General features: G+C 67.3%; 48 protein-coding genes (1 of these 48 cut by a window edge). 20 read left to right on the forward strand and 28 right to left on the reverse strand.

The window, feature by feature from the left end:
- Positions 1-487: 487 nt before the first annotated feature.
- The 4 genes from C8N38_RS17435 to C8N38_RS17450 all read left to right on the forward strand — a co-directional run bounded on the left by C8N38_RS17435 (position 488) and on the right by C8N38_RS17450 (position 4,225).
- On the forward strand, positions 488-1,816 hold the full coding sequence (locus C8N38_RS17435; protein ID WP_108028422.1) for an ATP-binding protein: 1,329 nt from the start codon (positions 488-490) through the stop codon (positions 1,814-1,816).
- Between the two features lie 627 nt (positions 1,817-2,443).
- Positions 2,444-2,785, forward strand: coding sequence for a zinc ribbon domain-containing protein YjdM (locus C8N38_RS17440; protein ID WP_108028468.1), 342 nt, complete (start codon positions 2,444-2,446; stop codon positions 2,783-2,785).
- 573 nt (positions 2,786-3,358) lie between these two features.
- A complete protein-coding gene (locus tag C8N38_RS17445; protein ID WP_075787603.1) occupies positions 3,359-3,565 on the forward strand; it encodes a cold-shock protein in 207 nt (68 codons plus the stop codon).
- A 408-nt stretch (positions 3,566-3,973) separates the two neighbouring features.
- The gene (locus tag C8N38_RS17450; protein WP_181498122.1) at positions 3,974-4,225 is read left to right on the forward strand and encodes a DUF982 domain-containing protein; all 252 of its coding nucleotides are present in this window, start codon (positions 3,974-3,976) and stop codon (positions 4,223-4,225) included.
- A gap of 293 nt (positions 4,226-4,518) precedes the next feature.
- On the opposite strand, the gene C8N38_RS17455 is transcribed toward C8N38_RS17450, so the two are convergent.
- Both C8N38_RS17455 and nhaA read right to left on the reverse strand, forming a co-directional pair.
- Positions 4,519-5,721: a permease gene (locus C8N38_RS17455; protein WP_108028423.1), complete on the reverse strand. Its 1,203-nt coding sequence runs from the start codon at positions 5,719-5,721 to the stop codon at positions 4,519-4,521.
- 308 nt (positions 5,722-6,029) lie between these two features.
- Positions 6,030-7,217: a Na+/H+ antiporter NhaA gene (gene nhaA / locus C8N38_RS17460; RefSeq protein ID WP_108028424.1), complete on the reverse strand. Its 1,188-nt coding sequence runs from the start codon at positions 7,215-7,217 to the stop codon at positions 6,030-6,032.
- A gap of 115 nt (positions 7,218-7,332) precedes the next feature.
- Between nhaA and C8N38_RS17465 the strand changes: the two genes are divergently transcribed.
- The 4 genes from C8N38_RS17465 (at position 7,333) to C8N38_RS17480 (ending at position 10,214) form a co-directional block, all read left to right on the forward strand.
- On the forward strand, positions 7,333-7,950 hold the full coding sequence (locus C8N38_RS17465; RefSeq protein ID WP_108028425.1) for a VOC family protein: 618 nt from the start codon (positions 7,333-7,335) through the stop codon (positions 7,948-7,950).
- A gap of 104 nt (positions 7,951-8,054) precedes the next feature.
- Positions 8,055-8,738 carry a molecular chaperone DjiA gene (locus C8N38_RS17470; protein ID WP_108028426.1) on the forward strand — a complete coding sequence of 228 codons (684 nt, stop codon included), beginning with the start codon at positions 8,055-8,057 and terminating at the stop codon, positions 8,736-8,738.
- Positions 8,735-9,766 (forward strand): endonuclease/exonuclease/phosphatase family protein, encoded by a 1,032-nt coding sequence (locus tag C8N38_RS17475; protein WP_108028427.1) that lies wholly within the window; start codon positions 8,735-8,737, stop codon positions 9,764-9,766. Before C8N38_RS17470 ends, C8N38_RS17475 begins: the two co-directional genes overlap by 4 nt.
- Before the next feature lie 64 nt (positions 9,767-9,830).
- Positions 9,831-10,214, forward strand: a complete 384-nt coding sequence (locus tag C8N38_RS17480) for an AAA+ family ATPase (protein ID WP_108028428.1) — start codon at positions 9,831-9,833, stop codon at positions 10,212-10,214.
- A 97-nt stretch (positions 10,215-10,311) separates the two neighbouring features.
- Here C8N38_RS17480 and C8N38_RS17485 read toward each other — a convergent pair whose 3' ends face one another.
- The 5 genes from C8N38_RS17485 to C8N38_RS17505 form a co-directional block, all read right to left on the reverse strand.
- Positions 10,312-10,740 (reverse strand): GFA family protein, encoded by a 429-nt coding sequence (locus tag C8N38_RS17485; RefSeq protein ID WP_108028429.1) that lies wholly within the window; start codon positions 10,738-10,740, stop codon positions 10,312-10,314.
- 197 nt (positions 10,741-10,937) lie between these two features.
- Positions 10,938-12,485 carry a Ppx/GppA family phosphatase gene (locus C8N38_RS17490; protein ID WP_108028430.1) on the reverse strand — a complete coding sequence of 516 codons (1,548 nt, stop codon included), beginning with the start codon at positions 12,483-12,485 and terminating at the stop codon, positions 10,938-10,940.
- A gap of 55 nt (positions 12,486-12,540) precedes the next feature.
- Positions 12,541-14,709, reverse strand: coding sequence for an RNA degradosome polyphosphate kinase (locus tag C8N38_RS17495; RefSeq protein ID WP_108028431.1), 2,169 nt, complete (start codon positions 14,707-14,709; stop codon positions 12,541-12,543).
- 40 nt (positions 14,710-14,749) lie between these two features.
- Positions 14,750-15,436 (reverse strand): P-loop NTPase family protein, encoded by a 687-nt coding sequence (locus C8N38_RS17500; protein WP_108028432.1) that lies wholly within the window; start codon positions 15,434-15,436, stop codon positions 14,750-14,752.
- A gap of 1 nt (position 15,437) precedes the next feature.
- The gene (locus C8N38_RS17505; RefSeq protein ID WP_108028433.1) at positions 15,438-16,535 is read right to left on the reverse strand and encodes an AI-2E family transporter; all 1,098 of its coding nucleotides are present in this window, start codon (positions 16,533-16,535) and stop codon (positions 15,438-15,440) included.
- A 132-nt stretch (positions 16,536-16,667) separates the two neighbouring features.
- Between C8N38_RS17505 and proS the strand changes: the two genes are divergently transcribed.
- Positions 16,668-18,059, forward strand: coding sequence for a proline--tRNA ligase (proS, locus tag C8N38_RS17510; protein WP_108028434.1), 1,392 nt, complete (start codon positions 16,668-16,670; stop codon positions 18,057-18,059).
- A gap of 381 nt (positions 18,060-18,440) precedes the next feature.
- Here proS and C8N38_RS17515 read toward each other — a convergent pair whose 3' ends face one another.
- Together C8N38_RS17515 and C8N38_RS17520 are read right to left on the reverse strand one after the other, a co-directional pair.
- The gene (locus tag C8N38_RS17515; protein ID WP_108028435.1) at positions 18,441-19,112 is read right to left on the reverse strand and encodes a hypothetical protein; all 672 of its coding nucleotides are present in this window, start codon (positions 19,110-19,112) and stop codon (positions 18,441-18,443) included.
- Positions 19,113-19,264: 152 nt separating this feature from the next.
- Positions 19,265-19,783 (reverse strand): uracil-DNA glycosylase family protein, encoded by a 519-nt coding sequence (locus C8N38_RS17520; protein ID WP_108028436.1) that lies wholly within the window; start codon positions 19,781-19,783, stop codon positions 19,265-19,267.
- Positions 19,784-19,951: 168 nt separating this feature from the next.
- On the opposite strand from C8N38_RS17520, the gene C8N38_RS17525 reads away from it, so the two are divergent.
- A complete protein-coding gene (locus tag C8N38_RS17525; protein ID WP_108028470.1) occupies positions 19,952-21,232 on the forward strand; it encodes a lipoprotein-releasing ABC transporter permease subunit in 1,281 nt (426 codons plus the stop codon).
- Positions 21,225-21,902, forward strand: coding sequence for an ABC transporter ATP-binding protein (locus tag C8N38_RS17530; protein WP_108028437.1), 678 nt, complete (start codon positions 21,225-21,227; stop codon positions 21,900-21,902). The genes C8N38_RS17525 and C8N38_RS17530 overlap by 8 nt, the downstream gene beginning before the upstream one ends.
- Positions 21,903-21,911: 9 nt before the next feature.
- On the opposite strand, the gene C8N38_RS17535 is transcribed toward C8N38_RS17530, so the two are convergent.
- The gene (locus C8N38_RS17535) at positions 21,912-22,865 is read right to left on the reverse strand and encodes a phosphotransferase family protein (protein WP_108028438.1); all 954 of its coding nucleotides are present in this window, start codon (positions 22,863-22,865) and stop codon (positions 21,912-21,914) included.
- A 200-nt stretch (positions 22,866-23,065) separates the two neighbouring features.
- Here C8N38_RS17535 and dinB point away from each other — a divergent pair, with 200 nt between their 5' ends.
- The gene (gene dinB, locus C8N38_RS17540; RefSeq protein ID WP_108028439.1) at positions 23,066-24,265 is read left to right on the forward strand and encodes a DNA polymerase IV; all 1,200 of its coding nucleotides are present in this window, start codon (positions 23,066-23,068) and stop codon (positions 24,263-24,265) included.
- A 300-nt stretch (positions 24,266-24,565) separates the two neighbouring features.
- Here the strand turns inward: dinB and C8N38_RS17545 are convergent, their stop codons facing one another.
- Both C8N38_RS17545 and parE read right to left on the reverse strand, forming a co-directional pair.
- Positions 24,566-26,248 carry a class I SAM-dependent methyltransferase gene (locus C8N38_RS17545; RefSeq protein ID WP_108028440.1) on the reverse strand — a complete coding sequence of 561 codons (1,683 nt, stop codon included), beginning with the start codon at positions 26,246-26,248 and terminating at the stop codon, positions 24,566-24,568.
- A gap of 81 nt (positions 26,249-26,329) precedes the next feature.
- Entirely contained in the window at positions 26,330-28,288 is a 1,959-nt protein-coding gene (gene parE, locus C8N38_RS17550) for a DNA topoisomerase IV subunit B (protein WP_108028441.1), read from the reverse strand.
- Positions 28,289-28,547: 259 nt separating this feature from the next.
- Between parE and ppk2 the strand changes: the two genes are divergently transcribed.
- From ppk2 to C8N38_RS17565, 3 genes are read left to right on the forward strand one after another with little or no spacing between them, the layout of a single operon-like run.
- Positions 28,548-29,564, forward strand: coding sequence for a polyphosphate kinase 2 (ppk2, locus tag C8N38_RS17555; protein WP_108028442.1), 1,017 nt, complete (start codon positions 28,548-28,550; stop codon positions 29,562-29,564).
- Between the two features lie 60 nt (positions 29,565-29,624).
- Positions 29,625-30,230, forward strand: coding sequence for an SAM-dependent methyltransferase (locus tag C8N38_RS17560; protein WP_108028443.1), 606 nt, complete (start codon positions 29,625-29,627; stop codon positions 30,228-30,230).
- Positions 30,231-30,289: 59 nt separating this feature from the next.
- Positions 30,290-31,648, forward strand: coding sequence for an MATE family efflux transporter (locus C8N38_RS17565; RefSeq protein WP_108028444.1), 1,359 nt, complete (start codon positions 30,290-30,292; stop codon positions 31,646-31,648).
- Between the two features lie 40 nt (positions 31,649-31,688).
- Here C8N38_RS17565 and C8N38_RS17570 read toward each other — a convergent pair whose 3' ends face one another.
- Positions 31,689-32,891, reverse strand: coding sequence for a pyridoxal phosphate-dependent aminotransferase (locus tag C8N38_RS17570; protein WP_108028445.1), 1,203 nt, complete (start codon positions 32,889-32,891; stop codon positions 31,689-31,691).
- Between the two features lie 89 nt (positions 32,892-32,980).
- On the opposite strand from C8N38_RS17570, the gene C8N38_RS17575 reads away from it, so the two are divergent.
- The 3 genes from C8N38_RS17575 (at position 32,981) to C8N38_RS17585 (ending at position 34,232) form a co-directional block, all read left to right on the forward strand.
- Positions 32,981-33,385, forward strand: coding sequence for a helix-turn-helix domain-containing protein (locus C8N38_RS17575; protein ID WP_108028446.1), 405 nt, complete (start codon positions 32,981-32,983; stop codon positions 33,383-33,385).
- Between the two features lies 1 nt (position 33,386).
- The gene (locus C8N38_RS17580) at positions 33,387-33,647 is read left to right on the forward strand and encodes an FAD assembly factor SdhE (protein ID WP_108028447.1); all 261 of its coding nucleotides are present in this window, start codon (positions 33,387-33,389) and stop codon (positions 33,645-33,647) included.
- 87 nt (positions 33,648-33,734) lie between these two features.
- Positions 33,735-34,232: a MarR family winged helix-turn-helix transcriptional regulator gene (locus C8N38_RS17585; RefSeq protein ID WP_108028448.1), complete on the forward strand. Its 498-nt coding sequence runs from the start codon at positions 33,735-33,737 to the stop codon at positions 34,230-34,232.
- Here the strand turns inward: C8N38_RS17585 and C8N38_RS17590 are convergent.
- The 5 genes from C8N38_RS17590 to C8N38_RS17610 form a co-directional block, all read right to left on the reverse strand.
- Positions 34,226-34,981: a DUF1194 domain-containing protein gene (locus C8N38_RS17590; protein ID WP_108028449.1), complete on the reverse strand. Its 756-nt coding sequence runs from the start codon at positions 34,979-34,981 to the stop codon at positions 34,226-34,228. The genes C8N38_RS17585 and C8N38_RS17590 overlap by 7 nt on opposite strands.
- A gap of 3 nt (positions 34,982-34,984) precedes the next feature.
- Positions 34,985-35,686, reverse strand: coding sequence for a DUF1194 domain-containing protein (locus C8N38_RS17595; protein WP_108028450.1), 702 nt, complete (start codon positions 35,684-35,686; stop codon positions 34,985-34,987).
- Complete coding sequence (locus C8N38_RS17600) at positions 35,680-36,108, reverse strand: VOC family protein (RefSeq protein WP_075786146.1); 429 nt, start codon at positions 36,106-36,108, stop codon at positions 35,680-35,682. Before C8N38_RS17600 ends, C8N38_RS17595 begins: the two co-directional genes overlap by 7 nt.
- Before the next feature lie 208 nt (positions 36,109-36,316).
- Entirely contained in the window at positions 36,317-37,120 is an 804-nt protein-coding gene (locus tag C8N38_RS17605) for a VOC family protein (RefSeq protein ID WP_108028451.1), read from the reverse strand.
- A 63-nt stretch (positions 37,121-37,183) separates the two neighbouring features.
- Positions 37,184-37,606 (reverse strand): DoxX family protein, encoded by a 423-nt coding sequence (locus C8N38_RS17610; protein ID WP_108028471.1) that lies wholly within the window; start codon positions 37,604-37,606, stop codon positions 37,184-37,186.
- A gap of 126 nt (positions 37,607-37,732) precedes the next feature.
- On the opposite strand from C8N38_RS17610, the gene C8N38_RS17615 reads away from it, so the two are divergent.
- Positions 37,733-38,638, forward strand: a complete 906-nt coding sequence (locus C8N38_RS17615; RefSeq protein ID WP_158272377.1) for a LysR family transcriptional regulator — start codon at positions 37,733-37,735, stop codon at positions 38,636-38,638.
- A gap of 20 nt (positions 38,639-38,658) precedes the next feature.
- Here C8N38_RS17615 and C8N38_RS17620 read toward each other — a convergent pair whose 3' ends face one another.
- Entirely contained in the window at positions 38,659-39,270 is a 612-nt protein-coding gene (locus tag C8N38_RS17620) for an NAD(P)-dependent oxidoreductase (protein ID WP_108028453.1), read from the reverse strand.
- A gap of 398 nt (positions 39,271-39,668) precedes the next feature.
- Here C8N38_RS17620 and thyX point away from each other — a divergent pair, with 398 nt between their 5' ends.
- Positions 39,669-40,580: an FAD-dependent thymidylate synthase gene (gene thyX / locus C8N38_RS17625; protein ID WP_108028454.1), complete on the forward strand. Its 912-nt coding sequence runs from the start codon at positions 39,669-39,671 to the stop codon at positions 40,578-40,580.
- A 341-nt stretch (positions 40,581-40,921) separates the two neighbouring features.
- Here thyX and C8N38_RS17630 read toward each other — a convergent pair whose 3' ends face one another.
- The 9 genes from C8N38_RS17630 to C8N38_RS17670 all read right to left on the reverse strand — a co-directional run.
- Entirely contained in the window at positions 40,922-43,612 is a 2,691-nt protein-coding gene (locus tag C8N38_RS17630; RefSeq protein WP_146176304.1) for a methyl-accepting chemotaxis protein, read from the reverse strand.
- Positions 43,613-43,675: 63 nt separating this feature from the next.
- Entirely contained in the window at positions 43,676-44,839 is a 1,164-nt protein-coding gene (locus C8N38_RS17635) for an ABC transporter substrate-binding protein (protein ID WP_158272378.1), read from the reverse strand.
- A gap of 154 nt (positions 44,840-44,993) precedes the next feature.
- A complete protein-coding gene (locus tag C8N38_RS17640; RefSeq protein ID WP_108028457.1) occupies positions 44,994-46,553 on the reverse strand; it encodes a formylglycine-generating enzyme family protein in 1,560 nt (519 codons plus the stop codon).
- Complete coding sequence (locus tag C8N38_RS17645) at positions 46,550-47,749, reverse strand: ABC transporter permease (RefSeq protein ID WP_108028458.1); 1,200 nt, start codon at positions 47,747-47,749, stop codon at positions 46,550-46,552. Before C8N38_RS17645 ends, C8N38_RS17640 begins: the two co-directional genes overlap by 4 nt.
- On the reverse strand, positions 47,746-48,489 hold the full coding sequence (locus C8N38_RS17650; RefSeq protein WP_108028459.1) for an ABC transporter ATP-binding protein: 744 nt from the start codon (positions 48,487-48,489) through the stop codon (positions 47,746-47,748). Before C8N38_RS17650 ends, C8N38_RS17645 begins: the two co-directional genes overlap by 4 nt.
- A gap of 4 nt (positions 48,490-48,493) precedes the next feature.
- Positions 48,494-50,419: a vWA domain-containing protein gene (locus C8N38_RS17655; protein WP_108028460.1), complete on the reverse strand. Its 1,926-nt coding sequence runs from the start codon at positions 50,417-50,419 to the stop codon at positions 48,494-48,496.
- Positions 50,416-51,408, reverse strand: coding sequence for a hypothetical protein (locus C8N38_RS17660; RefSeq protein ID WP_108028461.1), 993 nt, complete (start codon positions 51,406-51,408; stop codon positions 50,416-50,418). Before C8N38_RS17660 ends, C8N38_RS17655 begins: the two co-directional genes overlap by 4 nt.
- Before the next feature lie 3 nt (positions 51,409-51,411).
- Entirely contained in the window at positions 51,412-54,114 is a 2,703-nt protein-coding gene (locus C8N38_RS17665; RefSeq protein ID WP_108028462.1) for a virulence factor SrfC family protein, read from the reverse strand.
- A 9-nt stretch (positions 54,115-54,123) separates the two neighbouring features.
- Positions 54,124-56,671: the 3' portion of a virulence factor SrfB gene (locus C8N38_RS17670; protein ID WP_108028463.1), read on the reverse strand. It continues 569 nt past the right edge of the window; the window shows 2,548 of its 3,117 coding nt (coding positions 570-3,117); its start codon lies off the right edge, out of view; the stop codon is at positions 54,124-54,126.

Genomic DNA, 56,671 nt, shown 5'->3' on the forward strand with positions numbered 1-56,671 from the left:
ATGGCAGCCCGAACGCGCCGGGCGTCAGCAGGCCCTCCTGGCAGGGGCGAAAGAGCGATTGCCCAAGATGAAATATGCGTCATTCAGGGCGGAGACCGGACGTCCGCGGTTGCCGCCGGGTATCGCCCCGGGATCGCCGAAGCGGACGTTCAGCAGGTCGCCGCACGGTCCGGAGGGAATCGGTCGCTCGGGGCGGAAAGCCGACCGATGCAGGTGCGGCAGCCCGCTCACGGCATACGGCCGAAGCGGCCCTTCATCGAGACGCAAACGCAGGCCGAGCACGCCGAGCATGCCGCACAGCGCTTTGACGCAACGAGCCCAAAGTGCCGATTGTTGCGACGTGCATGAATGGGTGCAACCTGCGCAAGTTCCCCTGTCTTAGGACCATATTCGACTCTCTCCATTGGTTTCACACTCGGACTCAAGTAACGTTCCGTAAAGGTGCCATGTTTCGGAACGTAGATCCTCGAAGCGCGGAGAAGTTGATGTGAGGAACAAAACACAGACAGTTCAGGCGAGCATCCACGAGCGCGCGGCAGAGATTGGTAGGGTCTTTGATACGCACCCGATTGACGGATCAGACGCAAGTCTCTGGCTGCGAAGAGAAAGCCTTGAGCGCAAATTGCAGCACTATCTTGGCCTGCCGAACCAACACATTTGCGTCGATGGGCCCAGCGGCACCGGCAAAACTTCATTAGTCAAGAAGATATTTAGTGAAAACAATCATGGTTTGATTCATATCCAAATAACCTCCGATATGAAGTGGGAGGACATAACCCGTCAATTTGTTGAAATTCCGGCCAGCACGAAAAGAAGTTCTGCGACAAATGTGAGGGGTGTACTGAGTCTGTTTCGCCCAAGCCTGTCGGGTGAATTAAGATATGGTGAGGAGTTCTCTGAAAAGGACAGCTACGAACTTCTAATGGCTAAAGCTGAAAAATGGAAATCACATGATGTCGCCAAATGGATAAGTGACAACGACCTAATCTTAATTATTGATGACCTTGAGCTCGCAAGTGACGAGATCGTTAAAAGTATTGCCTCGCTAGGTAAGCTTCTCGGTCAAAGTCACAAGGGCAAGATGGTATTGATTGGCGTAAATGATATCTTGGAGCGCGTTACAGCATCCAATCCATCCCTAAGACACAGGATTTCCGAGCTTACCGTGGGGGGATTGTCTGACGTAATTGAGTCATCAGACTTCGTTCTTAGAAAGTTCGAAATATTGGGCGTCAAGACACCGCTTAATAACAGGCGCTGCAATAAAGAAACGAAAATGCAGTGTCGCCAAATGATATTTGATGCCGCAAATGGCTTGCTGAAGGAACTGAACTCTCTTGGCATGACGCTTGCCGAAGAGTTGCGGGGTGGTCGAACGAACCTTTCTGTCAGCGATGTAAAAAAAGTCTGTTTTCGAACCGTCAGGCAAAAACGCTTCCAGAACAAAGATGAAATTCGAGCCGTATCCAGTGTGTTGCTAAAAAATAGAGATTACCACGATGTTTTTCAATTTTTATTATCCAGGTCAGCATCTTCAGTGACCTACTACGCGGAGGTCGAAGAAGAATTGGGGAGTAGATATGGCGAGGATAACATTAGATCAGCGCTTGAGTACTTTGAGCAACGTGATTTGGTTGTTATTACGGGCAATCAGGACGTTAGGCTGTTCTTTAAGAACCCGCCACTCTTGAACTGCATCAAAGCCCACCTTCGCTCTGGCAATAGATATGGCTGGAATCCAAGTGACGAAAAGGAAATGGAACTTGGCTTGGCGCAAATTTCTCTGGGGTTGCTTGGCGGGAAAAGCAACGCGTAGGTCCAGGAAAATGCAAGGTGGTCGAAGCGCCGACAACGGACTTTGGTACGGGCGCAGAGAACTGGTGCTTTGTCCGCGACTGCTGGCATTCGTCCGCTGATCTTGCTGCGCCAGAGCATGATCGACCGCTTCAGGGAAGCCGCGCTGCGGCGTAGGCACAATCCCGACTGGCGGCTCAGGGCCGTCTGCGTCGCTGGTTGGGAGCTGTTCCATGGGCAAAGCGGATGTCCGCTTTGGCGATTCGTCAAGCATCGGCGGCATGGGGCGTCGAACGGCCGCTATCGGCAGATACTGTTGAAAAGCTCATGCTGCGGCCTGAAGTCCATCCGCAGCCGGAATGCTGTTCCTCAGGGCGGCGGAGGAGGCCAGTTTTCGGAGCACTGTCGTGAGGAATCAGAGCTATTTTCCATCGAGCGCGGTGTCGTGGCGGTGTAGTCGAGTTTTTCAACAGTATCGGCAGCAAGGGTAATTCCGGCGCAGCCGGACCCCAGGATGTCCGACCGCTTTGGGGTGGGACTGTGCTCCTTTGTCACATCGGCCGTGACCGGGCAACTTGGGCCCTTGAATTCTCTATAGAGAGGAACCTCCGCTGTACTCCGGACGTTCGTCAGGCTATTGGCGTACCCCATGATCGATACATTGCCGCCATGCCCCGAATGTTCCTCGACTTACGTCTATCAGGTCGATGCTCTGTTGAACTGCCCAGAATGCGGACACGAGTGGGTGCCCGACGATCTGGCCGAAACAGCTTCCGACGTGCGTGACAGCGTCGGGAACGTCCTTGCCGACGGCGACACAGTTACCGTTATCAAGGACTTGAAGGTCAAAGGGTCTTCGCTGGTGGTTAAGGTCGGAACCAAAGTGCGGGGCATTCGGTTGGTCGACGGCGATCACGACATCGACTGTAAAATTCCGGGAATGGGCCAGATGAGCCTGAAATCTCAGTTCGTTAAGAAAGTGTCTGGGTAGTCCGCCGGGCGTGACCCCCAGGCAGAACCTTTCTGGCCGGATATGGAGCATCGGCGTCATAAGACGGCAGTTTGGTCTGCGGGTCGCGGCAAATCCTGCAGAGGACAGTTGCCCGTACCAACGGCAGCCTTGAGAACGATGCATTGCAGCGTCTTTCACAATGCCCAATGTCCGGTTCGGAGCATCAGTGGTTCCGACGCTTCGGCAAGGTGAGCGACAGCTGTGGTGCTGCCTGCGCGGTCATCTGCAGCGCTCCCCAAGAATGGCACCCACCGGCAGCAGCGGGCCTCACCACCGGATCGGTCTGGTCGGGTGCGCCCCCCCTGTGGTCGACACGCGAATACCGTATAAAGCGTTGAACAGGCCAGAGAATCCGGGGCAGGGATATCTCTTTCTCAACGCTTGAGAAAAGAATCCTTGCATTGACATGCCATGGCCCGCATACAAGGCGGGCTTACGTTCTTTCTCTTCGAAATGCTGCTGCCGCTGACCCGGTCTCGGTTGATCGACTTGGATCGACTTTTGCCGGGCTGCCGCGATTGTGCGGGCAGCACTATCATGGAGAACACGGATATGGCCAATGGCACCGTGAAATGGTTCAACGCAACCAAAGGCTTCGGCTTCATTCAACCGGAACACGGCAGCAAGGACATCTTCCTTCATATCTCGGCCGTCGAGCGCGCTGGCATCAGCCGCATCGATGACGGACAGAAGGTCACCTTCGACGTCGAAACCGGCCGCGACGGCCGTGAGTCCGCGACCAATCTGGCGCTTGCGTGAGGCGATCTCTGTAACCCCCGCTCGCGGGCGTTACAGCTTCCAGGAGGGAAACCTCGGGCTCATGAGGCCCGCCGCGTTTCCTCTTGCGACACAATAGCAGCATGAGCTTCGAGACCCCGAAGTCTCCGGTTGGACAAGGCGCAACCCACCGCGGATGCACTTGGCCTGCCGGACCCGGCGAAATCCGAAGCTCAAGGCGTTCGAGGCTCCGCCATCACGGCGGGGCCGACCGAAACGCCCCTGTCTCCGCTCAGATATGCCGCGCAACCGACGCACATGGTCAGGGTCTGACCGGGCGGGGTGCTGGTCCGATTCCACTTTGTCCTCGCGCCGTCCCTTGCAGGTAGGCTGAGCAATGCCTGCCCATGTGTGGCGGGTGGAACTAACTGAAAAAGAAAGACTTTAGGAATGATGGAAATTCAATGGGGGCAACCCATGATGCTGACGACGTCGCATGACGGCGATGTCGAGCGCTTTGGAACGATAGAGAAGGTCCGCTATTGGCTGCGTCGCAGATGGCCGGTTTCGGATGGGGCTCGGCATACGGCGCTTGCCAAGGTCGAGTCCGCGATGGAATGCATGAGTTCCGTTGAGGAGGCTCGCCGGGCTTTTCTGGTCGCAGCCCTCTCTGCCGGGTTTGCACCTGCGGGCGCGGAATAGTCTTTAAAGAGACGGTGCGCTTCACTGGCGCAGAGCGGCAGCAGCGCGCGCGAGAGGTTCCGCCGGTGCGGGTCCAAGATGCCTTTGCGTGGCGCGGAACGGCAGGTCCCTCGCTTCGTGCGTCCGCGACCGCCAGGACGAGCCGCAGCGAAGATGAATGACGATCCCCGGGCCCGCCGGAGGAGTTGGCCCAAGGCCGCCCAAGGGTGGTTCCCGGCAGCCGTCCCCCAGGTCCATTCGGGTGGCGGGGGTCCGCGGTCCGCAGGCGCCGCGTGGTCTCGCGTGAGGGGGGATCAGAGCAGCGCAGGCACGATCACTCCGAGCGCAAGCCAGCCGAAGGACAGGGTCGCGAGGCCGAAGAGGACACGCTCGCCCGGGGCAACCGGCAAGGTCAGATCCAGGCCGTGCCGTCGCGCCTTCCAGACAAGAAAACCCACCGAGAGCGCGGCGAAGACGAGGTTCAGGACCAGCGTGTGGTCGACGGCGAAGAAGGTGCGATCCGTCACGCTTTGGGCGGTGCCGGGCTCGGGCAGAAAGCCAAGCGCGCCGAAGCCCAGATGCAGGATCAGGGCCGCAGCCACAAGCACGACGAGAAAGACCGCCAGGATATAGGCCGCCATCCGCCATCCGTAATAGGACGCCTGGATCCTGAGGATCGGGAACACCACGAGATCGGAAAAGATGAAAGCCATGATGCCGGCAAAGCTGACACCGTTCGAGTAGAGCACGGCCGCCAGGGGGATGTTCCCCATGGACCCGATGAAGGTGAAGAATGCCGCGACCGGTCCCACGAGGGCCTGAAGCGCGATCTCCCAGAGGGACGGGTCGCTGCTTCCCGCCCCGACGAAGAGCGCCTCGAAGAACGCGCGCGGGACGAAGGCAGCGATGATCCCGGCCACGGTGAACCCGATGGTGACGTCCTTCCAGACCATCTTCCATTCCATGACATAGCGGGAGGCGACCCGCCCCCAGCCGTCGAGACTGGCGATGAGATCCTTCCAGTCCGGCACGTCCGCGTCGTCGTCGCCCTCGGCGGCTTCCGCCTTTTCCCGGGCGCGTTCGATCAGTCGCGTCGGCCGGGTCAGGGCGACGACGATCCACATCAGCGCGATCAGGAGAAGCCCGCCGACATATTCGGCGACGACGAACTGCCACGCCAGGAAGACCGAGATCACGATCCCCAGTTCGATCACCAGATTGGTCGAGGCCAGCAGGAAGGCCAGGGACGGCACCAGCCCCGCGCCCTTGGCAAACAGCGACCGGGTGGTCGCCAGCGCGGCAAACGAGCAGGAACTGGAAATGAACCCGAAGAGTGTGCCGAGCCCGACGCTCTTCAGCCCGGCCTTGCCCATGCTCTTTCGCATTCGGGCCCGCGTGACGAAGACCTGGATCATCGACGAAATCAGATAGCCGAGGCCGAAGGCCCAGAACGCCATCCAGAAAAGCCCCAGCGATGTCAGGGCCGCAGTGTTCCAGGTGTCGACAAATTTCACCATCGTGTGCCTCCTTTCCTGATCGACAGGATGGGGCTTCCACCAGCTGGAAGGTCAATGAATGCGGGGAAATCAATGACCCGGGGCAAGAGGGGAGGCTGCGGAGAATGGGTGCCGCGACCAGTCTCCCGGAGTCATGCTGTGTTCTGTAATTGGTTCATAAAACCTCGGCCATTATGGTGCTGAGGTCGCATGAACTTCCGATGATTTAGGGTCTGGCGACGCAAGGCGTGGACACGCAACGCTCAGCGCGACAGCCGACCGGCGCGGTCGCATTCGCCCGTGGGCGGGCGAATGCGCAGGGGTTGCGGTCACCGCGCCGCGGCGACCTGTTTCGCCGTGGCGGGCGTCGCGATCAGACGCAGGGCGGCATAGCCCAGAATCGCCGAGATCGCCGAGCCGCACAGCACGCCCAGGCGGACGTCGTTCATCATCGTCGGATCGCCATAGCTGAGCGAGCCGATGAAAAGCGACATCGTGAAGCCGATTCCGGCGAGGCAGGAGAGCCCGTAGATATGCATCCAGCCGACGCCCTCGGGCAGGCGGGCAAGCCCGGACTTGACCATGGCGAAGGTCACCGCGAAGACCCCAAGCTGCTTGCCGATCACCAGCCCCAGCGCCACGCCCAGCGGCAGCGGCTGCAGCAGGTCCGACGGCGAGATGCCGGTCAGCACCACCCCCGCATTCCCGAAGGCGAAGATCGGCAGGATCAGGTACAGCACATAGGGCGACAGCGCGTGTTCAAGCGCATGCAGCGGGGACTTGCCCCATTTGTCGGTCAGCGGGATGCAGAAGGCCGTCACCACGCCCGCGATGGTCGCATGCACCCCCGATTTCAGCACGAAGAACCACATGATCGTGCCCAAGAGGATCATCGGCGCGATCCGGTGTGCGCCCCGGAGATTCAGCCAGATCAGCCCGGCCAGCGGGATCAGCGCCAGGAACAGGTAGTCGATCTTCAGATCGGCGGTGTAGAACAGCGCGATGATGACGATGGCCCCCAGATCGTCGAGGATCGCCAGCGTCAGCAGGAACACCTTCAGCGCCGCCGGGACCCGGTCGCCCAGAAGCGCCAGCACCCCCAGCGCGAAGGCGATGTCGGTTGCGGCCGGAATTGCCCAGCCTGACAGGGTTTCGGGGCTGCTCCAGTTGAAGGCCGCGAAGATCAGCGCGGGCACCACCATGCCGCCGACCGCTGCCATCCCCGGCAAGACCACGTCGGCGGGTTTCTTCAGCTTGCCCTCGCGCATCTCGCGCTTGAGCTCCAGGCCGATCAGGAAGAAGAACACCGCCATCAGCCCGTCGTTGATCCACAGGATCAGGGGCTTTTCCAGCCCCTCGCCATTCAGGAGCACCGAGAAGGTCGCGCCGAGCGCGCTGTCATAGGCGGGTTGCAGCGAGGAATTGGCGACGATGAGCGCGGCCAGCGCCGCAAGCATGAGCAGGATACCACCAGAGGCTTCGTGGCCGAAAAACTTGTCGAGCGCGCGGAGCAGCATTGAACTTCCCGATTTTTACTGGATTGTCTGTCTGCCAGATGGGGTCTGGCCTCGGGAAGTCAATTGCGGGTGGGGCGATCCGGCCCCGAAACCGCCGCAAGATGCGGGACATGCGATGCTTGAACTCGATCATCTGGCCATTGCGGCCGCAACGCTGGACGAGGGCGTGGCCGCCGTCGAGGCCGCGCTTGGGGTGCGGCTGGCCGTGGGCGGGCGGCATGAGGCGATGGGCACCCATAACCGGCTGCTGCGGCTGAGCCCCGCGCTTTATCTCGAAGTAATTGCCATCGACCCCGAAGCGCCGCCGCCCGGCCGGGCGCGCTGGTTCGGGCTCGACCGGTTCCGGGGCCGGCCGCGGCCCGCCGCCTGGGTCGCGCGCACCGCCAACCTGACGGCGGCCTTGCCGCAGGCACCGGCGGGGACGGGGCGGCCGATGGATTTCGCGCGGGGCGATCTGCGCTGGCGGATGGCGGTGCCAGAGGACGGAGAGCTGCCCTTCGACGGGCTTTTCCCCGCGCTGATCGAATGGCAGGGCGGTCTGCATCCGGTGGCGATGTTGCCCGATACCGGGTGCCGTCTGGTCGGGCTCGAGCTTTATCACCCGCGCGCGGACGCTCTGTGCCATGCGCTCGAAGGCCTGCTGGACGATCCGCTGGTGGCGGTGCATCCGGCGCCGGAACCGGCGCTTCGGGCGCTGATCGACACGCCCCATGGGCGCCGGATTCTCGAATGATGGCGAATATTTGCCGAAAAGCGGCAGGGCTTGCCGCGGCGACACCGTCAGGGCGGCCGAATGCCCGACCTGACTCTGCCGCGCTGGCGGGCTAAGCTCTGCGCATGTCGCTCTGGTCCCGCATCGCCGACGCCGTTTCCGCCCTTGCCAAGGGCGAAAGCCTTGCGGCCGTCTTCGACCGGTTGCGCACGCCGCCCGAACGCACCGTCGCCTTCACCATCGCGGTGATCGCGCTGGGCGCCAAGATGGCCAAGGCCGATGGCCGGGTCACCCGCGACGAGGTGGCGGCCTTCCGCGAGGTCTTCACCATCCCGCCCGGCGAAGAGGCCAATGCGGCCCGGGTCTTCGATCTGGCCCGGCAGGACGTGGCGGGCTTCGAGGATTACGCCCGCCGCATCCGCCGCATGTTCCGCGAGACCGAGGCGCCGCTTTGGGACCTGATGGAGGGGCTCTTCTTCATCGCGCTCGCCGATGGCGACTATCACCCCGACGAGGATGCGTTTCTCGCCCGGGTGGCCGAGATCTTCGGGCTGAGCGCTCGCCAGTTCCGCACGCTGCGCACCCGCTTCGTGCCCGAGGCGGTGCCCGATCCCTATGCGGTGCTGGGGGTCGATCCCGAGGACGATCTGGACGCCATCCGCAAGGTCTGGCGCGCCGAGGTGCGCGAGACCCATCCCGACCGGATGCAGGCGCGCGGCGTGCCAGAAGAGGCGATCAAGCTGGCCGAACGGCGGCTGGTGGCGGTCAATCAGGCCTGGGAGGCCATCGTCGCGGAACGCGCGGCGTGAGGATCGTCACCTATAATGTCGAATGGTTCAACGCGCTCTTCGACGATGCGGGCGCGCTTCTGGACGATGACGGCCCGTCGGGGCGGCACGGGCTGACGCGGCATGCCCAGATCGAGGCGCTGGGGATTGTCTTTACCGCGCTCGACGCCGATGCGGTGATGGTGATCGAGGCGCCCGACCAGAACGGGCGGCGTAGCACGGTCCGGGCGCTGGAAAGCTTCGCGCAGGCCTTCGCGCTCAGGGCCCGGCGCGCGGTGATCGGGTTCGCCAACGACACCCAGCAGGAAATCGCGCTGCTTTACGATCCCGACAGGCTAGCGGCGCGGCACGATCCGCAGGGCCAGCCCACCGGCCGCAAGGGCGCGCGCGAGGCGCCGCGTTTCGACGGCGTGTTCCGCTGGGATCTTGATGTCGATGCCGCGCCCGATCTGATCCGGTTTTCAAAGCCGCCGCTGGAACTGGCGGTCGAAACCGCTGCGGGCGCCCGGCTGCGGATGATCGGGGTCCATGCCAAGTCGAAGGCGCCGCACGGGGCGCGCAGCCCTGAGGAGGTGATCCGCATCTCGATCGAGAACCGCCGCAAGCAGCTGGCCCAGTGCATCTGGCTTCGGCAGCGGGTCGAGACGCATCTGGAGGCCGGCGAGCCGCTGATCGTGCTGGGCGATCTCAATGACGGGCCGGGGCTCGACGAATATGAAAAGCTCTTCGGCCGCTCGGGGCTCGAGATCGTGCTGGGGCAGGACGGACCGCCCGACCGGCGGCTTTTCGATCCCCATGCGCGCGAGGCGTTGCAGGGGCTTCTGGCGGCCCAACCGGCCTCGGCGCGGTTCTACGTGCCCGCGACCGGGCGCTATCTGTCGGCGCTGCTCGACTATGTGCTGGTCTCGCCCGATCTGCGCGCGCGGGGGCCCGTCTGGCGGATCTGGCATCCCTTCGACGACCCCGACCTTTACCAGGTGCCCGAGCTGCGCGAGGCGCTGTTGACCGCCTCGGATCATTTCCCGGTCAGCCTCGACATCGCGTTGTGACCGGCCGGGGCGCCGATGCGCGCAGCCGGTTCATTTTCCGCCGCGCGGCGCCTATAGTGGCGTCATGACTCGCACGGCCGCCCATGCCCCGCTGATCGCCCTTCTGCTGGCCCTGTCGCTTGCGGCGCCGCCCGTCGCGGCCCAGGACGGCGCGCCGCTCGACGGCACGGGCGGGGCCAACGATCCGGGCGATCTGGATCAGGGGCTCGATCTTCTGGGCGAGGGAATGCGCAAGCTCTTCAAGGGGCTCGGCGACGAGATCCAGCCCCGGATGAGGGACTTCGCCGAGGCCGCCGAACCGGTGCTGTCGCGGCTGATGGACCTGATCGACGATCTCGACGCCTATCAGATGCCCGAGCGTCTGCCGAATGGCGACATCATCATCCGCCGCAAGCCCGACGCGCCGCCGCTGGCAGATCCCGATCCCGGCGACGACATCGAGATCTGACGCCATGATCTGATGCCTCGGCCGAAGGGAAGACGGCCGAGGTCGGGAAGGGCGCCGGAACCCGGGCGTCCCGGCGCCCCCGCCGGCCCGCCGTCCGTCAGGACGGCTGGGGCCAGACGAAATCGGGGCGGAGCCCCTCATAGACCGGCCGCCCGTCATCGGGCTTCGGCACCCCGGTCGCGGGGTCGTAGAAGGCGTGATAGGTCGCGGGCATCTCGGCACTGAAGCCCATCAGGTTCGGCACCACGGCGCGGATCCGCCCCTGCTTGTCGTCCAGCATGATCGGCGTGCCGCATTCCTCGCAGATGCAGATTTCCAGCGGCCCGTCGGGGTTCTGGTCGTTGAAGGGCACCCGCTTCATCGGACCGCCCTCGGCGGCAAGATCGCCATGCTTGAAGAACACCACATGGGTCGTGGGCTGGCCGGTCACCCGCTTGCAGACCGAACAGTGGCAGGTGTGGTTGTCGATCGGGTCGTGGTCGGCATGGGTGTGCACATGGGCGCATCCGCCGTCATAGCTGGACATCGGGTCATCTCCTCCCTTGGGGACCGGCCTCTTCTGGTCTTGTGCCGGACCGTCCGCGCCGGGCGCCATGCCCTGGCAACGCCCAATGCTACGCCTGGCGCCCGGCGCGGGTCGATTAAGACTTCCGTCTGTCTTGGGAGGTGGCGGGGCGGGCAGAGTCGGGCCCGAAAGGTTGCCGACATGGCCCGTCCGGCTCCTCAGTGACGGCGGACGCGGACGCTGGTTTCGACCCCCAAAGCTTTGGCCAGCGACGCGAACCGCGCCTCGGCCACCTCGCCGAACAGGGCCTCGGACCCGGCGGCGAGGATCAGTTCAAGTTGCTTCTTCTTTGGGTAATGACGCAGCTCGGCCAGACTGTCGGGCGCCTGCAGCGAGAACATCGCGCCGAAGCGCATGGCCTTGCCGAGCACCTCGGCCTGGCGCATCTGCTCGGGCTCGAGCAGCGCGAAAAGCGGCTCGAACCGGCTGCCCGCGCGGCTGTTCTTGTAGCGATGCAGCAGCGACACCCCCAGAAACACCCGTTCCCAATGTTCCAGCCCGCCCAGATTGGCCTGGGTCGCGGATTCGAAGCAGACCTCGTGGCGGTAATCGGGATGGGCGCGCCAGGCGGTGTCGTGCAGCAGGCAGGCGGCGCGGATCAGGCGCCGCTTTTCGGGCCCGGCCGCGCCGAAGAGGGGCAGGATGAAGTTGTAAAGCCGGTTGCCGAAGCCCGGCAGCCGGGCCGAGGTCTGTTCGGCAAAGCGGCAGGCCTCGATCAGCGGGTCGCGGGCGCGCAGATCTGCGGGCATCTGTTCGAAAAGCAGCCCCTCGCGGATGCCGTAGCTCGACACAGCGATCTCGCGCGGGCGCAGATGGCCGACCAGCTTCTTCAGCACCTGCGCCGCATAGGGCACCAGCGCCATGCGGTCGGGCGAGGTGCCGGTCTTTTGCCGCAGCGCCTCGGTATCCGACGTGGCGATCCAGTCGATGGTTTCCGCCAGCGAGGTTCGCGTCATCCGGTATTCGTGCAGCACCGTCAGCGGATAGCCGCGCCGCTCCATGTCGAGCCGGGCGATGGCGCGCCAGGACCCGCCGACCAGGTAAAGCCGGGGCGGCGCGATCGGCATCGGTGCGGCCAGACGCTCGATCTCCTGCCCGATGTAGCGGTCGAGCCCCTTCTTGCCGCCGGGCACGTCGCGCAGCTTGAGCGGGCCCAGAGGCGAGGTGCCGCGCTGTCCGACGATGCCGCCCTTGAGCTCTGCCAGTTCCATCGAGGACCCGCCGATGTCGCAGACGATGCCCTCGGCGCCGGGCCAGCCCAGAAGCACCCCCTGGGCCGACAGCCGCGCCTCTTCGGTGCCGTCGATCACCCAGATCTTCAACCCGGTGGCGCGTTCGATCTCGGCGCGGAATTCGGGACCGTCCTCGGCGTCGCGCATGGCGGCGGTGGCGACCACGGTCAAGGGCGCGGCGCCCATCGCTTCGGACAGGATCTCAAAGCGTTTCAGCGCGGCCAGCGCCCGGCGGCGCCCCTCGGGCGACAGGCGGTTGGTTTCGCTCAGGCCCGCGCCCAGCGCGCACATGACCTTTTCGTTGAAGAAATAGGCGGGGCTGCGGGCCGCGCCATCGAACACCACCATCCGGACCGAGTTCGATCCGATATCGACGACGCCCACGCGCGACAGCGCACGGGCTTCTGGCCCACCGAACAACGTGCGTCCGAAAGGATCCCATGCCTCGGGGCGATCCTCGCCCTGTCCGTCCATGAATTGCCTCTCCTCGGGATCGCAGGGTGACTCTGCCAAAACTGGCGAGGTGGGGTCAATCCTTGACCTTCGCCAGCTGCCGCACATCGGCCGCCCCGGCCGAGCCCCGCCCCGAGAGCGAGGCGTTCTCCATGAAGAAGCGGTGGCAGTTGAAGGCATCGGGTCCCGCTTCGGCACGCACGAATCTGCCATCGGGCTGCATCACCCAGCTTTGCGCCTCGTCGGCGAGATTTGCCGTCATGATCTGGTCGGTGATCTGCGCCTTGACCGTGGGGTTCGTGCATTCGACCAGCGTCTCGACCCGCCGGTTGAGGTTGCGGCCCATCCAGTCGGCCGACGAGATATAGACCCGGGCGCGGTGCGAGGGCAGGCCATGCCCGTTGCCGAAGCAGACGATGCGCGAATGTTCGAGGAACCGGCCGATGATCGACTTGACCCGGATATTCTCGGACAGGCCCTTGATGCCGGGCCGGATGCCGCAGATGCCGCGCACCACAAGCTCGATTTTCACGCCCGCATTCGAGGCCGCGTAAAGCGCGTCGATCACGTCGGATTCGATCAGCGAGTTCATCTTGGCCCAGATATGCGCGGGCCGCCCGTTGCGGGCATGGTCCGATTCCTCGGCGATCCGCTGCATCAGCGTCGATTTCAGCGACAGCGGCGAGATCGACAGGTTTTCCAGATGGGCGGGCTCGGCATAGCCGCCGACATAGTTGAAGACCTTGGTCGCGTCGCGTCCCAGCGCCGCATCGCAGGTGAACAGCGACAGGTCGGTATAGATCCGAGCCGTGATCGGGTGGTAGTTGCCGGTGCCGAAATGGGTATAGGTCACCAGTTGGTCGCCCTCGCGCCGCACGACCGTGCTGATCTTGGCATGGGTCTTGTAGTTGATGAAGCCGTAGATCACATGCGCGCCCGAGCGCTCCAGCCGGCGCGACTGGCGGATGTTGGCGGCCTCGTCGAAGCGCGCCTTCAACTCGACCAGCGCGCTGACCGACTTGCCGTCCTCGGCCGCCTCGCACAGCGCCTCGACGATGGGCGAGTTCTTCGAGGTCCGGTAGAGCGTCTGCTTGATCGCCACCACATCGGGGTCGCGCGCGGCCTGTTGCAGGAAGCGCACCACCATGTCGAAGGTCTCGTAGGGGTGGTGCAGCAGCATGTCCTTCTGGCGGATCGCGGCGAACATGTCGCCGTCATGGTCCTGGACGCGTTCGGGCACACGCGGCGTGAAGGGCGGCCACAAGAGATCGGGCCGCTCGTCGATGACCAGTTCCTTCAGATCGGCGACGCCGATGATCCCGCGCACCTCGATCACCTCTTCCTCGGTGATGTGCAGCTCGCGGATGATGACCGAGCGCAGCCGTTCGGGCGCGCCCGCCGACAGCTTCATGCGCACCACCTCGCCGCGGCGGCGGCGCTTCAGCGCGACCTCGAATTCGCGGACCAGATCCTCGGCCTCGTCCTCGACCTCGAGATCGCTGTCGCGCAGCACCCGGAAGGTACAGCTTCCGACCTCGCGATAGCCCGGGAAGAGCGAGCCCAGATGCACCAGCAACAGCTCTTCCATCGGCAGGAATCGCTGCTGGCCGTCCTCGGCGGGCAGCCGCACGAAGCGCTGGATCTGATGCGGGATCGGCAGCAGCGCCTGCAGCGGATGGCCGTCGCGGTCGCGTTCAAGCTGCAGCGCGAGGCAGAAGCCCGTGTTGGGGATGAAGGGGAAGGGGTGCGCCGGGTCGATCGCCAGCGGCGAGAGCACCGGAAACACCTTTTGCAGGAAGTAGTCTTCCAGATGCGCGCGGTCGGCCGCGGTCAGCCGCGAGCGGGTCAGGATGTGGATGCCCGCATCCTCCATCTCGCGCTTGAGCTTGTTCCAGGCGGTCTGTTGCGATTGCAGGAGCTTGCGCGCGTCGCGGTCGATCAGCACCAGTTGTTCGGCGGGCGTCAGCCCGTCGGCCGCGGGCACGATATTGCCCTTCTTGGCCAGCTCGCGCAGGCCCGCGACCCGGACGGTATAGAATTCGTCGAGGTTCGTCGCCGAAATCGAGACGAAGCGCACCCGTTCCAGAAGCGGAACCCGCGGGTTCGACGCCTCTTCGAGCACCCGCCAGTTGAAGCCCAGCCAGGACAGTTCGCGGTTATAGAAACGCTTGGGGCCGATCCGTTGGGGTTCGGGGATCTCGACCGGTTCGGGGAACGGGGCAACGAGGAAATCGGCTTGGGTCATGGCGGGCTTATGAGCAATCACTGTGACGGATGCATGACAGTTAATCATCCCCTCCGGGGCCGTTGTCCAGCACCTCGCGGGCCAGGCGGGGGCCGGGCTTGCGGCGGCTAGCCAGGGCCTCGCGGTCGATGGCGGCGACGGTTTCGGCGGCGGCGGCGAAGGACCGTTCCATCCGGTCCACCAGATAGCCGATCAGGTCGGGGCTGACGGCGATCTGGCGGTCGGCGAACAGCTTGACCAGGACCGCCGCCAGCAGCGTGTCGTCGGGCGGCTCCAGATGGGCGGTGGCGGCGGCCTCGACCCGGCTGGCCAGATCCGGCAGGCACAGCCCCCAGTCGCGGGGCGCCCGGCGCGCGGTCATCAAGAGCGTGCCGCCCTCTGCCGCCAGCAGGTTGTGCAGATGGAACAGCGCATCCTCGGCCTGCCTGCGGCCCGCGATCCGGTCGGCATCCTCGACCGCCACGGCCCCGGCGGCCGCCAGTGCGGGCAGTTCGGCCTGCGGCAGGTCGCGGGCATGGATCACCTCGGCCGAGGCCAGATCGGCCCACACATGCACCAGATGGGTCTTGCCCGAAGCCTCGGGGCCGATCAGCACCAGCTTGCGCGCTGGCCAGTCGCGCCAGCCGTCGATCTGCTGCACCGCCAGCGCATTGGGCGGAGCCACGAAGAACGCCGCCCGGCCGCGGGCCGGACGCACAGGAAGCTCTAGCGCCAGTTGCCGGACCATCTCAGGCCGCGTCCTCGTCGCTGTCGGGGGCGGGGGCGTCGTCGCGCCCGGCCATGCCGCGGTAAAGCCGGCTGTCCATGTATTGCGAGATGAAGAACCGGGTCAGCACCCCCAGGGCCGCCGCCACCGGCACCGCCGCCAGCAGCCCGACGAAGCCGAAGAGCGACCCGAAGGCCGACAGCGCGAAGATCAGCCAGACCGGATGCAGGCCGACCGACCCGCCGACGAGCTTCGGCGTCAGGATATGGCCCTCGACCTGCTGGCCCGCGAGGAAGATGCCGCCCGCGATGGCGATCATCCACCACTCGCCCCAGAACTGGAACAGCGCGAGCCCCAGCGCCAGCGTGCCGCCGACCACAGCGCCCACATAGGGGATGAACGAGATCATCCCGGCGACAAAGCCCACGATCAGCCCGTAATTCAGGCCCAGAAGCCCCAGTGCCACCGCATAGAACACCCCGAGGATCAGGCAGACCGTGCCCTGGCCGCGGATGAAGCCCGCGAGCGTCCGGTCGATCTCGCCCGCGAGGCGGCGGATCACCGGCGCATGGTCGCGCGGCAGAAGCCGGTCGACCTCGGCCACCATCCGGTCCCAGTCCATCAGCAGGTAGAAGGTGATGACCGGCACCAGCACGACCAGCACCACCATGTCAACGATGCTGACGACCGAGGTCAGCACCCCGTTCAGAAGCTCGCCGCCCTTGGCCTGCACCGCCTCGCCGATGCCGGTCAGGGTCTTGCGGACGGTCGAGCCGTTATCCGCAAGCGAGGGGAAGCGCTCGGTCAGGAAGGCATGCAGATGGCTGGCGAGGTCGGGTGCGGCATTGACCAGCGCCACCGCCTGTTCGATCATCGAGGGCAATACCAGCAGCGCGCCCAGCACGAAGATCACCAAAGCGCACAGCGTGATCGTCACCGTCGCGCCCACCCGCGAGAACCCCGCCCGTTCCAGCCGGTCGGCCACCGGGTCGAGGAAATAGGCGACCGCCATCCCCACCAGGAAAGGCATCATCACGTCGCCCAGCAGCATCAGGATCAGCACGATCGCCGCTGCCGCGATGCCCCAGTATTTCGCCTGTGCCCGGACCGGCAAGCCCATCCGCCATCTCTCCCGTATCGGTTGCAATCCGTCTTCGCCCAGACCGGCCTGCCTTGCAAGGGCGGCGCTTGTCTGGCCGTCCGCGATGACATAGGAGGGCAGGGACGTCAATTCACGAGGCCCGACCCGAAAATGCGCCTGTCCCGCTATTTCCTGCCCGTCCTGAAGGAGACCCCTTCCGAAGCCCAGATCGCGAGCCACCGGCTGATGCTGAGGGCGGGAATGATCAAGCAGGCCTCGGCCGGGATCTATTCCTGGCTGCCGATGGGCTTCAAGGTGCTCAAGAAGCTCGAGGCCATCGTCCACGAAGAACAGATCCGCGCGGGCCATATCCCGATGCTGATGCCGACGCTGCAATCGGCAGATCTGTGGCGCGAAAGCGGGCGCTACGACGCCTACGGTCCCGAGATGCTGCGGATCCGCGACCGGCACGACCGCGACATGCTGTACGGCCCCACCAACGAGGAGATGATCACCGACATCTTCCGGTCGCATGTGGGCAGCTACAAGGATCTGCCGCTGACGCTGTACCACATCCAGTGGAAGTTCCGCGACGAGGTCCGTCCGCGTTTCGGCGTGATGCGGGGCCGCGAATTCTACATGAAGGACGGCTACAACTTCGACATCGACTATGACAGCGCGATCCATGCCTATAACCGGCACATGGTCAGCTATCTGCGCACCTATGAACGGATGGGGCTGAAGGCGATCCCGATGCGCGCCGACTCGGGGCCGATCGGCGGCGACGACACCCATGAATTCCTGGTGCTGGCCGACACGGGCGAATCCGAGGTCTTCTATGACAGCGCGATCCTTGATCTGACCTTCGGCGACCGGCACGTGAATTACGACGACCGCGCCGAATGCGCGCAGATCGTCAAGGAATGGACGACGCCCTACGCCCGCACCGACGAAACCCATGACGCGGCGCTTTACGACGCGATCCCCGAGGCGCGGCGGCGCAGCTCGCGCGGGATCGAGGTCGGCCAGATCTTCTATTTCGGCACCAAGTATTCCGAACCGATGGGCGCGACCGTCGTCAACGACAAGGGCGAACGGGTGCCGGTGCATATGGGCAGCCACGGCATCGGCGTCTCGCGTCTGGTCGGCGCGCTGATCGAGGCCAACCATGACGACCGGGGCATCATCTGGCCCGAGGGCGTCACCCCCTTCCATTGCGGTATCGTCAATCTGAAGCAGGGCGATGCCGAGGCCGACGCGGCCTGCAAGGGGATCTACAAGGCGCTGTCCGACAAGGGGCTCGAGCCGCTTTACGACGACCGCGAGGAACGCGCGGGCGCCAAGTTCGCCACCATGGACCTGATCGGCCTGCCCTGGCGGATCACCGTGGGCCCGCGCGGGCTGAAGACCGGCGTGGTCGAACTGACCTCGCGCCGGACCGGCGACAGCGAAGAGATGAGCCCCGAAGCTGCTGTTGCCCGGGTCGCCGAGATCTACGCGCCCCACCGGACCGGGTCGCACTGGGAGCCGATGGCGAAATCGAGCTTCCACACCTGGCTCTGAAACCCCCGGGCGATCTGACGGGACGCAGCGGTGGGGGCTTGTGCTGCTGCACCCTTCCGGTCCCGGCCGGGCTGCACGCCTTTGCATGCGACGATGGGCCGTGCGGCTGCGCGCGTTGGACCATTCACGCAGCAAAAGAGGTCCGGCAATTCTTGTCCCGACCGGCACTGGATGACGGGCCGGGTGCGGGATGCGCGCTGGAAAGCGGCTGGACGCTGCGTGGCGAGGGGTCCGCTACGATTTCGGGAAACCGGACTGCGCGGTCGACGTGACCCATCGGGATATGGGGACTGACACCACGGTCCTGAGGGGCGCCTTGATCCGTCAAGGCTGACGGAAAACTCCGGCCGGGCCAAGCGGCCGGGGACATCCCACAAGGCGTCAGGCGGCGCGGCTGCGGCGGCGCAGCGCGCCCAGCCCGCCGAGCCCCGCCAGCGCGGTGCCGAAGGGCAGCAGCGCCGCGGGCAGCGGCACAGGCGCCACCTCGAGGTCGAGCCGGGCCGAGATTTCGGCATTGGACGAGATCCAGAGATACTGGTTGGCGCCCAGATCCGAGGTGCCGCCCATCGCGAAAAGACCGCCAAGCGCTGCGTTGATATCGTCAAGCGCGCCGGTCAGGTCGACCGAAACCTCGGGCATCACGCCGCCGCCGTTCGGCAGGGCGATCGAGGCCGCGCCATAGACCGTTCCGCTTGCCAGATCGGTATAGGCGCCCGCGCCCCCGGTGCCGCCAGTCAGGGCGCCGATATCGGTCGAGACGTCGTAAAGCGTGTAGGTCGCGCTGGTCGTGCTGCCCGAGGCGTAGCGGCCGTCGGCCAGGATCGTCAGCACGGCGCCGGTCACCTTGCCCGCGATCGAGGACAGATCGAACGCGAACCAGTTGTTGCGCGTCTGGTCCTCGATGATCGAATTGAGGTCGGGCGTGGCGCCCCGGTTGGAATAATACCCGCTGTCATAGGCGTCGAGCGTCACGACAGAAGCCTGGGCCGAAGCCGTCGCGCCGATGGCGGCCGCGCATGCCAGAAGAGCCCGCTGAAGACGGAGTTTGGTCACGATATCACTCTCGATTTACTACTGTTCCCCCGCGCCGTTGGCGCAGCCCGACAGAAGCTTGGGGCCGGGGGCGAGTCAAAGGAAATACCCAACATTTACATAAAATTCAAGAAGTTGACGGCGGCCCGGCGGGGGGGGCCGCACGGTCTGGATCAGCGCAGCGCGAAGCCCGCGATAAGCCGCTTTCGCGCCTCCGACGCGCCCAGGATCGTCCCGTTCTCGCGGTAGTTGACAAGCCCGAGGCGCCCGGGATGCGGCAGCCTCCGGATCTCGATCCGGTCCGGCAGGTCCAGATACCGCGCGCTGGTCCAGGCCTGCCGCCCCAGAAGCAGCACAAGATCCACGCCCGCCTCCAGAATGAGCCGTCGGTTATGGGCCGCGCCCTGCTTCAGAAGCCGCGCGGGCCGGCTGGCCGGGGCATCGTACCAGGGGATGGCGTTCATCGGCAGATAGGCCGATAGGGGAATGCCGTTGGCCTCGAGCGCCTGCCTGCACAGATTGGCGGTCGGGTCGCCGTTCAGAACCCCGATCTCGCCGGTCTTCTGGGCGTTGCAACCCGATCCGTGAATGGTGCCCGGGTCTTGCAGGATGGCGCCCAGCCGGTAGGGGCCAGAATGATAGGGCGCGATCCTCGGGATCACGCGCGGCGCGTCGGACAGGGCAGTCGTCATCGGCAGGCGGGCCGTTTCTGCGACGGGGACAAGCGCGTCCCTGGTCCCAGAAGGCCCGCCATGGCCCGCGCCCGTCAAGCCTTCACGAACGCGCGGGCGTTCCGGCGCGGCCTTGACCCCGATCCGCAAATCCTGCTCTTTGCGCCCGGAACGCCGACCGGAGAGCCCATGACCGCCGCCCCCTTCGCCCGCTTCGAATGGATGATCGCCTGGCGCTATCTGCGCGCCCGCAAGGCCGAGGGCGGGGTCAGCACCATGACCTGGATCAGCCTGCTCGGCATCACGCTTGCGGTCTTCGCGCTGATCGCGACGCTGGCCGTGCGCTCGGGCTTTCGCGAGGAGTTCGTCGATACGATCCTCGGCGCCAATGCCCATGTCACGGTCTATGCCGCCAGCGAGGTCAACGCGGCCGGTGTGCGGACCCGCACCATCCCGGATTACGAACCCATCGCCGAAAGGCTGCGGGCGGTGCCCGGCGTGACCCGGGTGGCCCCGCTGATCAAGGGGCAGGTGATGGCCGCGTCCCCGGGCGGCACCGCGGGCGTCGAAGTCTTCGGCATCGCCCCCGCCGATCTGGCCACGATCCCGCGCATCGCCCATCCCGAGGCGCATGCGGGATCGCTCGACCGCTTCGCCGAGGGCATCGCCATCGGTTCTGGCGTCGCGCGCGAGCTGGGGGTCGGCATCGGCGACCGGGTCCGGCTGATTTCGCCCGACGGGGTCAAGACGCCCTTCGGCACCTCGCCCCGGGTCAACGCCTACGAGGTCACCTACATCTTCACCGCCGGGCGCTACGACATCGACCGCACCCGCGTCTACATGCCCTTCGCCGAGGCCCAGAGCTATTTCAACCGCGAGGGCGTGGCCGATGAGTTCGAGGTGATGGTCGCGGACCCCGAACATGTCGACGACCTGACCTCGGCACTGTTGCGCGCGGCGGGCGAGCGGGCGCTGATCTGGAGCTGGCGGGACGCCTCGGGGTCCTTCCTGCGCGCGCTCGATGTCGAGGACAACGTGATGTTCATCATCCTCTCGATCCTCGTGCTGATCGCGACCATGAACATCGTCTCGGGGCTGATCATGCTGGTCAAGAACAAGGGCCGCGACATCGGCATCCTGCGCACGGTGGGGTTGTCGGAAGGCTCGATCCTTCGGGTCTTCTTCATCTGCGGCGCGTCGGTCGGTGTGGCGGGGACGCTGCTCGGGGTGATCCTGGGCTGCCTTTTCGCGATCTATATCGACCCGATCTTTTCCCTGGTGAACTACGTGTCGGGCGGGGGCGTCTGGGACCCCTCGATCCGGGGCATCTACAACCTGCCCGCCAAGCTGGAACTGCAGGACGTGCTGTCGGCGGTCCTGCTGTCGCTGGGCCTGTCCTTCGTCATCACGATCTTCCCGGCCCGCCGCGCGGCCCGGATGAACCCGGTCGAGGCCCTGCGGTATGAGTGAACCTGTCCTGAGCCTCGACGCGGTCGAGAAATGCTATAATCGCGGTTTGCCGGGCGAGGTCTCGGTGCTGCGGGGCGCCTCGCTGTCGGTGGCGCCGGGCGAGGTCGTGGCCCTGGTCGCCCCCTCGGGCGCGGGCAAGTCGACGCTTCTGCATATCGCGGGGCTGCTCGACACGCCCGACAGCGGCGCGGTGCGGATCGCGGGGGCCGACATGACCGGGCAAAGCGACCGCCGCCGAACGGCGGCGCGCCGGGCCGATATCGGCTTCGTCTATCAGTTTCACCACCTGCTGCCGGAATTCACCGCGCTGGAAAACATCCTGCTGCCGCAGCTGGCGGCTGGCACGCCGCGCGCGGCGGCCGAAGCGCGGGCGATGGACCTTCTGACCCGGGTCGGCATCGCGCCCCGTGCCGGGCACCGCCCGGCCGCGCTGTCGGGGGGCGAACAACAGCGCGTGGCCTTCTGCCGGGCGCTGGCCAACCGTCCGCGGCTGCTGCTGGCCGACGAGCCCACCGGCAATCTCGATCCCGGCACCTCGGATACTGTCTTCGGCGCGCTGATGGAGCTGGTGCGCGAGACCGGGCTGGCCGCGCTGATCGCGACCCATAACCTTGATCTGGCCGCGCGGATGGACCGGACCCTGCATCTGGAGACCGGACGGCTGGTCTGAGGGGCTGGCTCAAAGGGTCGGGGGACCGCTTCCGCCAAGGAAATGGCCGATGGCCTCGCGCAGCGCCTCGGCCTCTGGCAGGTCGGGCGGGCAGAGCGCGAAGGCCCCGGCCAGTTCGACCCCGATGAAGAAGGGCAGGTGCAGCGCCCGTTCGCGCGCCGAAACCGCCGCGATCTGCGCCAGCAACGCGTCGAGATCGGCGCCATGGATGCCAAAGCGGATCTCTCCGTCCTCCTTGCGCGGATGGACGACACGCAGCGCCACCAGAAACCGCGCGATGTCGCGCACCAGCGGCATCCAGCCCGGATCGCCCAATGCCAGCCCATAGACCGCCCCGTCGCCCAGAAGCAGGTTGCGCGGCTGAAAGTCGCCGTGACAGCGGGCCTGGGTGATCGGCCGGCCCGCGACGGTCGCCAGAAGCGCCTCGAGCCGGTTCGACAACGCGTCCGCCAGACGCCGGTCGGTCCGGCCGGTCCGCTTGGCGGCCAGTTCCTCGCCGCGCCGCCGCAGCCAGTAACGCCCGCCAAAGGAAAGCTGCCGCCGTTCGGTCGAGACCAGATGGGCCAGCCAGCCACCGGCGCGCCCGATCATCTCGTCGCGCCCGGGCCCGACCAGCGCTTGGCTCATCGGACGACCCTCGATCAGGCGCTGCACCAGAAGCCCCTCGCCGGGCCAGGCCGCGACCAGCGGCGGCACCCGGAACGGGCCATGTCCCATATGAAGCGCCAGACGCTGCAGGTCGCGGCGCAGCGCGCGGGCGCGCTCGGGTCCCTTGGGGCCGCGCAGCAGGGTCAGTTCGGCCGGGTGGCCGTCGTAGCGGCCGATAAAGACGGCCTTGCGGGCATCGGTCTCGGTCACCCGCTCGATGGCAAAGCGGGCGATGCCGGGGCGTCGCGCCTGGATCTCCTGCACCTCGGGCGTTGCATTCAGGAGGTATTCCAGCCCGAATATATTTCGCGTCATGCATGAAGTTTCGCCGTTGCGTGACGCAACGTCAATATCCGGACGCGTTCGGCGGCGCGAGGTCCGGCCAGGACCGCGGCCGAACCGGAACCGGCCCGCGTTGAGCCCCGGGGGACGAGGCGATATGCTTGGTTCCGATCCGGCGGGGGCCTGACCCGCGGGATCGCAAAAACTGGCGCGCAATCCGGGAGAGCGGTGCGATGGAGGCCGGCGACGGCGACGATCGGGCGACCGGGACCGATCCCCGGGGCGCCCCCGGGGCGGTCGCGGACCAGCGGCGGATCATCCATGTCGACATGGACGCCTTCTTTGCCTCGGTCGAGCAGCGCGACCGGCCCGAGCTTCGCGGCCGGCCCGTCGCGGTCGGGCATGGCCGCGCCCGGGGCGTGGTGGCGGCGGCCAGCTACGAGGCGCGGGCCTTCGGCGTGCGGTCGGCCATGCCCTCGGTCACGGCGCTGCGGAAATGCCCCGAGCTGATCTTCGTGCCGCCCCGGTTCGAGGTCTACCGCGCGGTCTCGGCCCAGATCCATGCCATCTTTGCCGCCCATACCGATCTGGTCGAGCCGCTGTCGCTGGACGAGGCCTATCTCGACGTGACCGAGGCCTGTGCCGCCGGGCGCCCCGCCACCGGGATCGCCGAAGAGATCCGGGCCGAGATCCGCGCTGCGACCGGGCTGACCGCCTCGGCCGGGGTGAGCTACAACAAGTTCCTCGCCAAGCTTGCCTCGGACCAGAACAAGCCCGACGGGCTGACCGTCATCCCGCCCCATCGCGCCGAGGCCTTTGTGGCGGCGCTGCCGGTGGGGCGGTTTCACGGTGTGGGGCCGGTGACGGAACAGAAGATGCACCGTCTCGGCATCCGCACCGGCGCCGATCTGCGGGCCCGGAGCATTGCCTTTCTGCAGGCCCATTTCGGGTCGTCGGCCGCGCATTATCACGCCATTTCGCGGGGGATCGACACGCGCCCGGTGCGGCCCGACCGGCCGCGCAAGTCGATCGGCGCCGAGACGACCCTGTCGGAGGATCTGGTCGATCTTGGCGCGGCGCTCGAGGTGGTGCGGCGTCTGGCCGGGAAGGTCGCGCGGCCCGCCGCCGAAAAGCGGCTGTCCGGGCGGACCGTCACGCTCAAGGTCCGCTTCACCGATTTCGAACAGCTGACCCGGCGCCGCACCCTGTCGCGGCCGCTGGCCGAGGCGGGCGAGATTCTGGCGGTGGCCGAAAGCCTGTTGGCGGAAATCCATCCGTTTCGCCGTCCGGTCCGGCTTTTGGGTGTGACGCTGTCGGGCTTCGAGCCGCCTTCGGGTGAAACCGGTCAGCAGCTTGATCTTTTCGACGCGGTGGATGCGCCGCTGCAAGAGACCGGCGGCACCCAGTCCCGCGCCGGGACGCCCTCTCGCTGAGATGGGCGGCCCTTGCCGGTTCGGAGTGCCGATCCGGAAGGACGTCACTCTCGGGGTCATGCGCCTTTGAGCGCCCTCAGTCGGGCGCTCCGGCCGGCGCGGCTGGGGATATCAGGCCGCCAAGCCGTGCCGGGGCAGGGGCCGGCGCCTGGCAGAGTGGCCAGGGCCGGGGCGATCACTGCCCGGCCGCGCTCGCCCCCGTGGCGCGTGGCTCTCCGTTGGCGTCGGGATGACGGCCGCCCATCCGCGGGGCAAGTTCTCTTGCGCCCCGCGACAACCAAGCCCCGGGGGGCGGTGCGCCTAGGTCGGGCGGGCGGGGAGGGGGGCGGCCTTGCGGCACGAAAGCCGGTACATGCCCCGGAACGTCTCGGGGTAGCGGTCCTCGAACCGGCCCCAGGCCGCAAGATCGGTGCCGGTGGGATCGTCGGGCGTCTCGTCGCGATAGCGCCGCATGACATCCGCGTCGAGCCCGGAAAAGCCGAGGAATTCCAGGCCGTTCCGATCCAGCATCTCGGCCAGTTCAGAGGTGATGTAATCGCGTTCCTGTACGTGAAAGATCAGGTCGCGCAGTTCCGATGTCGCGTAGAAGTCGCGAAAGCTGCAAAGCTCGGGCGCTTCGGCATAAAGCCGGTCGAGGAAGAAATCTCGTCGGAAGGCCCGCATGCCTTCAAGATCGGGACGATAGCCGACCGTGGCGATGCGGCTGCGCATCGCGATCACGGCCCGGCGCGCGGGGCGGCTGTAAAGACCGAGGCGCAGGAACCCGCCGGGACGGAGCGCCTTGACCAGAACCGCAAGGCCGGCCTCGGGGTCGCGCATGTGGTGCAGCACGCCCATCGCCTCGATCAGGTCGAAGGCGTCTTCGAGCCCGTCGAGCTTGAGGATGTCGGCATGGGCGAAGCCCAGGTTCTCGACGCCGCGCGCCCGCGCCTCTCGCAAGGCATAAGCCAGGCTTGCCCGGCTGAGGTCGATGGCCAGCACCGCTCCGCCGAGCAGGCTCAGGGCCAGCGAGATGGGATGCTGGCCGGTCCCGCAGCCCGCCACCAGCACCCGGGTCCGCGCGGGGGCAGAGGCGGTCAGGGCGGGAGGAATGGCAAGCTCTCTGGTCAGATAGGTCTTGAAATCGACCGGCGTGCGACGGCCCAGGTGGCGCCAGCGCGGATAGGGGTTTTCCTCGTATTGGGCCTGGACGGCGGCCGAGGTGGCATCCTCGATCGCGGTCAGCGTCTCGATCCGGGGGATCAGGGCCTCTTCCTGCAGCCGGTCGAAGACCAACAGCCGCAGCGTCGGGTCGAGCCTCTCGAGCCCCTGCGCCGCCTGCAGCGCGACCCAGGCGCGCAGCGCGGGGAAGCGGTCGAGCGGCCGGTAGGCGCCCAGCACGAAAAGCGGCAGCGCCGGAACGTCCGCGCCCTCGGCAATGGCGGTCTCGACCTGGCGCTGGACCGTTTCAAGCGCCTCGGTTTCGGCCTCGGCCTCGAGCCAGATGTATTCGCAGGTAAAGCTGTGCCGGGCCAGCGCCTCGGCCAGCGCGATCTGCCGGGCCGACACCGCGCGGCCGTCCCTCGCGGCCTCAAGCAGGTCGCGGCGGAGCGCGATCAGGAAGGGTTCCAGCGCGAGGCTGACGTTGAGCCGGTGATAGAGATGGGCGATGGTCAGGTTCAGAAGACCCGGCGGCACGTCGACTTTTCCGTCGGCCTTGGCTGCAGCCGCCATGAAACGCCCGGCCAGATAGGCCGAAGCGAAGCTCTGGATGGTAAGATTGCAGACCGAAGGTTCGGCCAGAGCCCGGGCCAGCGCGGCCTCGAACCGGGCGGACCGGGCGCGTTCCATGTCCGCCTTGGCCAGCGTCGCGACGAAGGCGCGCAGCGCGGCCGGGTCGGACGGCGCGCGGTCGAGTGCCGCAAGCGCCGCCGATACGCTTCCGCGCGGCGGCTTCGCCCCCACCCGGGCGCGGCTTGGGATGGGTCTGGTATGGATCGACATGGGCGGTTTCTGTCCTTTGGCGATGTCGCCGCCAGATGACCACCGCGCGGTTAAAACCGCGTGTATTGCGGCCCGCCCGGGCTAGATATCGACCTCATCGACGAAACGGGCATTCTCCTGGATATACTGAAACCGCAGCTCGGGTTTCTTGCCCATCAGCCGTTCGACCAGATCGGCGGTCTCGCCCGGTTCGTCCTCGTCGATCGACACCCGGATCAGCTTGCGCGAGGCCGGGTCCATCGTGGTTTCCTTCAGGTCCTTGGCATCCATCTCGCCCAGCCCCTTGAACCGGCTGACGTCGATCTTGCCCTTGCCCCCCAGCCCCTTGGCCAGCCACATCTCTTTCTCGGCCTCGTCAAGCGCGTAGATCCGTCGCGCGCCCTGGGTCAGCCGGAACAGCGGCGGGCAGGCGAGGTACAGATGCCCCTGGTCGATCAGCGGCCGCATCTGGGTGAAGAAGAAGGTCATCAGCAGGGAGGCGATATGCGCGCCGTCGACATCGGCATCGGTCATGATGATGATCTTGTCATAGCGCAGATCGTCGATGTTGAAGCGCGTCCCCAGCCCGGTCCCCAGTGCCTGGGTCAGGTCGTTGATCTCGGCGTTGGACCCCAGCTTGGACGAGGCCGCGCCCAGCACGTTCAGGATCTTGCCGCGCAGCGGCAGCAAGGCCTGGGTCTTGCGGTCGCGCGCCATCTTGGCAGACCCGCCGGCCGAGTCGCCCTCGACGATGAACAACTCGGTGCCGTCGCGATTGGTGGCCGAACAATCGACCAGCTTGCCGGGCAGGCGCAGCCGCTTGGTGGCCGATTTGCGCTGGGTCTCCTTCTCGGCCCGGCGGCGCAGCCGTTCCTCGGCGCGCAGCACGAGGAAATCGAGGATCGCCCCCGCGGCCTTGGTGTCCGAGGCCAGCCAGTTGTCGAAATGGTCGCGCACCGCGCCCTCGACCATGCGCTGGGCCTCGGTGGTGGCAAGCCGGTCCTTGGTCTGGCCGACGAATTCGGGCTCGCGGATGAAGGTCGACACGATCGCGCAACCGCCGGTCATCAGATCGTCGCGGGTGATCTGGGCGGCCTTGCGGTTGTTGGCCAACTCGCCATAGGCGCGCAGCCCCTTCAGGATCGCCGACCAGAACCCGGCCTCATGGGTGCCGCCCTCGGGCGTTGGGATGGTATTGCAATAGGACTGGATGAAGCCGTCGCGCGAGGGCGTCCAGTTGACCGCCCATTCGACCGAGCCGGGCTGGCCGAATTTCTCCTGAAAGCCGACCTTGCCCGCGAACGGGCGGTCGGCATAGGTCGAGGCGCCTTCGAGGGTCTCGCTGAGGTAGTCTGCCAGCCCGCCGGGGAAGTGAAACACCGCCTCCATCGGCGTGTCGCCGTCGGGAATGGCGGTCTTCCAGCGAATCTCGACGCCCGAGAACAGATAGGCTTTCGAGCGGACCATCTTCAGCATTCGTGCCGGGCGGAAGCGGTGATGGCCGAAGATCTGTTCGTCGGCATGGAAGGTGACCGTGGTGCCGCGGCGGTTCGCGGTGGCGCCCAGCTTCTCGACCGGGCCAAGCGGCACCCCGCGCGAGAAATCCTGCGCGAACAGCTCGCGGTTGCGCGCCACCTCGACCCGAAGCCGGTCCGACAGCGCGTTGACGACCGACACACCCACGCCATGCAGCCCGCCCGAGGTTTCGTAGGCCTTGCCCGAGAACTTGCCGCCCGCATGCAGCGTACAGAGGATCACCTCAAGCGCCGACTTTCCGGGAAATTTCGGATGCGGGTCCACCGGGATCCCCCGGCCGTTGTCGCGGATCGTCACCGAATGATCGACATGCAGCTCGACCTCGATCCGGGTGGCATGGCCCGCGACCGCCTCGTCCATGGCATTGTCCAGCACCTCGGCCACCAGATGGTGCAACGCCCGCTCGTCTGTGCCGCCGATATACATGCCGGGGCGCTTGCGGACGGGCTCGAGACCCTCCAGCACCTCGATCGAGGAGGCATCATAGGTGTCCCGGCTGGCGCCGGAGAGCAGATCGTCAGGCATTCTTCGCTCTATCTTGTGGATGTGCGCGCGCATCATCGCAGGTTTGGGGGGCGGGGGAAAGGGCGGCCTGTCCTTGCCGCGCTGCCCCGAAAGACAGCCGGTCTCGCGCAACAAACCGGCTCGAAACAGGGCACCTTCTTCGATTGCGGGCCATCTATCGCGCGGGGTCAGGGTTTTGTAACCGTTTTTTGACATTTCTCAAACCGGAGCCGAGCGTTTCGGGTTAGACTGGTTCCAGTTCCCCGGGAAGGAGTCGTGCATGGATCAGCTCAGCCCGCCGGCGGCGCAGTCTTCTGCGACGTTGCCCAAGACGGAGGAGAACGAGACGGGTCAGGCGCCCCTGCCGACCGTCGCAGAGCCTGCCGCCCCGGCGTCGGTCCCGCGCAAATCCACCCCGAAGGCCGCACCGCCGGTCGCCACGGCGGCCAATATCGCGCATGCCTTCGAATCCGGCGAATATCCCTATCGCACGAAGATGTCGCGCCGCAGCTACGAGGCGCAGAAGGCCAAGCTGCAGGCCGAGTTGCTGAAAGTGCAGCTCTGGGCGCAGGAGACCGGCCAGAAATTCGTGATCCTGTTCGAGGGTCGCGATGCCGCCGGCAAGGGCGGCACGATCAAGCGGTTCATGGAACATCTCAATCCGCGGGCCGCCCGGGTCGTGGCGCTGAACAAGCCCACCGAGGAAGAAAAGGGCCAGTGGTTCTTTCAGCGCTATGTGCGCGAGTTGCCGACGGCCGGCGAAATGGTGTTCTACGACCGGTCCTGGTACAATCGGGCGGGGGTCGAGCGGGTGATGGGCTTCTGCACCCCGAACGAGTATCTCGAATTCATGCGCCAGTCGCCCGAGCTTGAACGGATGTTCGTGCGCTCGGGGGTGCGGCTTTACAAATACTGGTTCTCGGTGACCCAGGAAGAACAGCGGCGGCGGTTCCGCGCGCGCGAGACCGACCCGCTGAAACGCTGGAAGCTGTCGCCCATCGACAAGGCCAGCCTCGACAAATGGGACGATTATACCGAGGCCAAGGAGGCGATGTTCTTCTATACCGACACCGCCGACGCGCCCTGGACGATCATCAAGTCGAACGACAAGAAGCGCGCGCGGCTGAACTGCATGCGCCATTTCCTGCACGGGCTCGACTATCCCGGCAAGAACCCCAAGGTCGCTCATGCGCCCGATCCGCTGATCGTCGGCCGGGCCGAACATGTGATCCACAAGGCCGAACATATCCTCGGCACCTCGCTGCATCCCGACCTGCGCAAGGGGCGCGAGGACTGATACCGCCAGGCTTGCCCGCCCCGCCCGGCGCGCCATATCGGCGGGCAGGGGGATCTGCCGATGTGGAACGACCGTTACGCCGGAGAGGACTATCTGTTCGGGACCGAGCCCTCGGCCCTGCTGAGGCACGAGGCCGCCCGGCTGCCGCCCGGCGCCGAGGTGCTGTCGGTCGCCGAGGGCGAGGGGCGGAACGCGGTCTGGCTGGCCGGGCAGGGGCACAAGGTGACTGCGGTCGAGGCCGCGCCCAACGCCCTAGCCAAGGCCCGGCGGCTGGCCGAGGCGCGCGGCGTGACGCTTGACCTGCGCGAGGCCGATATCGACCGCTGGGACTGGGCGCCCGAGGCTTTCGACGCGGTTCTGGGCATCTTCATCCAGTTCGGCGACCGCACCGCCCAGGACCGGATCTTCGCGGGGATGCGCCAGACGCTGAGGCCGGGCGGGCTGGTTTTGTTGCAGGGCTATGCACCGCGGCAGGTGGGCTATGGCACCGGCGGGCCCGGCGATCCGGAGAAGATGTATACCGAGCCTCTCCTGCGCGACCGCTTCGCCGGGTTCGAGATCCTGCTGCTGCGTGATTACGACACCGATCTTGCCGAGGGGCGGGGCCATTCCGGCCGCTCGGCGCTGGTCGAGATGGTTGCCCGAAAGCCGCGCCCGGAGGATTGAAACCGGGCGGCCCGGCGGGGCCTCTTGCCGGGCTCGCGGGGCGGCGATATGCCCCGGGGATGGCCTCCGTTCTGCCCCTTCCCCTGTCCGCGCATCTGCGCGCGACCCTCGTGCTTGGGCTGCCGCTTGTCGGCAGCCACCTCGCGCAATTCGGCATCTCGCTGACCGATGCGGTCATGCTGGGCTGGTACGACGTGGGCGCGCTGGCGGCCGAGGTGCTGGCAACCTCGTTGTTCTTCGTGCTGTTCATCGTGATCTCGGGTTTTGCCTGGGCGGTGATGCCGATGATCGCCACCGCTGCGGCGGCGGGCGACGAAACCCAGGTGCGGCGCGTGACCCGGATGGCGCTGTGGATCTGCCTTGGCGTCGGGCTGCTGAGCCTGCCGGTCTTCTTCGTTTCGGAACGGCTTTTCCTCGCGCTGGGCCAGACCGCCGATCTGTCGGCGATGGCGCAGGACTATCTGGCCATCGCCGGGCCGGGTCTTTTGCCCGCGCTGGTGGTGATGGTGCTGAAAAGCTATCTTTCGGCTCTGGAACGCGCCCGCGTGGTGCTGTGGATCACGCTGGGCGCGGTCGCGGTCAACGCGGTCGGGAACTACCTGCTGATCTTCGGCCATTTCGGCCTGCCCGAGCTGGGTCTGCAAGGCGCGGCACTGTCCTCTCTGATCGTGAACGTCGTGTCGATGGCGGCGGTGGTGCTTTATGCGCTGTGGGCCACGCCCGAACACGAGCTGTTCCGCCGGATCTGGCGCCCCGACTGGGAGGCGTTCTGGCGCGTCTTCCGGCTGGGCTGGCCCATCGGGCTGACGAGCCTCGCCGAGGTCGGGCTCTTCGTTGCCTCCTCGGTGATGATGGGCTGGATCGGCGAGGTCGCGCTGGCCGCGCACGGGATTGCCGTGCAGATCTCTTCGGCGATCTTCATGGTTCATCTGGGGCTGTCGAACGCGGCGACGATCCGGGCGGGTGCGGCGCTGGGGCGGGGGGATCGGACCGGGCTGTACCGCGGCGCGGTGGCGGCCCTTGGGGTGTCGGCCGTCGCGGTGGCACTCTCCGTGGTGGCCTTCCTCGCCTGGCCCGAGGTGCTGGTGGGGTTCTTCCTCGACCCGGCCTCGCCCGACCGGGCGGCGGTGCTGGCGGTCGGCACCGGGCTTCTGGCGGCGGCCGCGCTGTTCCAGCTGGTCGATGCGGCGCAGGTGATGGCGCTGGGCCTCCTGCGTGGGGTGCAGGACACGCGGGTGCCGATGGTGATGGCGGGGATCAGCTACTGGCTGGTCGGCATGCCGGTCAGCTACGGGCTCGGGTTCGGGCTCGGCTGGGGCGGCATCGGCATCTGGCTCGGTCTCGCCTCGGGGCTGGCGCTGGCGGGTGTGCTGATGATGACCCGGTTCTGGTCGCGGGACTGGGTGCCCGCCCGCTGAGGCGAAGGCCCGCCGCCCCGGAAGGGCAGCGGGCGACTGTTCAGCTCAGGCTGGCGCAGAAGTCCTGGATCCGGGTGCAGGCCTCTTTCAGCGCCTCGTCCGAGGTCGCGTAGCTGACGCGGAAGTTGGGCGACAGACCGAAGGCCGCGCCGAAGACGACGGCCACGCCCTTTTCTTCCAGAAGCGCGGTCGCGAAGACCTCGTCATTCTCGATCTTCACACCGGCGGGCGTGGTCTTGCCGATGCAGCCCGCGATCGACGGGTAGACGTAGAACGCCCCTTCGGGCACCGGGCAGTCGATGCCCTCGGCCTGGTTCAGCATCTCGACCACCATGTCCCGGCGGCGCTGGAACACCGCGTTGTTTTCGGCGATGAAATCCTGCGGCCCGTTCAGCGCCTCAAGCGCCGCCCATTGCGCGATCGAGGACGGGTTCGAGGTCGATTGCGACTGGATCTTGCCCATCGCCTTGATCAGGGGGGCGGGGCCCGCGGCATAGCCGATCCGCCAGCCGGTCATCGCATAGGCCTTGGACACGCCGTTGCAGGTCAGCGTGCGGTCGTAAAGCCCGGGCTCGACCTCGGCGGGCGTGCAGAACTCGAAATCGCCATAGGTCAGCTTTTCATACATGTCGTCCGACATGATGTGCACATGCGGATGCTTCATCAGCACGTCGGTCAGCGCCTTCAGCTGCGCGCGCGTGTACCCCGCGCCGGTCGGGTTCGAGGGCGAGTTGAAGATGAACCACTTGGTCTTGGGCGTGATCGCGGCTTCCAGCGCCTCGGGCGTGATCCGGAAGCCGTCTTCCATCCGGCCCTCGACGAAGACCGGCTCGCCGCCCGCCAGCAGCACCATGTCGGGATAGCTGACCCAGTAGGGCGCGGGGATGATGACCTCGTCGCCGGGGTTCAGCGTCGCCATCAGGGCGTTGTAAAGGATCTGCTTGCCGCCCGCGCCGACGCTGACCTGCGCCGGTTCGTAATCGAGGCCGTTGTCGCGCTTGAACTTGGCGCAGATCGCCTTTTTCAGCTCGGGCAGGCCGTCGACGGCGGTGTATTTCGTCTCGCCGCGGTCGATGGCGGCCTTGGCCGCGTCCTTGATGTTCTGCGGCGTGTCGAAATCGGGCTCGCCCGCGCCAAGACCGATGACGTCCTTGCCCGCGGCCTTGAGTTCCCGCGCCTTGGTGCTTACCGCGATGGTCGGCGAGGGTTTCACACGCGCGAGTGTCGCAGACAGGAAGGACATGGTCGTCTCCGGTTTGAAGTTGGGGTCGCTTTCTCATAGGGTGCCTTAGGACACCGTTCAAGCGGCTTTGCCGAAAGGAGCTTGCACCGATGGACACTTCCGAAAAAGACGCCACCGACTGGTATTCCGAGGATGCCGCGACCTTCGGCGACCGCGTGGTCGCCGCCCGCGAGGCGCTGGGCATGACCCAGACCGAACTGGCCAAGCGGCTGGGCGTCAAGCTCGAGACCGTGCGCGGCTGGGAGGACGACGTCTCCGAGCCGCGCTCGAACAAGCTGCAGATGCTGGCCGGCGTTCTGAACGTGTCGATCATGTGGCTGCTGAACGGGCATGGCGACGGACTGGACGGCCCCGGAGACGAAGCCGTCATCCCGGGCGACGTGCGCAGCATCCTGGGCGAGATCCGGGCGGTCCGGGCCGACATGGCGCGGCTTGCGAACCGGCTCGGGGTGCTCGAAAAGCGGCTCCGGCACGCATTGAAGGAGCATGGCTGAGATGACCGAGTCGACCGAATCCCGCCGCAAGCGGATGCATATCCGCGCCTGGCGGCGGGGCACCAAGGAGATGGACCTGATCCTCGGCCGTTATGCCGACGCCCATCTCGCGACCATGGATAGCCCCGCGCTGGAGGCCTTCGATGCGCTGCTGGCGCAAGATGATCACGCGCTTTATCAATGGGTTACAGGGCAGGTCGCGGCGCCGGACCAATTCGCGCCGCTGATCGCGCGGCTCGTGGAACGTCCCGTGAACGGGTAGGGAATTCCTGCCTTTTCCGCGTTTTAACCGAATATTCGCGACTCATTTCATATTCCTGTCCGGGCACTGCGAACGGCGGAGACAGACATGAGCATCCATTCCCCCATCCCGGAGGGCGATCATCGGGAAGTCATGACCGACTATCTCGAGGCGCTTTCCCTGGTCGAGCGGCTGCACCGGCTGCTGCTGGACGTGATCAAGGACGAGTTCGAACGCCTCGGCGTTCTCGAGCTGAACTCGGTCCAGGCCCTTCTGCTGTTCAACATCGGCGAAAACGAGGTGACCGCGGGCGAACTGAAATCCCGCGGCTACTATCAGGGCTCGAACGTGTCCTACAACCTGAAGAAGCTGGTCGAGAAAGGCTACATGCACCATCAGCGCTGCGAGATCGACCGCCGCGCCGTGCGTGTCCGCCTGACCCCCAAGGGCCGCGAAATCCGCGAAGTCGTCGGCGGGCTCTTCGCCCGCCATGCCGAAGGGCTGGTCGCCCGCCACGTCGTCGACGATGACGGCCTGCGCGAGATCACGGCCGCGCTGAAACGGATGGAACGCTACTGGTCGGACCAGATCCGGTACATCTACTGAGCCCGCCGCGGGGCCGGTCCCGGCCCCGACGGCGCCTGTCCGACGGCCATGGTCTGCAACTCGCGCAACAGCTTGCGCTCCATCGCGGCCTCGAAGTCGGAAAAGCCGCTGGCGACCTCGACAAAGGCGCCGGGGCCGCGGATCACCTCGGCCTCGAAATAGGCAACCAGCTCATCGAGCTCGGTTTCGGCCTGATCCAGCCGCAAAGACGATCCGATCCCGATGGCCAGCGCATTCACCGTGACCTCGCCGATCTCGACCGCGGCCGGGCGCGGCCCCTCGTTCGAGCTTCCGTCGCCGGTCAGATCGAGCGTGGCCTGCCAGCACTGGGTCCGGTCGGCCAGCAGTGCGGCACCCCAGCTCAGCGCCGTGCCGATCGCCGTGGTCCGCGCGGCCGATCTGCGGCCCGCGCGCCTCAGAGTGGCCGAGGCCTCTGCCAGCGCGGCGGGGCTGTCGATGACCGTCCAGGGCAGGATCAGCCGCTGGTCCAGCGTCCCGCTCCATTCATAGATCGCCAGCGCCACCGGTGCCGAGGGGATCTGCAGGAAGGCGGCCTGCACGTCGGGATGGATCAGTGCCGCGGCCAGCCCGTCGCGCTGCAGGCGGTATTCCTCGGCATCGACTGACCCCGAGACGTCAAGCCCGATCGCCAGCGCCTGGCGGCACTCGGCGGCACCGGCCGATGCGGGGGCATGCGCACTCCCCGCCAGCGCGACCAAGACCCGACACAGCCCCGGTCCCGCCCGCATCGCTCAGCCCCCGTCCCGGGGAAGGGCGAGGCGCCCGCCATAGACCCGCGCGGCGACCTCGCGCATCAGCTTGCGCCGGATCGCGCGTTCGAAATCGGAAAAGTCGCGGGCGGTCTCGACGAAGGCGCCGGGCCCGCGGATCACCCGGTCGCGGTAAAAGTCGAACACCTCGGCATCGTTCGGGCTGCCGCCGCCGATGGCCAGCCCGTTCACGGTGATGTCGCCGAAGGGAAAGCTGGCATAGGCCAGCGCGGGGCCGAAGCCGTCATTGTTGATGCCGTCGCCCGACATGTCGAGGGTGCGTTCGGTGCAGTCGGGCGCGCTGTCGAACAGCCTGGCCCCGAAGGCCAGGCCAAAGCCCATCGCGGTCGGGAAGGCGGCATAGGACCGGCGCGACCCGGCAATGGCCTCGGCCGCGCCCAGAATGGCCGAGGAACTGTCCAGCAGGCGCCAAGGCACCACCACGCGTTGCTGATAGCGCCCGCTCCATTCGTAGACCGCCAGCGCCACCGGGCGGTCGGGCACCGACAGGATTTCGGCCTGGACCTCGGAGGACTTCAGCGCGGCGGCCAGCCCGGCCCGCTGCAGCGCGTCCTCGCCCGGATCGACCGAAGACGAAATGTCCAGAGCCAGCAGCAGGGCCAGCCGGCAGCCGGCCTCTGCCTGGATCGGCGCAAGCGCCAGAAGGGCGGCGAGCCTTACCAATGCCCCGTATTTGGCATGCTGGCCCAGGGCTCGGCCGGGGGCAGCGACTCGCCGATCTGCAACAGCTCGACCGAGATGTTGTCGGGGCTGCGCACGAAGGCCATGTGCCCGTCGCGCGGCGGGCGGTTGATGGTGACGCCCGCTTTCATCAGGCGGTCGCACATGTCGTAGATATTCTCGACCCCGTAGGCGAGATGGCCGAAATGACGGCTGTCCGACGGCAAGCCGTCGTCGCCGTCCCAGTTGTAGGTCAGCTCGACCGGGCACTCCTCCTGTCCGGGGGGCGCCAGGAAAACGAGGGTAAAGCGGCCCTTGTCGTTCTCGATCCGCCGGGTCTCGGTCAGGCCGAGCAGCTGGTAGAAAGCCATCGAGGCGTCGAGGTCCTTCACGCGGACCATGGTGTGCAGGTAGCGAACTTTCATGCGTCTCTCCGTCTTGTGGGCTGCCATCTAGGACGGATCGGCGCGGCGGCGAGGGGCGGGTCTTTCCCTTACGTCGCCTGGTGCCTTTGCCCCGCAGAAACGTCACCGCCCCGGGCCAGGGGCGACCGGGGCGGTGCGGCCGGGGACCGGCCTTTCGGTTTGGCGGGCTGAAGGGCCGACCGTGCGCCGTGGGTTTTGCGGGCGATCCTCAGGCCACGCGGATGCGGTTGCCCCAGGGATCGTCGACCGAAAGCCCGGTGCGGATCGCGGCGGTATCGGTCGCGTCCAGCACCAGTTCGGCCAGCCCGGTCGCCCCCTTGGGCCGCGTCCCGGCGCCCGCGCTGTTCCAGGTGTTGGTTGCCAGGTGGTGGTGATAGCCGCCGGTCGAGAAGAAGCTGGCCTGCGGGATCTCGGCGGTGATGTCGAAGCCCAGCTCTCCGGCATAGAAGGCGCGGGCCTCGGGGATGGCGCCCACCTGCAGGTGCACATGGCCGATCACCGTGCCCTCTGGCGCCCCGGTCCAGTCGCCCTCGGCGCGGCGGAGGCTGGCCAGATCGAGCGGCAGGGTCTCCATCACCACGTGGTCGCCGTCATGCAGCCAGGTCGCGCGCGGCCGGTCGGCATAGATCTCGATCCCGTTGCCCTCGGGGTCGCGGAGGTAAAGCGCCTCGCTGACCATGTGATCCGAGGCCCCCGACATCCGGACCTTCTGTGCATGGGCGTGGCGCAGCCAGCGGCCCAGATCGTCGCGGTGGGGCAGCAGGAAGGCGGTGTGGAACAGGCCCGCGGCATGGGGGTAGGCGCGGGCGGCGGTGTCGCGGCGCAGCTCGACCAGCGCGCGGCCGTCCTGGCCGAGGATCAGCTCTTCGCCCGAGCCGGAAAGGCGGTCGAGCCCGAGGATGCGCTGGTAGAAGTCGCCGATCAGGTCGATGTCGCGGACGGTCAGGGCGACGCGGTCGATGGCGACGGGGGCAATCTCGGAAGCGGTTACGGAAACGGTGTCGGTGGTCATGGCGAAAGCCTTTCTCGAATGCGAGAGGGAGGGGGCGGCCCGGCGATCCGGGCCGCGCGGGGGTCAGACCGCGGTCAGGGCCAGGGCGCCGCTGCCCAGCAGGGCCTGCACCAGCAGGGTCAGGGTCCAGAAGGCCGGGTATTCCCAGCCGCCGTTCTGGTTGTTGAACCAGAAGCCGTTGGCACGGTGGGCGAACCAGCCGGCACCGGCGATCACCGGGATCAGCAGGATCGAGACGAGGCTGCTCCAGAGCCCGACGATCAGCGCGAGTCCCCCCAGGATCTCGGCGGCCATGGTCAGATAGGCAAAGGCGCCGGGCAGGCCCAGCGAGCGGAAGAAGCCCGCCGCGCCCGCCGGTTTGAAGACGAAGATCTTCAGCCAGGCATGGGCGAGAAACAGTGTGCCCAGAGCGACGCGAAGCAGCAGGGCGGCGACGTCGATGGCGGTGGCAGAGCCGAAGCCGAGGTCTTGAAGGAAAGCGGTCATGATCTGTGTCCCATTGCGGTGCCGTCAGATGCGGCGTTGTGTGATGACCCCGAGATAGCGCCTTGTGAGTGTCGCCGGAATGGTATGAAATCGGGGAACACTATCGCCATTTTGAGGGTAAAAATCATGGATCTGGTCGACGGAATCCGCACCTTCGTGGCCGTGGCCGAAAGCGGGTCCTTTACGCAGGCCGGAGAACAGCTGGGCATCACCAACAAGGTGGCCAGCAAATACGTGGCCGCGCTGGAAGAGCGGTTGGGGCACGTGCTTTTCTACCGGACCACGCGTGCGGTCTCGCTGACCCATGAGGGTGCGAAATGGCTGCCCCATGCCCGCAAGGTCCTGGCCGCGCTGGAAGAGGCGGACAGCGCGCTGCGCGATCCGGCCGACGGGCTGTCGGGGCGGCTTCGGTTGACCTGCGGCACCACGATGGGCGAGCTGGTCGTGGCAGATGCGGTGCGTAGCTTTCTGGACGAACATCCGGCAATGCAGGTCGAATTGCACCTGTCGGACGCGCTGGCCGATCTGGCCGCTGGCGGGTTCGATCTGGCGGTGCGGATCGGCATTCCACAGGATTCCAGCCTGAAGATGCGGCGGATCTGCACGACACGGCTTTGCGTGGCGGCCAGCCCGGCCTATCTGGCCCGGGCCGGCTGGCCACGGCATCCGCGCGATCTGGAACGCCATGCGGCGCTTCTGGATCTGAACGAGCATCCGGCGGGGCGCTGGCAATTTCAGGACGCGGACGGGCCGCTGACCGTCGCGGTTTCGGGCCGGCTGGCCGTCAACAGTGCCTCGCAGACGATCCGGGCCGCGCTGGCGGGCGAGGGCGTGATGCGGGCCCCCGACATCTTTCTCGCGCCGCATCTGGCCTCGGGCGCGCTGGTCGAGCTGTTGCCCGGCCATGGGACGATCGAGCATCCGCTGCACCTGCTGACCTTGCCCACGGCCTTTCGGCTGGAAAAGGTCGATGCCTTCGCGGCCGTCCTGAAACGCCACCTCGCGGGCCTCGGCTCCGGCCCCGTACCGTGACGGGCGGGACCGGGGGACCGTCAATAACCGACGGTAAAGCGCTCGCGGACATGCGCGGGCCGTTCCAGTTCGTCGACCATCGCGATGGCGTAATCCTCGAAGGTGATGCGGCTGCCATCCGCGCCGGTCAGAAGCCGGTCCTTGCCAAGGCGGAAGGTCCCGGTCCGCGGGCCATGCGCGAATAGCGCCGAGGGCGACAGGAAGGTCCAGTCGAGATCGTCGGCCTTGCGCAGCATGTCGAGATAATCGGCGCCCCGGCCGGCCTCGGCCTTGTAGGCTTCGGGGAAATCGGGCGTGTCGATCAACCGTTGCCCCGGAGCGATCTCGAGGCTGCCGGCGCCGCCGACCACCAGATAGCGTTTGACCCCCGAGGTCCGGACCGCCGCCAGCAGCGCGGGCAGGTCGGTCGCGGTGAAATGCACCGCCGAAATCACCGCGTCATGGCCCGACAGAAGCCCGACGATCCGGTCCCGGTCATGCAGGTCGGCTGCCTCGGCGGTGACGCCGGGGAGTGCCGCGATCCGCTCGGGATTGCGCGCGATGGCGGTCACCCGATGGCCCCGGGCCGACAGTTCCTTGAGAATTTCCGCGCCCGCGTTTCCGGACGCCCCGACAAGAGCGACAAGTGCCATGCTGAAGTCCTTTCCTTGATCTGGCGGCGACGACCGGTGCCCGGGCCGGGGCGCCGGGACCGTGTCCCGCAAACCTTGGGGACCCGGGCGACCGGCGCGGGACAGGCGGAAGGGATCGGTCATGCTGTCTTCTGACCGGCGGCACCGGACCGCCGGGGCTACCGTCAAGATAGGTGCCGGGTTCGTCAGGGATTACCCTACGAAAAGGGCTTTCACTGTCTGCATTTTGCATACGGGCCAAACCCGAGGCAGCCGCGGGGGCAGTGCTGTCGCCTTCGGGGCGTTGCAGGAAAGCATCGCTGACGGGATCAGGCCGCCTACCGCATGTCGCGGTTTTGTAGTTCGGCCTCCATAGATATAGTCTGGTCCGACTCACCTTCTGCCGGAAAGGACGCTTGATGCCCGTCACCGAGGACCAGCTTGCCGAGATCGAGGCGCAGCGCGCCGAGACCGCGCCCACCCGCCGTGTCGTGGCGCGCGGCATGGAAGAGCGTCTTTACACCCTGCATCCGGTGCTCGATCACGGCTTCGTGCGGGTGATCGACTACATGGGCGACGATGCCGCGATCTGTCAGGCCGCCCGGGTCAGCTATGGCCGGGGCACCAAGGCGGTCAGCAATGACGAAGGCCTGATCCGCTACCTGATGCGGCACTGGCATTCGACGCCCTTCGAGATGTGCGAAGTGAAATTCCACATCAAGCTGCCGGTCTTCGTCGCCCGGCAATGGATCCGGCATCGCACGGCCAATGTGAACGAATATTCCGCGCGCTACTCGATCCTCGACCGCGAATTCTACATCCCCGCGCCGGATGCGCTGGCAGCCCAGTCGACGGTCAACCACCAGGGCCGGGGCGAGGTGCTGGAGGGCGAAGAGGCGGCCCGGGTGCTGGAAATCCTGAAAGCGGATTCGGCGCGCAGCTACGACAATTACGAAGCGATGCTGAGCCAGGACGGCCAGAAGGGGCTGGCCCGCGAGCTGGCGCGCATGAACCTGCCTGCGAACATCTATACCCAATGGTACTGGAAATGCGACCTGCACAACCTGTTCCATTTCCTGCGGCTTCGCGCCGACAGCCATGCGCAGTATGAAATCCGGGTCTATGCCCAGACCATGTGCGAGATCGTGGCCGACTGGGTGCCCCTCGCGTTCAAGGCCTTCGAGGATTACCGCATGGGCGGCGTCACCCTGTCGGCCCCGGCCATGGACTGCGTCCGTCGCATGCTGAAGGGCGAGACGGTGACGCAGGAAAACTCGGGCATGTCGAAGGGCGAGTGGCGCGAGTTCGAGGCGGCGATCCGGTCTAACTGAGGCAGCTCGCGGTTCGTCCTCTTCCTGGGCAGTCCGTCGGCCCGATCCTTGCGGTGCCTCACCTGCCCGCACGGGCGTCGGGCACGTTGGGGGCGGAGCCCGCGCTCCGTCCGTCCGTGCTTTTCCGCAGTCGTCGGTCGGAGGCGCGGGTGTGCGGGGCCGAACAAAGACCTGCTGGGCGAGAGAGCCTCTCGGGGCTCCTGCGCTGCGGAAGCCGAACCCGGGGTTGCGAAGGGCGCGGGGCGCGGGCCACCGCCGGCGGCTGAAGCCGGGATGACCGGGGCTCATGTGGACGACAAAGGGCCTGCGGGCCGCCGGTTGGAATGGCGGCCCGAAAGGGGTCAGAAATCGGTCCAGCCGGTTCCGGTCGCCGCACGGCGCGGGGCCTCGATTGTGGGACCGCTGGTCCAAGCCGCTTCGGCATTGGCCGGCGATGGAAGCGACGCGCCGCCCTCGTCCAGCCGGAACCGTGCCACGAGGTCGGCCATGGTGGTCGCCTCTTCGCGCAATTGCATGCTGGCGGCGGTCGCTTCTTCGACCATGGCGGCGTTCTGCTGGGTCACCTGATCGAGCTGCGCGGTGCCCGCGTTGATCTCGGCAATGCCGACAGACTGTTCACGCGCCCCCGTGGCGATGGCGTCGACCAGTTCGGCGATATTGCCGATCCGCGCCGCCATGTCGGTCAGCACCTCGCCGGTGCGGTTCACCAGCGTCACGCCGGACGCGACATGGTCGGTACTTGCCGCGATCAAACCCTTGATCTCCTTGGCCGCATCCGACGACCGCTGGGCCAGCGCCCGCACCTCGGAGGCCACGACCGCAAAGCCCCGGCCCGCCTCGCCCGCGCGCGCCGCCTCGACGCCCGCGTTCAGGGCCAGAAGATTGGTCTGGAACGCGATGTCGTCGATCACGCCGATGATCTGGGAAATCGAATCCGAAGAATCCTTGATGCCGGTCATCGCGGCCACTGCCTCGACAACCACCGCGTTGCTTTGCTCGGCCTGGTCATGGGCCGCCTTGACCACGCGGTCGACCTCGGCCGCGCCTTCGGCGGCCGCGCGCACGCTGGCGGTCAGCTGGTCGAGCGCCGCCGCGGTTTCTTCCAGCGTGGCGGCCTGATTCTCGGTCCGGCGCGACAGGTCGTCCGACGAGGCGCCCATCTCGGCCGCCCGCGACCGGATCGCCGTCGCGTTCAGCGCGATCGTCGCCATCATGTCGTTGAGTGTGGCGAGGGTCGCGTTGAAATCGGCCCGCAATGCCTCGTAGTCGGGAGGGAAGGGGGTCGAGAGGGTGTGCGTGAGATCGCCCGCCGCCAAGGCCTGCAAGCCGCCGGCCAGCTCCGAGACCATGGCCCTTTGTTCGTCGGCGCGGCGCCGGTCCTCGGCCTCGGCCTCGCGTTCGTGGGCGCGCAGCCGTTCCCGTTCGGCGAGGTTGTCGCGGAAGACCAGAAGCGCCCCGGCCAGCCGCGCGACTTCGCCACCGAAGAGCCGTAAGCCCGGGATCTCGACCATCTCGCCCCGGGCCAGACGGTCGGTGAGGCCGGTCAGCCGACCGATCGGCCAGACGATCAGCGCCCAGGACAGCACGATGGCCAGCACCGCGACCACGCCGCTGGCAATTGCCAGCATCATCAGCCGGTCGCGTGCCTCGCCCGCCTGAAGCAGGATGGCATCCCCCGCCTGATGGGCAGTGGCAATGGCCTCTTCGCTGGTGACCCGGACGGCCGCCGCGATCTCGCCGAGCCGGTCATTGGCGGTCAGCGACCGGTCCTCGGCCTGGTCCTGGGCATCGAGAAGCGCCAGCCGGGTGGCCACGATGCCGGTTTCGGCCGATGTTTCGCCCGAGATCCGGGCGATCAGCTCTTGCAGGTCGTCGGGCACGTAGCTGCGGGCGACCACCGCCTCGAGTTCGGCGACAAGCCCGTCGAGCGTGTCCTGGATCTTTGCCGCCTCGTCCGCATCCCTGGCGGTGGCCCCAAGAAAGGAGGTCGCGATCAGTTTCTCGACCGAGAGACCGATATCGGCGGTGTCGCGGATCTGCTGCACCTCGTTGGTCAGAAGCCGCTCGATCGCCTCGCCGTTGAACTGGGCCGCGTCGCGCGCGCCGGTCATCAGGTCGAAGGTCAGGTCGTCCATCGCGCCGCTCAGGGCCTTTTCGCTGGTCTCGCGCTGTTCCAGGACCAGCTCGTTCAACCCCTTGCGCAGGCGGAAGCCGCGCCGGGCGAGCTTTTCGAAAGAGTCGCGGGTCTCGACCAGGGCGGGCAGGTAGTCCTCGACCGTCTGCATCTCGGCCAGGCGGCCGAGCGCCACATCGAGGGCGTTCAGGCTGGTATCGGCCATGTCGCGCATGATCGCGGTATAGGCGGCATCCTCGGATTTCGAGATCGCCAGCGCCAGACCGCCCAGGAGGTTGATTTCGGCCCGGACCTTCAGAATCAGCGTTGCCGCGACGAAATCGGTGCCGACCAGGTGATCGAGGGTCGAGCTGACGGTTTCGCCGGTCTGCTGGCCCGCGAGGGTCATGTCATAGGCCGCGTCGTCGCTGAGCTGAAAGAGCCGCGCGCGGGTCTCTTCGGCCAGGCGTGTAAAGCTGACCACCTGACCTGTCATGCGGTCGCGGCTGTCGAAGCGAAGCCCCAGCGACTCGCGCATTTCGCGCGCGGCCGCGTCGAGACTGCTCAGCATCGGGCGCAGATCGCGCGCGACCTCGGGTGAAAGGTTGTCGATCGAACGGCCGAGCTCTTCCTCGCGCGCTTTCAGGTCGGTGAAGGAAACGTCCACGGCGGCGGGGCTGCTGGCCAGCAGCATGCCGGTCAGCGCGCCGCGGATCTCGCCGGTATGCTCGATCACCGAGACGCTGTCCTTGATGCCGGGCAGCTGTTCGCCCAGCAGACGGTCGAGCGCACCCGACATCGCGGCGAACACCATCAGGCTGATCGCGATTGCGCCGCCCGTCATGGCGCCCATGGCGAGGAAGCCGGTCGCGACCTTGAGCGCGATGCTTCCAAACACTCTTGAAACGAAACTCGCCATCGAATCCTCCGGCGTGCGAAATTCCTCTTTGCCCTGCGGAGCCCTTCGGCCCCGCGGGGCATGTCACGTCCCCGAGGGAGCGGACCCGGCGGGGGCAAGGGTGCCGTCCCCGGTCAGGCGGTAGATCCCGACCGCATCGAGGCCCTGCCGGTCGCCGGGGCCGAAGCTCAGCACGAGACCTCCGAGATCGATGTCTCCGAGCCGGTCGAGCGCCTCGGCAAGCCTGTCGCGCGTGGGGTCGGCCCCGGCCTCGCGCAGGGCCTCGATGGCCAGGCGGCCGGAAAGATAGCCTTCGAACGAGGCGAAACCGGGTTTCGCTTCGGGAAGGACAGCCGCCAGCGCCGCGCGATAGTCCGCGGCCACCGGCAGATCCTCGTCGAAGGGGGCGGGCACGACCTCGCTGAAAAGCGTGTCCTTGGCCGCCGCCCCGGCCTCGGCCGCAAGCGTCACCGGATCGACCGTCGAAAGCGCCAGATAGCGGGTCGAGAGACCGAGATCGCCCGCAACCTTCATCAGCCGCGCGGCGGGAACCGCGCTGGCGACCAGGATCACCGCGTCGGGCGTCGCATCGGCCAGCATCAGCGCGGCGACCTTCACCGCCACGGTGTTGCGCGTATAGCGGCCCTCGGCCACGATCCCCAGATCGCGTCGGGCCAGCGCACGGGCCACCGCGTCGCGCCCGGCGACGCCGTAATAGTCGTCCTGATAGAAGACCGCGATCCGCTTCAGACCCATCCGGTCGACCAGTTCGGCGACGGCGGCCTCGGTTTCCTGATCGTGGCTCGGGCGCAGGGCCAGCACCCGCCCGGCGGTGTCGGCGCGGGCGAAATCGGCCCCGGTGACCGGCGCGATCATCGGCATGCCGGAACGGTTCGCGACCGGCAGCACCGCCTTCAGCGTCGCGGTGCCCACCTGTCCGACGAAGGCCGCATGTGCGTCGCCCTCGGCCACGTCGCGGGCATGGATGATGGACCGGCCCGGTTCGTACCGGTCGTCGAAGGTGTCGAGCAAAAGCTTGCGGCCGCGGACCCCGCCCGCGCGGTTGACCTCGTCGAAGGCGGCCAGCAGGCCGTCGCGGATAGCGGCGCCCAGATCGCCCGACGGGCCCTCGGTCGTGGCCAGTTGGGCGAACCGGACAGAGTCGCGGTCAAAGCCGCCGGCCGCCCGGCCGGGGCCCGGCGGGCAGGCAAGGACAAGCACGAGCAGCAGGAGGGAAACGGCGCGCATCGGACACTCGGTTTCTTGAGCAATTCCGAAATGCGATACCGTTCGGGGTCTTAACATTCAGTTCAGGGGAAGGCCCCCGACGCCAATACATGCGGCGGGAACCGGCCTTTGGGCGCGACCCGCCGTCGCACCGGACCCGCCGCACCGGTTGCGTTCAGCGAGATAGCACCAGCGCGTGCAATTCGTCCTCGGACATGTCGGGGTGATCGCGGTAGGCGTCGAGCACGGCCGAGAATCGGGTCAGGTTGTCGAGGATCTGGCGTTGCGACGAGGCCGAAAGCTCGCCCTGCAAAAGCCGCAGCGCATCGTCCGTCAATTGCGGATCGGCGCCTTCGGTCAGGGATTCGACGGCCGAGCGCAGCGACAGCAGGTAGGTTTTCTGCACCTCGCGCAAGGTGGCGAGCTTGGTCATCAGCTGGCCGCCCGCGCCCCGCAGCGCCGCGCATTGTTCGGGCCGGGTGCAAAGCCGGGTCTGGTCGGCGATGCCGATCAGCTCGCTGCTCATCCGCGCCTCTTCCAGGCGCCCCGCAAGCATCGCGCCCACCAGGACCGCGCCGTTCAGAAGGTTCGACTTGGCGGCCTCGCCGAAAGCGGCGGTCGCCTCTTCGGCCGAGCGGCGCACCTCGAGTTGCAATTCCTGCAACGCGGCCTTCCGGCGGGGGTCGATTTCCTCGTCGATCATTTCGGTCAGCGTGCCCAGCGGGGTCTGGTCGGCCCCGCCGCGGCCCGTGTCTTCGGTTCGCGCGATCCAGCCCGCCTTGATCTCGCGAAGGACCGGGTCGGACCAGGCGACGCTGCGGCTGAGCACCAGCCGCAGACCGAAGGTCTCGCCTGCCGTCGCGGTGCCATCCGAGGCACTGTAAAGCGGGTATTCGGTGCGCTCGGCCGAATAGACCTGCGCGGGCGCCGACAGGACCGAGCCGCCGCGCGTGACCAGACCGCCCGCCTGGCCATGTTCGCGCCCGACCGCGTTCAGCCGATAGGGCTCCAGCATCAGTTCCTCGGCATTGCCGTAGACGTCGTAAAGCCCCAGCGGGTTCGGCCTCGTAAGCCCGACGGGCAGCAGCGCGCCGCGCGCCGAGCCCACCACCTTGGCATAATCGAGAAGATCGCCCTCGCCGAAGAAGCGGCGCGAGGGAAAGACGGTGGGGTCGACGGCTGCCCCGCCGCGGGCCGCGAATTCCCATTCGGTCTCGGTCGGCAGTCGCAGATAGGCCCGGCCGTCGGTTTCGGGCGGCAGCGCGTCGCGGGCCTCGGTCAGGAGCCATTCGGAATAGAGCTGCGACAGCTCGACCGCGCGGAACCACGAGAGGCCCCCCAGCGCGGTGCGGTCGATCCGTTTGGGCGGGCTGCAATCGCCCGTCAGCGCGCGGCCCTGGGCGCGGGTCATCTCGTAGCGGGCGATGTAATAGACGCTGTCGCCAGGCGCGGGGCCGGGGAAGGCGCCGCGCAGATAGGCGGTGCGCAGATAGTCGGAATAACCGGTCTCGGGGTCGGATTGCCCGACCCGGATCCGGCGGTCGGCCAGCGGGTTGTCGGCCTCGACCGGCACCACGACGCGCTGGAAGGCCATCGCCCCGCCGCAAGGCATCGGCAGGATCAGGTCGGCAGGCGAGGTCGCACCGCCCGGATCGTACTGGTCCCTGTCCCAGGTGACCCCGGCTGCGGCGGGCGCGGCCAGAAGAAGCGAGAGGGCGACGGTCGCGGCTCTCATGTCTCTTCCCTCAGGACTGTGGCGGGATCGGTCGCCAGCGCCGCCCGCGCCGCCGCCAGCGAGGCGCAGCCCACGAAGGCGATCACGGCCGCTGCGATGGCCAAGGCTTCGGCGGGCGACACCGAGACCAGCCCGCCGCGCTCGGTCAGCCCGGTCTCGAACAGCCGCTCGGCCAGCGCGGCGGTCAGGCGGAACAGCAGAAAGGAAACCAAAAGCCCGATCACCGCCGTCACCAGAGCCTGGATCACCGGGAACAGCGACAGCTGCCATTGCGGCAGGCCCAAGAGCCCCAGATTGGCCAGCGTCCGGCGCGTGCGCACGACCTCGCCCCAGAAGCCGAAGACCAGCGAGGCCGCAAGCCCTGCCGCCGCCACGGCCACGGTCAGCGCCAGCGCCAGCCCCAGATTGCGCCCGAGCGTCAGTACCGAGGTCACTTCGGCGGTGCGCGCCAGCGTCCGAACGCCAAAGCGGGTTTCCAGCCGGTCCTGCAGGGGCGCCAGCCGGTCGAGCGCGGCGGCATAGACCCGCATCCCCTCGAAGCTTCCGGCGCGCCCGGCCAGCGGCTTGCCGCTGTCGATGCCATGGTCGGGCAGGGCATAGCCGTCATAGAAGGCCTCGATCAGATCGAGCAGGGCGATATCGGCCATCACCACCCGCCCGTCGATCCGCCCGGGGGGCAGCACACCCGCAACCCGCGCGTTCAGCACCAGCTGACGCGGCCGGTTTTCGGCCTGGGTGAAGATCTCGACCCCATCGCCCGCAGACAGCCCGAGTTGCGTGGCCAGCGCGGGCGAGACCGCGACCTCGTCGGGTCCCAGCCCCGGCAGCGGCGCGATCATCGGATCGCCTGTGCCGGAGGGTGCGATCAGTGCCTCCTGGCGACCACGCCCGCCCGTCGCGCGGACATTCACATAGTCGAAAAGGCTGCGGGTCTTGAGCGTGGCGAAGCGCACATCCTCCCAGCCCTGCACCTCGGCCAGATCGGCGGGGGTGAAGCTCTGATTGCCCGCGGTGTCGATCTGCAAGCTCGCGGGGTTCGCCATCAGATCGCCGATCAGCGCGTCATAAACCCCGTTCCGCACCCCATAAAGCACCAGCAGCGGCACGATCACGCCCGCCAGCACCGCGACATTGCAAAAGACAAAGATCCAGTCGCGGAAGAGCGCCCGAAGTGCGAGCGTGACCAGCAGCCTCATGCCGCCTCCCGCCCGTCTTCTGCGGCGATCAGGCGGCTGACCGGGCGGCCCGGCGCGTGATCGGGATCAAGTGCCAGCCGGTAGCGGGTCAGCGCAAAGCGGCCAAGCAGGTCGAGATCATGCGACGAGACGATCACCGCGCTGCCGGTGCGCCCGGCGGCCTCGAAGAGAAGCGTCATCGCCTCGGCGGCGTTTTCCGGATCGAGCGCCGCGGTCGGTTCGTCCGCGATCACAAAGCGCGGCCGGTGGGCCAGCGCCCGGGCGATGGCGGCGCGCTGGCGCTGGCCGATGGACAGCCGCTCGGGACGCAGCCCCGCGACCGGGCCAAGCCCGAGCCGGTCGATCAGGTCGCTGACCAGACCGGGGTCGGGACGGCCGCAGATCCGCTGGGGCAGCGCGACATTCTCGGAAAGCGTCAGGAAGGGCAGAAGCCCGCCCGTTTGCGGCACGAAACCGAAAAGCCGCCCGCGCAGGCGTGCGATACGGCCCCGCCGGGTCCAGAGTGCCGTCAGATCGCGCTCCGGCGCATCGCGCGGGCAGAGCCGGTAGACCCCGCCCGGATCGGGCGCGCGCAAGAGGCCCAGAAGCTCCAGCAACAGCGTCTTGCCGGTGCCGCTGGGTCCCGTCAGGCCGACGGTCTCGCCCGCGGCAATGGAAAGCTCCGGCACCCGCAAGGCGAAGCCCCGGTCGCCATCGGCAAGCGAGACCCCGAGATCGCGGATGACAAGCGCCTCGGCCATCGGCTCAGGGCAGAATGTCGAAGGGCATGGCGAAGACCTGCTCGCCATCGGGCGCGCCCTCGTAAAGCGCGGTCCAGACGGACGGGTCGTACAGCCATTTGCGATACTGGGTCAGTTTCTGGCGCATGCCGTCGATGATCTCGCGCCGCACCATCGGGCCCGACATCCAGCGGGTTTCGTCGGTCTGCAGAAGCTGGCTGCGATAGGGCAGCCGTTCGAGATATTCGAGCGCGCCGCCCAGGCTGTCGGCATCGGTCGCGACCAGCCGGTCGGGGTTCTGCGCCATCTGCGCGATGACGCCGCGCACCTGCCGGAAGAAATCCCGCGCCTCGTCCTCGCCCCGCGTCGTCTCGGCGATCCGGGTCAGGTTGTCGAGCAGCTCCGCCATGGTCGCCATCTCGTTCTTGGTCACCAGAAGCCGCGGCTCGATGGCCAGCGCCTGCGGCTTTTCGGCCGCCCGTTCGGTGACCCAGCTTTCGAAGACATCGGGCGCGCGGGTGCCCTCGCGGGCGCCCAGCCAGGCCAGTTGCAGCGCATGGCCCAGATCCTCGAGGTTCCGGTCGCGGTCCTCGGGGGGCAGAACCTGCGCCTGCCCCAGCGCCATCCGCACGTGATCGGTCAGCGCGGTCACCAGCAACGTCACCGTGTCCTCGAAGGCCTGTTGCGAGCCGCCCTCGATGGGGTAGTAGAACTGCCGCCCGGCAAAGCGCGACAGTTGCCGGTAGCGCTCGGCCGCATAGTCGTGATTGGCCGCGCCCGCATCGGTCTTGAGATGCAGCGTCATGATGACGATGTTGCGGTCCTCAGCATCGCGCTGGATCTCGACCGGGCCGATTTCCGACCGGGCATTGGGATCGCGCGGGTCCTTCGGCCCGGCATCGGTCACGAGGATGATGTAACGCGCGTCGAAGCGGTCGCCCGAGCCCGTCTGGTCCCAGTCGGTCTGGCGGATCGCGTCCTCGACGCCTGCCAGACTGTCCTCGTTGAAGCCGGGCGAGGACACCGTCGCGGCGCGGGTATTGTCGATCGCCTCCAGCACCGGCAACTGGTTGATGCGCCGTTCCAGCGGGATCACCTGGCGCGTGCGGTAGTCGAGCCCCGGCGCGGCCTCGGGGTTGTCGCGGAACGCCTCGATCCCGAAATTGATCCGCTCGCCGATATCGGTGCCGTTGATGTCGAAGATGATCCTGGCCAGCGCCTTGCGGGTCAACTCGATATAGGGCTGCATCGACTTCGTGGTGTCGAAGACGAAGACGACACCCGCATCGAAGCTCCCGGCCGAGGACGAGGCCTCGGCCGCCGCGGCGGCGGGCAGCTCGTCCCGAAGCGGCACCGAGGCCACCTTCAGCAACAGGTTCGGGTCATAGGTCATCGGATGCAGGTCCTCGACGAAATCGAGGATCGGCAGGATGTAGAAGCGGTCGCGGATATTGACGAAATTCTCGGGCTCGATCGAGACGACGCCATCTTCGGGTGTCAGCATCCCGGTTTCGGCCTTCTCGATCAGCCGGGCCTGGGTGTCGACCAGCGCCTCGTCTTCCATGAAGCCGCGCAGGCCCTCTTCGGTCCGGAACATCAGCGACCGGGCGCGGTCGGCGGGGTTTGTGAAGGCCGCGACGATGTTCTGTTTCCAGTCGACCACGGTCTCGGCCTCGACCCAGCCCGCGGGCTCGGCGGCCGAAGAGGGGCCGACCTCGATCCAGCCGTCCTGCCGCGCGAAGACGTAAAGCGGCTGGAAGGCCGGATACCGGCTCGATACCGCGCCGCCCGGCGCCTCGTGAAGCGCCGCCCCCGGCCGGGTCAGCACGCGCTGGTAGACGGTCGAGGTGCCCTCGATCAGCAGCGGCCGCGCCAGCGCCGGTCCGGTCTCGGCCAGGACAAGCGAGAAGACGACCGCCGAAAGGGCCAGACGAAGGCGGAGGGGGCTCATGGACTGCAATACTCCTCGGCGGCGCTTCGCGACAGCGTGTCCGGGGCCGCGCGCAATTCGGGACAGAGACGGCCGAGCCGCTCCACCGCCTCGGCGCTGCCCGCGGCGCGCGCCCGGGCGTAATACTCGGCGGCTTTCGAGATGCTCGGGGTCAGGCTCAGCCCGATCTGGGTCTCGACCGGGTCGTCATTGGCGCCGTCGTCGTAGATTTCTCCGAAAAGCAGCAGCGCCCCGGCGTCGCCCGCATCGGCCCCGGCCTCAAGGGCCGCCAGCGCCTGTTGCGGCGTCACACGGGCGCCGCAGCGGGTCATCAGCGCCCGGCCTTCCGCGAAGGGCAGACCGGCAAGCCCCGCCAGTGCCCCGGCGGCACAGGGGTCGGGGGGCGGCGGGGGCGCAGGCTCGGTCTTGCGGGTCTCGGTGACGATCGGTGCGGGCGGCTGCATCAGGAACCAGGCCAGCGCGCCGCCCGCGATCAGCAGCGCCAGCACCGACAGCCCGGCGATCAGCGGCAGGCGCGAGCGGCCCGCGGGGGCGGCGGTCTCGGGCGCGGGCGCGTCGGATGCCCGGGGCTTCGGCGCCTCGGCGCCCGGCGTCCTGCCGGTCAGCGCACCGGGACCCCGGGCCGGGGCGGCGCGCGCCACGGCAAGCCCGCCGAGCCGCGCCGCGCCGGGCATCGGGACCACGTCGTCGGGCCAGCTGACATCGGCCTCGACCCGGTTCACGCGGATCTTCAGCGCGGCATATTCCTCGATCCGGTTGACGATCTCGGGACCGATCACCAGCGTCGCGCGGCCGCCGTCCTGCACCACCGGATAGGGCCCGAACTCGGCCCGGTCCGACTGCCAGCCGTCAATCCCGAGGAAGCGTTCCGAAAAGGCGTCGAAGACCGACACCGTCGCCTCGGTCTCGGGCAGCGCGTCGGACGCGGCCGACAGTTCGGCATAGCCGCCCGAGGGGCGGCGCGGATCGGGGCGGACCGTCAGCGCCATGGCCTATGCGCCTCCCGCGCCGAAATCGGCCAGGATCTCGCCCAGCCTGAGGTTCTGCGCGATATTGACGGTCCCGGCATCGGTGTCCTTGGCATTGGCCACGAACATCGCGTCAAGCGCGAAGACCCAGTCGGTCCAGGTTTCCTCGGCGGTCGGGCGCGGCTCGGGCGGCAGGCCGTCGGCGTCGTCGGCGCCGGGGCGGGGCGCGAAGACCGGGCGGCTGCCGCCCTCCGGAAGCTCGACCCGGGCGCGCTGGGCCTCGGGCAGGGCATCGGTGCCCAGCACCGAGACGAAGCGGTTGATATGCTCGGCACAGACGATGGCGGCGGGCTCGGCCTGCTTGTCGACGGTCAGCCCGAAGGCCATCGCCTTGAGCTGGGCGCGGGCCCGGTCGACCACGCCGATCCGCCGCAGCGCATGGGTCAGCTCGGCCGAGAGCGTCGCGACCGATGCGGGGCTCAGCCCGAAATGGCCGACCGTCTCGACATCCTCGCGGAACCGCTTGAGCCCCTCGATCCAGACCTCGACCGCGCTTTCGGCCTGGAAGGTCTCGGCGGTCATGGTGCGGATGTCGGTGCCGTTGCCATTGCCGTTGCCGTTGCCGGACTTGCGGGCGGCGGCGGGCGCCTCGGCCAGCGCCAGATCGGCGCCCGCGGCCCGTCCGGGGCGCAGCGGGCGGCCGGGGCGCGCGGGTGCGGCCGCGGGCGCGGTCTCGGCCGAGGGGCGGGCGATGGCTGCGCTCGAGACCGCCTGCGAGATCCGGATCGACGAGGGCACCCGCGAGATGCGGTCCTGCACCTGATCCTGATCGACCATCAGCGCGGCCAGCACCGCGCCGAAGCGGTGCCGTTGCAACGCGATTTCCAGCTCGTCGATGATCGCCGCCGCCGCCTCGCGCTTTTCCTCGATGCGCCGGCCGATATCGTCCGAGACATGGAAGGGCGCCAGATCGGCGGCGAGATCGCCCGCCAGCTTGTCGAGCTGGGCGCCGATCTGGCCGATCTTGCTGTCGGGGGTGCAGACCTCGGCCAGCCGCCCGATCAGGTAACTCACGCCGCCATCGTTCAGCCCGAGTGCCGCGTCCCAGGCGGCGGCGGGATCGGCGAAATGGCGCTGGACGCTGGCGGCCTCCAGGCAGCCCGCGCGCAGTTCGGCCAGCCGCGCCTCCTTTTCGGGGCGGATGCGGATCTCGCGCTTGGCGTCGTCGTAGTCGATCAGCCCGTCGACGAAGAAGTTGGGGTTGCGCAGCCAGTAGCAATTGTCGAAGGGCCGCCCCGGGGTCCAGCTTTCGACCCAGGGGTCCTTGCCGCGGCCGAATTTCTCCAGAAGCGAGGCCTGCATCCGCCGTTCGAACCGGGTTTCCTCGCCGCCAGCCGCAGCGCTTTCGCCCAGATGCTTGTCGAACTTGGTCAGCACGAAAAAGAGGATGCAGCGGCTCGCCGCGCGCTGTTTCGCGCTGGCGCCATGGGTCATCGCGATCCAGTTCTCGACCAGGCCGGGCAGGTCGAGCGTTTCCATGTTGCTGTCCGGCACGCAGAGCAGCATCGAGGTGATTTCCTGGTTTTCGACATAGCGGTCGAAGAGATAGGCGACCTTGCCGCGCAGCAAGAGCTGGGTGACCGTCTTCTCGGGCTCGGCCAGGGTCTTCGACAGCGGCTGTTCGAACCGGTTGCGGGCGCCGGGGAAGTCCAGCAGGTCGGTCTCCTCGAACAGGTCGTAGGGCCGGGTCTGCATCGGCATCACCAGCTCGGCCGCCAGCGCGCAGACGAGCGCGCGCGGCAGCTCGACCCGGGCGCCCGAGGGCAGACACAAGGGCAGGCTGTCGCCACCCGCGCCGAAAAGCCCGTGCAAGGTCTTGACGTCGATGATCGAGGTCTCGCGCGGGGTCAGGGCCGACAGCGGCGCATGCACCTCCTCGGCGTTCTGGATCTTCTGCAACGCCTCGCCGAGCCGGATGTAAAGATCGGTCAGCGGCGCATGCCCGCCCCAGAGGATCGCGAAGAAGGCGGCGCGGTCGGCGACGCCGAGCTTCGGCGCGATCAGGGCCGCATCTTCCCAGAAGGTCTTAAGCCCGGCCGCATAGGCCGCCCGCCCGAAGCTGCGATTGACGTAATCGGCGATCTCCAGCACGTCCTCGTAGCTGACCCCCGGCACCTCGGCACCGCCCGCTTTCGCGCGGAAGGCGGCCAGATGCGCGGTGATCGCCTCGGGCTCGGGCACGGGTTCCGACTGGTCGCCATCCATGTAGAAGGAATTGACGATGGTCCGCGCGACATCGGCCTCGGACAGCAGCACCAGCCGGATCGGAAAGCCCTCGGGGCAGGGCGCCTTGGTCATGGTGAAGCGGGTGACAAGCCCGGTCGATTCCCCTTCGCCCTCGGGGTTGATCTCGCGGATATAGTCAAGCTGGCCGCCCGGCCCCTGGAAATCGGCCACCAGACGGCCGTCTTCGGGCCGCGCCAGCACCGAGACCAGGAAGGATTTCCCCGCCTGCGAGGGGCCGAAGACGCTGACCGACATCTTGGTCCGCGCCGCGCGCCCCAGCTTCTGCGCCCGACGCGCGCCCTTGCGCAGTGCCTGCACCAGCGACTTGCGGTCGAGCCCCACGGTTTCGGCATTCTCGGGGTCTGCCACCCAGTCGAGCGCCCGGCGGGCCGCGCCTTCGACCCGGGCGCATCGTTCGGCAAGCTGGTCCTTCGTCGTCATCCTGCCCCCTCAGTACCGGAACACGCCGGTGTCGATCCAGTATTCGTCGTCAAAGCCAAGCGTGTGCAGCTTCAGCACGACGTCGCCATTCTTCATCCCGCCGCCGTCGCCATCCTCGACCTGCGTGATCTCGAACGCCTCTCGCAGCGCCTCGCGTCGCAGCTTGGCCTCGGAATCCTCGCGCTCGTCATCGTCGTAATCGGCCTTCTCGAAGGTCACCCGGATCGGCGTCGGCCGCCGCTGGGCGTTCGGATTGGCGAAGTCGAGCCGGAACAGCGGCGTCGTCGTCCAGCGTTCGATGGGCAATTGCCGCGAGCCGATATGAACAGGCGAGAACATGGCGACCGTGGCTTCCTGCGCGCCGCCCTTCGTATCCAGATCGAGATCCGAGAACATCAGCTTTTCGTCGAGGATCTGGCCATTGTAATCCATCTCGCCGACGAAGCGGGCGGTCGATTTCATCTGGAAGGCGCCGGTCGTCACCTTGAAGTTCGGGATCCGGCTTTCGGACAGCGCGATCAGCATGCCGCCCACCGCGACCGTGCTTTTCGGGTCGCCGATGCGCTGGGTGATCGGGTCGCGGAACGGATACCAGCGCCCGGTCTTGTAGGTATGCATCGAGACCAGCCGATAGGGCGGCACCACCAGCAGTTCCTCGACGATGGACCGCACCGCCGGCAGCCGCGAGGGCCGCCCGGTCAACAGCACCACATCGACGCCCAGATGGTCGATCACCTCGGCCATGTTGCCCAGCACCTTCTGGAACGCCTCGCGGGCGATGGCGTCGACATCCTCGCGCGAGGTTGTGATCGTCACATCGGCAAAGCGCCAGTCGGGCGCGCCGACATCGCGGGCGGCCTGCTCGACATAGGCCAGGATCTCGTCCGAGATCAGCGGCTCGGCCGGGCCGGTCCGGGGCGGCACGACGCCGTCCTCATCGGGTTCTGGCGCGGGCCGGGGCAGGCCCAGCGTCTCGGCCACGGAAAGATCGAAGCGGTCGTATTCGGCGGCGGTCTCGGAATGGGTCAGGATCGCGACCGCCAGCGGCATCAGCGCGCGCAGCGCGAACTGCCGGCGTTTCTGCACCACCTGCTGGTCCTGCCCGCCGATATCGCCCGCGAAGAGTTCACGCAGCTTCTCGCCGACATAGCGGCCGCCCGCCGCCTCGATCGAGGTCTGAAGCCGCGGCAGCACGATGCCCGAGACCACGCGTTGCAGCATGTCGTCGCCTGCAACCCGAAAGCCCTCGCGGAAAGTCTGGACCGGGTGCAGCACGCGGTTGGCCTCGGACCAGTAGGTCGAGATCATCAGATCGGTGGTGCCGCCGCCGATGTCGATGCAGGCCAGCCTGAGGCTTGGGCTCGGCGCGGCCTCGCCGGGGCGGATGCGGTCGCGGCCCTTCAGGCGCAGGAAGGCCTCGATATTGCCGTCGAATTTCTGGGTGATCTCGCTGTAGAGATAGACCAGCTGGGTGCAGCTTGCCTCGTCCCATTCGACGGTGACGGCGGGCTTGGTCTTGTAGCGGTCCAGCGCCTCGTCCATGCCCAGCATCGCCCAGACCATCTTCAGCGCGCCCTCGGCACGGCTGCGCATGATCGCCTGTTCCTGCACCGAGGTCGCGGTGGGCAGGGTCAGGATGATGCGGTTCAGCCGGCGCGGCAGGTCCGATTGCGCCCGGCGCGACCGCGAGGCGGGGTCGTTGATCTGCACCAGCGCATGGCTGAAGATCTCGGCCAGCATGAAGCCGAACAGAGAGGACCGCGAAAACCGTGGCCGGATCGCGCGGTCCGACGAGGTGCGGCCGCGGCGGCGCAGGCGCTGTTTCTCCTCATGGCGAACCTGTTCGATCACATCGCCCGCCTCGTTCAGTTGCCGCATCGCCGCGCGCACCGATTTTGGCAGGTTGTTCGGGTCGAAATGGTTGTGGAACCGCCAGTCCTGCTGGCGCGCCTCGTCATCCCAAAGATAGCGTTTCGGCGAGGACAGGCCCGACATGGTCTCGGTGCCTTCCTCGCGCTGAATGAGCCGCAGCGCCTCGGGGCCGACGCGCACGAAGCCCGGCCACATGAAGGCATTCCTGCGCCCCGAACGGCTGGCGAAGCGGTCGTCGCCGAATTTCAGCTCGGCGAATTCGACGCGGCTTTCGAAAAGCCCCGAATAGTACAGCTCGGGCCGGGACAGGTCGCGGATCTCCAGCGGGAAGGACCGCACCAGATCGACGCGGGATTCCCCCGGGAAGCGTTCAATCAGGATGCCGCAGGTGCGCGAATTGCCCACATCGAGCACCAGATCGACATCGACCGGCGTCACCGCATCGCGTTCCGAGACGGTGTTGACGAAGCGGATCTTCGGGATCTTCACCGCCTGGTCGATGACTTGCAGACAGGCCAGATAGCGCGCCCAATGCTCGAACTGATGCGGCAGGGTGTCTTCGGAAATGTTGCGCCCGGGCCGTTCGGCCCGCTTGAAGGACAGGAACAGCTCTTTCAGCCAGTCCGATACCCAAAGCTGCGGGTCGCGCGGCTGGCCGTCCTCGCCCTCCTCGATCCGGCGCAGG

The organism is Rhodovulum kholense (assembly GCF_003053725.1).
Lineage (GTDB): Bacteria > Pseudomonadota > Alphaproteobacteria > Rhodobacterales > Rhodobacteraceae > Rhodovulum > Rhodovulum kholense.

What these genes read in the sequence shown, in the direction of transcription:
- C8N38_RS17615 (WP_158272377.1), top strand. Translation starts at nt 37,733, where the DNA reads ATGGATCTGGTCGACGGAATCCGCACCTTCGTGGCCGTGGCCGAAAGC.
- C8N38_RS17450 (WP_181498122.1), top strand. Translation starts at nt 3,974, where the DNA reads ATGATGGAAATTCAATGGGGGCAACCCATGATGCTGACGACGTCGCAT.
- C8N38_RS17600 (WP_075786146.1), bottom strand. Translation starts at nt 36,108, where the DNA reads ATGAAAGTTCGCTACCTGCACACCATGGTCCGCGTGAAGGACCTCGAC.
- C8N38_RS17470 (WP_108028426.1), top strand. Translation starts at nt 8,055, where the DNA reads ATGTCGCTCTGGTCCCGCATCGCCGACGCCGTTTCCGCCCTTGCCAAG.
- C8N38_RS17535 (WP_108028438.1), bottom strand. Translation starts at nt 22,865, where the DNA reads ATGACGCGAAATATATTCGGGCTGGAATACCTCCTGAATGCAACGCCC.
- C8N38_RS17445 (WP_075787603.1), top strand. Translation starts at nt 3,359, where the DNA reads ATGGCCAATGGCACCGTGAAATGGTTCAACGCAACCAAAGGCTTCGGC.
- proS (WP_108028434.1), top strand. Translation starts at nt 16,668, where the DNA reads ATGCGCCTGTCCCGCTATTTCCTGCCCGTCCTGAAGGAGACCCCTTCC.
- parE (WP_108028441.1), bottom strand. Translation starts at nt 28,288, where the DNA reads ATGCCTGACGATCTGCTCTCCGGCGCCAGCCGGGACACCTATGATGCC.
- thyX (WP_108028454.1), top strand. Translation starts at nt 39,669, where the DNA reads ATGCCCGTCACCGAGGACCAGCTTGCCGAGATCGAGGCGCAGCGCGCC.
- C8N38_RS17500 (WP_108028432.1), bottom strand. Translation starts at nt 15,436, where the DNA reads ATGGTCCGGCAACTGGCGCTAGAGCTTCCTGTGCGTCCGGCCCGCGGC.
- C8N38_RS17655 (WP_108028460.1), bottom strand. Translation starts at nt 50,419, where the DNA reads ATGAGCCCCCTCCGCCTTCGTCTGGCCCTTTCGGCGGTCGTCTTCTCG.
- C8N38_RS17525 (WP_108028470.1), top strand. Translation starts at nt 19,952, where the DNA reads ATGACCGCCGCCCCCTTCGCCCGCTTCGAATGGATGATCGCCTGGCGC.
- C8N38_RS17570 (WP_108028445.1), bottom strand. Translation starts at nt 32,891, where the DNA reads ATGTCCTTCCTGTCTGCGACACTCGCGCGTGTGAAACCCTCGCCGACC.
- C8N38_RS17575 (WP_108028446.1), top strand. Translation starts at nt 32,981, where the DNA reads ATGGACACTTCCGAAAAAGACGCCACCGACTGGTATTCCGAGGATGCC.
- C8N38_RS17530 (WP_108028437.1), top strand. Translation starts at nt 21,225, where the DNA reads ATGAGTGAACCTGTCCTGAGCCTCGACGCGGTCGAGAAATGCTATAAT.
- C8N38_RS17520 (WP_108028436.1), bottom strand. Translation starts at nt 19,783, where the DNA reads ATGACGACTGCCCTGTCCGACGCGCCGCGCGTGATCCCGAGGATCGCG.
- dinB (WP_108028439.1), top strand. Translation starts at nt 23,066, where the DNA reads ATGGAGGCCGGCGACGGCGACGATCGGGCGACCGGGACCGATCCCCGG.
- C8N38_RS17465 (WP_108028425.1), top strand. Translation starts at nt 7,333, where the DNA reads ATGCTTGAACTCGATCATCTGGCCATTGCGGCCGCAACGCTGGACGAG.
- C8N38_RS17495 (WP_108028431.1), bottom strand. Translation starts at nt 14,709, where the DNA reads ATGACCCAAGCCGATTTCCTCGTTGCCCCGTTCCCCGAACCGGTCGAG.
- C8N38_RS17580 (WP_108028447.1), top strand. Translation starts at nt 33,387, where the DNA reads ATGACCGAGTCGACCGAATCCCGCCGCAAGCGGATGCATATCCGCGCC.
- C8N38_RS17485 (WP_108028429.1), bottom strand. Translation starts at nt 10,740, where the DNA reads ATGTCCAGCTATGACGGCGGATGCGCCCATGTGCACACCCATGCCGAC.
- C8N38_RS17650 (WP_108028459.1), bottom strand. Translation starts at nt 48,489, where the DNA reads ATGGCCGAGGCGCTTGTCATCCGCGATCTCGGGGTCTCGCTTGCCGAT.
- C8N38_RS17620 (WP_108028453.1), bottom strand. Translation starts at nt 39,270, where the DNA reads ATGGCACTTGTCGCTCTTGTCGGGGCGTCCGGAAACGCGGGCGCGGAA.
- C8N38_RS17610 (WP_108028471.1), bottom strand. Translation starts at nt 37,606, where the DNA reads ATGACCGCTTTCCTTCAAGACCTCGGCTTCGGCTCTGCCACCGCCATC.
- ppk2 (WP_108028442.1), top strand. Translation starts at nt 28,548, where the DNA reads ATGGATCAGCTCAGCCCGCCGGCGGCGCAGTCTTCTGCGACGTTGCCC.
- C8N38_RS17490 (WP_108028430.1), bottom strand. Translation starts at nt 12,485, where the DNA reads ATGGACGGACAGGGCGAGGATCGCCCCGAGGCATGGGATCCTTTCGGA.
- C8N38_RS17560 (WP_108028443.1), top strand. Translation starts at nt 29,625, where the DNA reads ATGTGGAACGACCGTTACGCCGGAGAGGACTATCTGTTCGGGACCGAG.
- C8N38_RS17545 (WP_108028440.1), bottom strand. Translation starts at nt 26,248, where the DNA reads ATGTCGATCCATACCAGACCCATCCCAAGCCGCGCCCGGGTGGGGGCG.
- C8N38_RS17630 (WP_146176304.1), bottom strand. Translation starts at nt 43,612, where the DNA reads ATGGCGAGTTTCGTTTCAAGAGTGTTTGGAAGCATCGCGCTCAAGGTC.
- C8N38_RS17455 (WP_108028423.1), bottom strand. Translation starts at nt 5,721, where the DNA reads ATGGTGAAATTTGTCGACACCTGGAACACTGCGGCCCTGACATCGCTG.
- C8N38_RS17640 (WP_108028457.1), bottom strand. Translation starts at nt 46,553, where the DNA reads ATGAGAGCCGCGACCGTCGCCCTCTCGCTTCTTCTGGCCGCGCCCGCC.
- C8N38_RS17440 (WP_108028468.1), top strand. Translation starts at nt 2,444, where the DNA reads ATGATCGATACATTGCCGCCATGCCCCGAATGTTCCTCGACTTACGTC.
- C8N38_RS17645 (WP_108028458.1), bottom strand. Translation starts at nt 47,749, where the DNA reads ATGAGGCTGCTGGTCACGCTCGCACTTCGGGCGCTCTTCCGCGACTGG.
- C8N38_RS17585 (WP_108028448.1), top strand. Translation starts at nt 33,735, where the DNA reads ATGAGCATCCATTCCCCCATCCCGGAGGGCGATCATCGGGAAGTCATG.
- C8N38_RS17605 (WP_108028451.1), bottom strand. Translation starts at nt 37,120, where the DNA reads ATGACCACCGACACCGTTTCCGTAACCGCTTCCGAGATTGCCCCCGTC.
- C8N38_RS17505 (WP_108028433.1), bottom strand. Translation starts at nt 16,535, where the DNA reads ATGGGCTTGCCGGTCCGGGCACAGGCGAAATACTGGGGCATCGCGGCA.
- C8N38_RS17480 (WP_108028428.1), top strand. Translation starts at nt 9,831, where the DNA reads ATGACTCGCACGGCCGCCCATGCCCCGCTGATCGCCCTTCTGCTGGCC.
- C8N38_RS17635 (WP_158272378.1), bottom strand. Translation starts at nt 44,839, where the DNA reads ATGCGCGCCGTTTCCCTCCTGCTGCTCGTGCTTGTCCTTGCCTGCCCG.
- C8N38_RS17590 (WP_108028449.1), bottom strand. Translation starts at nt 34,981, where the DNA reads ATGCGGGCGGGACCGGGGCTGTGTCGGGTCTTGGTCGCGCTGGCGGGG.
- C8N38_RS17660 (WP_108028461.1), bottom strand. Translation starts at nt 51,408, where the DNA reads ATGGCGCTGACGGTCCGCCCCGATCCGCGCCGCCCCTCGGGCGGCTAT.
- C8N38_RS17665 (WP_108028462.1), bottom strand. Translation starts at nt 54,114, where the DNA reads ATGACGACGAAGGACCAGCTTGCCGAACGATGCGCCCGGGTCGAAGGC.
- C8N38_RS17565 (WP_108028444.1), top strand. Translation starts at nt 30,290, where the DNA reads ATGGCCTCCGTTCTGCCCCTTCCCCTGTCCGCGCATCTGCGCGCGACC.
- nhaA (WP_108028424.1), bottom strand. Translation starts at nt 7,217, where the DNA reads ATGCTGCTCCGCGCGCTCGACAAGTTTTTCGGCCACGAAGCCTCTGGT.